Source organism: Collimonas sp. (assembly GCF_039923675.1).
Classification (GTDB): Bacteria; Pseudomonadota; Gammaproteobacteria; order Burkholderiales; family Burkholderiaceae_D; genus Collimonas.
The window spans coordinates 1-43,027 of the sequence record NZ_JBDTCG010000094.1; the positions used below are offsets into that span (position 1 = coordinate 1).

Genomic DNA, 43,027 nt, shown 5'->3' on the forward strand with positions numbered 1-43,027 from the left:
ATTTTCCCGCAAACCTCATGGGGCGGCATGAAGAAAAGCAGCATCGGCCGCGAACTCGGACCTTGGGGCTTGCACGCTTTTCAGGAAATAAAACACGTGGTCATGCCGACGCCTGAATAGAGGTCAGTGCAGGAACCTGCCCGATTTTGCCACCATAGTCAGGTCGACGAACTCCGAACCATTGTGGTTGCTTGGACTGAAGGTGATGAAATAACCGCCGGCATCGTAATGGCTGACGGTTTCCAGTGCCCGGATCAAGCTGTCGCGCGACAGATTGCTGCCGGCGCGCCGCAGGCCTTCGACAAACACCTTGGCGGCGATGAAGCCCTCCATGCTGACGTAATCCCATTGCTTCTTGTCGTCTTGCAGATAGTATTTGCGATACTCCTTGACGATGGCGTGCGTCTCATCCCATGGCGCCGGCATCACCTGGGAGATCTGGACCCCGCTGGCATCCTTGCCCAGCGCAGTCACCAGTTGCTGGCTGCCGACGAATGAAATATTCCAGAACGACGGCGGGCTGCCGGCGGCGATCATGGCTTTGATGAAGGCGGCGCTGGAGTTGTAGGCAGACACCATGATCACCGTTTGCGGCTTGCTGAGCCGGATCTTGGCGACGGCATCGCTGACGTCAACGCTATTGCGTTCCACCGTGCCAAGTCCGGTCACTTCGATCCCGCGCTTCTTCAAGGCCCGCGTCACACCCTCAAGCCCGGCCTTGCCGTAAGCGTCATTTTGATAGAAAACCGCAATCCGTTTCAGCGACAACGTCGTAATCTGCTGCACGATTTTTTCGGTCTCGGCAAAGTAGCTGGCGCGGACATTGAAGATATTGCGGTTGAACGGTTCACGTAGCGATTGCGCGCCGGTAAACGGCGCAAAGAACGGCACCTTGGCTTTGCTCACGGCCGGAATCGATGCGTTAGATGTCGGCGTGCCGACATAGCCGAACAAGGCCAGCACCTCGTCCTGTTCGATGAACTGTTTGGTGTTCGCGGCGGCGCGGTCCGGCTCGTAGCCGTCATCCAATGTCTTCAGAATGATTTTGCGGCCGAACACACCGCCGCTCGCATTGACCTGATCGAAATAAGCTTGCGCGCCGTCGTGCATGCCCTTACCCAGTTCTTGGGCCGGACCGGAAAACGCAGCCGACTGACCCAGCGTGATGGTGGTGGCGGTAACGCCGGTCTCGGCCCGGCAGATGGCGGCCGCCAGCAACAGAGATGTGAGGGCGAGTATTTTGTTAAGTCGCATGGAAAATCCGATCCTTCATAGAACTTGAGTTGATAGACATTGCAAGGCGCCACCGGTGTTAGCGCTACCGAAAAGCCGCGTAAGACGACACCCGCAAATGCACGGCGCAGCAGCTACGTAGCAAGACGAAATAAGCGTGACATCAGGCTGTAACAATTGCCGGTTTGCCTTCGCACCGAAACCTGAATCAGCAAAAGCAGGTGCAGGCGCTACAAAAACACAATGCAATTTGTTGCGGTGCAGAAAATTGCCCTAAGTAAAACGCAAAGCGGGCAATGCTGTCAAGCAAGCGGGATACAAATGTTGTTTAAATTTGTGAAATGGTCATCGCTATATTTGAATGGAAATAGCGAAAGTAGAAATGCGAAGTGAGGCGGGATTTCATTTGGTCCGGATAGATGGCGTAACAAAAACCATAAAGAAAATCGCAGAGCGACTGGTGTTGCCAGTGACTCTGCGAAGTGCGGAAATTGCCTGTAGACACGCTTACACAGCGCGAAAGAAATTGAAGCCGAAGGCAGTGTTAAAAATTGGCAAAGAGCTTGCTGCTGTTCGGCACGCCCAGGCCGGTAACATTATCATAGCCCGCCACAGCGCTGCATATGGTGCACGGCGTTGAACCGAGATTATTACTTCCCAACACGATATCGATGAATCCGGGACTGGTCCCTTGCGTCACTTTTGCCTGATACAGCAAACCGTTGAAGCCACCCGGCGTGGCCTTGATCAAGGTCGCCAGGGAACTTCCTTTATTCCCGAGGTATTGTCCGAAAAGCGCACTGATGCCGGCCCAGATCGGCGTGCTGGCGCTGGTGCCGCCGCTCATTACCCAGCGTTGCTTGTAATAGATTCCCACAGCACTGTGCTGGTAGTCAGCTACTGCGGCAACATCCGGCACTGCGCGCATGCCGCCATTGAGCGCCGCCACGCTGCTGCTCAGATACGATGACTGCCAAGCCGGCATGGGCAGATAGTAACTATTACCACCACCGGAAAACTGCCAGGCTACTTCGTTTTGCGCAGCGCCGTTCCACACGACCGAATTGATACGCGTACCGCCCACCGCAGTAACATAAGGCGATGCCGCCGGATAACCGGCGCCGCTCCAGGAGACAAAGCCGGCATCGCCGGTACTGGCGAAGAAAGCCACACCTTGCTTGCTCTGGAATCCGGACAGCAACGCATCCTCGTTTTGCGCATCGCTAGGCATAGGAAAGCCGCTGAAACTCATCGATACCGCGGTCACCCCAGGTAGCACGGCAGCATAATTGACCGCAGCAAACAGATCGGCATAGCTCGGGCTCTTTGCCGTCACCACAACAATCTTGGCCCCCGGCGCCATCGCATGCACCAGTTGCGTATCCAATTCCGCCTCCGCGCCCCAGTCGCTGGCCACCGGGACCGGTGCGCCATTCGACAAATCGACATGCTGGAAGCATGCATTCGCAGTAGTACATTGCGGCAGATTGAAATATTGGCTGTAGACAGCAAGATCGTCTTCTACGTTGCCGGTAGATGGCGCTTCAATCAGCACCACGGTTTGACCTGCGCCATTCAGGCCGGCGGGACTACCGTAGTGCGTTTGCAAATCGACAGGCGCCAACGCGCCATTGATGCCATGTCCGCCAATACCGAACAAATCGACAGTACCGACCTCGGCAACGCCACCGCTTTGCGAACCGGGGACGCTTGCACCCGTGATCAAACCCTGCTGCACGCTGTTGACTGCCGCTTGGTTCAGGCCGATATAATACGCGACTACCGAACCGTCTTTTTGCGGGTATTTGTACGATGTACCGTCTTTCTCCAGCGCGCCCATGTAGACGTTGCCGTTCAGTTCGTAATAGATGCGATACGAAACGGTACTATTTTGCGCAGCAGGCAGCGCTGCATTGGCTATCCACATGCGGACGCCATTGACCGTGCTGATCGTGCCGTCCGCAGAGAAATCCGTTTCATACGGATGGAAATTAGCATTCTCCAGCGTGACTGGAAAGAAATTATCGAGTTTCGCCTGAGTCATGCAAGGCGTAGTCGCAGCCGACGTCGTCACTTTAGCCGGCAGGCTATTTGTGCAATCCAGCGCAAAGTAGGTATCGCCTATCAGCGCGCCTTGCCTCTTTGTATAGGCGGCGCCGCTCTGCCACTGCGCATTGGCTGAAAAATTATTGGCGCTGATCCAATCATCTATCTGATAAGAGGCCTGTAACTCTTCCGGCGCATTGTCCATGGCTCCGGATAACTGGGTTTCACTGAAATTGGAAAACAGCGAGGACTGGACCATGGTGCTGCCGTCATCCGCGAACGAATCGGTTCTGACCCCGCTGCCGACATAGCTGACCTTACGCTGGGCGGTCAGAGAACGGACCAATATTTTGCCATTAAGCAAATAACGTGTAGTCGCAAAATTTGGCAATGCCAATGCCGAGTCCAGCGAGTTATATTGTGACGCTTCAACCTGACTGCCGGCACTCGATGGCGATTTGCTCAAACCACCTGTTGAAGACGAATAGAAGTAATTGACGCCGCTGATCAGGTTGCCGCCGCCATAAGGCAAGCCGACCCCTAGTGCGTAAGTGCCGCCCTGCAGTTCTTCATGCTCGAAAATCTGCTGGTCAGCACTCAAGGCCGCGGCCTGCGGGGTGTTGCCTGTGCCGGAGCCGCCTCCGCCGCCGCAAGCGCTAAGCAGGACGGCCAGCGTTACCGCCGTGATACAGGCCAGGCTATTGTGTAATTTCATCACACCAAATCTCGATAAGGTAGAACGTTAGGGACAAGCTCCTCAGCTTGCAACGCACCATCGACTGAGTAGCCAGCAAAGTTCTGGATCATACCTGATTCGATGTATTTTTTACCATTCGACAATAAATTTAGACAAGGCTTTTACGGTCTTGCAGACTCTTTACGCACGGTGTTGCCTGAGCTCTGAATTCATACATCATTTGTTATCTAAAAAACATATTTCCATCTCCAAATCCATCCTCATGCAGGACCGCGGACACATGCCTTTACCAACGAAGTGCCTACTGATGACGACGAATGGTTATAATGAGAATCATTATTAGTAATGGCTTTTGTATGAGACTTTGTGACTTGACCCCGTTTACACCAGCTGTCATCGAACATGTAGAAGATGTCCTGGCTGCCGACCCGATTGCCAAACGATTGCGCGAGCTCGGTTTTGTCAACGGCGAACCGGTCAGCGTGGTGGCGCGTGGTCCGGTCGGCGCCGATCCGCTGATGATACAAATCGGCTTCACTCGTTTTGCCCTGCGTCGCGCTGAAGCGCACCGGGTGCACGTCACTCCGAATCCGGCTTCCTGAATTCAAGCACCATGTCCAGCACCTCCTCCCTGCGCATCGCCCTCGTCGGCAATCCCAACTGCGGCAAGACCGCCCTCTTCAACCAGCTGACCGGCAGCCGGCAGAAGGTCGCCAATTACGCCGGCGTCACGGTCGAACGCAAGGAAGGCCGCTTCACCGCGCCATCCGGCCGCGTGTTCCAGCTGCTGGACCTGCCCGGCGCCTACAGCCTGGAAGCCACCAGTCCGGATGAAATGATCACCCGCAAAGTCTGCCTCGGCCAGATGCCTGGCGAAGCGCTGCCGGACCTGGTCATGTGCGTGGCGGATGCGACCAATCTGCGCCTGCACCTGCGCTTCGTGCTCGAAGTCAAACGGCTGGGGCGGCCGATGGTGCTGGCGTTGAACATGATGGACGCGGCCCGCAAGCGCGGCATCGGCATCGATCGCGCGGAGCTGGAACGCCGCCTCGGGATTCCGGTGATTGAAACCATTGCCGTACGCAGCGGCGGCGCGCGCGAGCTGATCCGGCATCTGGATCAGGCTGGCGCACCAGCCGAGGCGACCGGCGCCGTCGACGACGATCTGCACGCGCAGGTCCGCAGCATGCTCGCCGCCGCAGTCACCATGCCGCGCAACACTTCAATGATCGACGATGCAATCGACCGTTGGGTATTGCATCCGGTAATCGGCCTGGCGCTGCTGGCGGCCATCATGTTTTTTATTTTCCAGGCGGTGTTTTCCTGGGCGCAGCCGGTGATGGAGGCGATCCAGGCCGGGGTTACCGCCGTCGGTGCCTGGGTTACCGCGGCGATGCCGGAAAGCCTGCTGCGCAGCCTGATCAGCGATGGCATTTTCGGCGGCCTGGGCACGGTGCTGGTGTTCCTGCCGCAGATCCTGATCCTGTTTTTCTTTATCCTGGTGCTGGAAGAATCCGGCTACCTGCCGCGCGCCGCCTTCCTGCTCGACCGCATGATGTTCAAGGCCGGCCTCACCGGCCGTTCGTTCATCCCGCTCCTGTCTAGCTTTGCCTGCGCGATCCCCGGCATCATGGCGACCCGCAGCATCCAGGACCCGCGCGACCGCCTGACCACCATCCTGGTGGCGCCGCTGATGACTTGCTCGGCGCGCCTGCCGGTCTACACGCTGCTGATTTCGGCCTTCATTCCGAGCAGCAGCGTCTGGGGCCTGTTCAACATGCAGGGCATTGTGCTGTTCGTACTGTACGTGGCCGGCATCGTCAGCGCACTGGCAGTCTCATGGATCATCAAGCGCGTACGCAAGGACAAGAGCGAGCATGCCTTACTGATGGAACTGCCCTCGTATCGCCTGCCCGGCGCCCGCAATATCGCCATCGGCCTGTGGGAACGTGCGCTGATCTTTTTACGCCGCGTCACCACCATCATCCTGGCGCTTACTGTATTGCTATGGTTCTTGTCGACATTTCCCGGCCCGCCCGCAGGCGCAACCTTGCCGGCCATCGACTACAGCCTGGCCGGCAGGATCGGCCACTTGCTGGAATATGTGTTCGCGCCGATCGGCTTCAACTGGCAGATCTGCATCGCGCTGGTGCCCGGCATGGCCGCGCGTGAAGTCGCCGTATCGGCGCTCGGCACGGTGTACGCCATATCCGGCAGCGAAGACGCGATCGCCTCGCAACTGGGCCCGATGATCGCCCACCAATGGTCGCTAGCCACCGCGCTGGCGCTACTGGCCTGGTATGTATTCGCCCCGCAATGCATGTCGACCTTGGCGGTGATGCGACGCGAAACCAACTCCTGGAAAATAGTCGCCTTCGCCACCGCCTACCTGTTCGGCCTGGCCTACCTGGCGGCTTTCCTCACCTATCAAATCACCAGGCTGCTGACATGACGCCCTTCCTGATAGCGCAAGACATTATCATCGGCCTGGCGGTCATCTCCAGCCTGGTCTATGCATGCCGGCGCCTGATGCCGGCGACCAGTCAGCGTTGGCAGTCGATGCTGGCGGATTCTCTGGTCAAGGCATCCCGCCCGGCATTGTTGCGCAAACTCGGTGAGCGGCTGCAGCCGGCGGGCGCCGACGCGGGCTGTGGTAGCGGCTGCGGCTCATGCTCAAGCGGCTGCGGACCGGCATCGCCAAGCGACGAGCAGCCATTGCAGTTTAAAGCACGGTCACGCGAATAAGAAAGAAGACCTGAGGAAGCAGGACAATCCTCAGCAAGGCGTTGCCGTTTTCAGGACCCGTTCCAAGGGTTGAAAATCCGGACGCCGGTGGGCGCGAAGTCCGCCACGTTGCGCGTCGCCACAGTCATGCCATGGACCAGCGCCGTGGCTGCTATCAAGCCGTCACGCACGGGACGAGGGTCCGGCGCATGCAGTTTCGCGCTGCGCAATGCGACGGCTGTATCGACGGCCAGGATGCGACCGGCGAACGCCGGCAATACATGGCTATCGAGCCAGGTGCGAAACATTGCGCCCTGCAAGGGATCGCGCCGTTCGGCGAGCAACACGCCAATCTCCAATTCCTGGATCGTGATCACGGAAAGGTACAAGTCGCCGCTGGCTATGCTGTCGGCCCACTTTGCGACGTTCTGGTCAGCTTTTCCCAGGCGAACCTTGCGTAGTTCGGAGACCACATTGGTATCGAGAACGAACATCAGGAAAAATCCGCCGGCTGGGCAAGATCGCGCAACTGCGGAATATCCAGTTCGATATCTTCAATGCCTGGCATCGCCAGCAGATCGGCAATCTTTTGGCTCGCGCCGGTGATCCTTTGATAGTCCTCGAAACTGAGCAGCACGTGCGCCGGACGGCCGCGGTCAGTGATGAACACCGGGCCGTTGTTGGCGGCTTTCTTGGCGTCGCTGGCATGCTGGTTAAATTCGCGACTTGAAAGAGTGGTAATTGTCATGGCATCACCTCATTACACATTTGTAGATACGTTACTACAAATCTGATGATAGCGCAATTAATGTAGAAACATATCTACATTGATCAATATCCAATCATTCTTCTTGCAAGGCATAGCGAGCACAATACTCATCGGTAATCAACCCTGACCACCACCCGCCCCGCAACACCGCGCGGATAGCCTCAGCCTTCTTGACGCCACCAGCCATCCCGATCACTGGCCGCCTCGGCGGCGAAATCAACGGCAAACTGGTAATCCGGTCTTCGATCGGCGAAGCAATCAGCCGGCCATCGCCGGTGATCGCATGCCCGATCATCTCCCCCACCGCGCCATGCGCCTGCAACTGCGCCACCTCCGCCGCAGTAAGAAAACCATCCTCATGCATCGGGCAACCCAGCGCAATCGTGCCGACCCCGATAAAAGTCACGTCCGCCTGCTGCGCCAAATCAGCCACGATGCGGTACACCCGGTGATTGCACCACTGCCGCATATCCTCGGCACTGTCAGCCACCAGCGGCGCCGGCAGCAAAAAGAAACGCCCCTGCGTTTTATCCGCCACCGTCAACGCAACGTCATAACGATTCGATGAACCATCCGCAGCAATCGCGCCGACCATGGAAACGATCCGATGCTGCGGCCGGTCCATTTCAGACACCGCTTCCAGCACCGCTTTCAAGGTCCGCCCGGAACCGACATTCACCACCAGCGGATTCTCTTGCTGCAAATAGCGCTCTACAACCTCGGCGCCCACGACCGCCAGCATCTGTTGCACGCCAGCGTCATCGATCACCTTATTTGTCCCCACATCGGCCGAGCCGACGCTAGGAACCACATGACACTGTTCCAATCCGTACTTTTGCTGCAACGCAGCGGCCAACGCCAGACATTCCGATACCGGATGCTCGACCCGTACCTTGACCAGCCCCGACTCACGGGCATAAGCCACCAGCCGTTGCGCCATCTGCCGGGAAATTCCAAGGTGGTCGGCGATCTCGTTCTGGGTATTGCCAACCACGTAATACATCCATGCCGCACGGGCTGCGAGGTCTAGTTTTTCATTTCTTGATGCCATCTGGTTTCCTTTTTTTATCGGCGCACCGCGCTGTGAACGTGCTATCGCAGCACAACGCAACCGCCACCTGTGTATGGCATTCGACCATGAATTGTCCCAGATAGTGCACTGCGACATAACCATTCGAGATGGATTTATTCAGCAAAAAAAAATCTTGACATGACCTGGATCATGGATGATTATTTGCTCAACGAAAAGTCTTTTGCTCAATATTTTTAAAGAGACTGCGTTACAACAACTTTCCGGAAAGCCAGGCCGGTCATCGTGGTCAGTGATCGGCTTACCGAAGAAAGTGACAAAGCGAAGCCGCGCAAGTCGGCACGGCAAATTGCATATTCCAACAACAATGGAGACAAACATGAAATCTCGCAGCATCGGCAGCAGCTCGTTTTCAGCAATCCTGGCCCCACTCAGCGCACTCTCCATAGCCATGCTCTGCATGAGCGCATCGGCCGCGCCGGTTACCGTCAATATCGCAACGATCAACAATCCGGACATGATCGAATTGCAAAAGCTCTCATCCAATTTCGAAACCGCCAATCCCGACATCAAGCTGCGCTGGGTCGTGCTGGAAGAAAGCGTGCTGCGCCAGCGCGTCACTACCGACATCGCGACCGGGAGCGGCCAGTTCGACCTGATGACCATCGGTGCGTATGAAGCGCCGATCTGGGCCAAGAAAGGCTGGCTGGCGCCGATGGACGGCCTGCCCGCCAGCTACGACGAAGGCGACCTGATCAAGACCGTACACGATGGCCTGACCGAGGGCGGCAAGCTGTACGCGCTGCCGTTCTATGCCGAAAGCTCGATGACCTATTACCGCAAGGACCTGTTTGAGGCAAAAGGCCTGAAGATGCCTGATCACCCTACCTTCACGGACATCGCCGGTTTCGCTGAAAAGCTAAACGACAAACAAAACGGCGTCGCCGGCATCTGCCTCCGCGGCCGCGCCGGCTGGGGTGAAAACATGGCGGTGATCGGCACCTTCGCCAACACGTTCGGCGGCCGCTGGTTCGATGAAAAGTGGCAGCCGCAACTCAACTCGCCAGAGTGGAAAAACGCCGTCACCACCTATGTCGACCTGCTGCGTAAATACGGTCCGCAAGGCGCTACGTCCAATGGCTTCAACGAAAACCTGGTGCTGTTCTCCAGCGGTAAGTGCGGCATGTGGATCGACGCCACCGTCGCCGCCGGCATGATCTACAGCAGCAAGGAATCGAAAGTGGTCGGCAAGGTGGCATTTGCGCCGTCCCCGGTCGCGGTCACGCCGAAGGGCGCGCACTGGTTGTGGATCTGGTCGCTGGCAATTCCGAAATCGTCGAAGTCGCAAGACGCCGCCAAGAAGTTTGCTGCCTGGGCAACTTCCAAGGAATATATCCAACTGGTCGCCAAGGAAAAAGGCTGGGGCCTGGTGCCTCCAGGCACCCGCATGTCGACCTACGCTTCGCCTGAGTACAAGAAAGCTGCGCCGTATTCCGACTTCGTGCTGAGCGCGATCCAGACTGCCGACACCAAGGATGCGACTCTGCAAAAAGTACCTTACACCGGCATCCAGTTTGCAACGATTCCAGAGTTTCAATCGCTGGGAACGGTAGTCGGGCAAGCGATCGCCGGCGCGCTGGCCGGCAAGACCACGGTTGACGTCGCTCTGCAAACCTCGCAATCACAGGCGGAACGGATGATGCGCCAAGGCCGCTACATCAAATAGGTAGCCAAGCCATTAACTGCGCTGTAAACCGAGCAGCAAACAGAGCAGCAAACAGAGCAAGCGTGCAAGCGGACGCCGTCGTCCGCTTGTCCTTCCTTGCCAATGCCAGGCCGAATTTCGATCGTCACCAGTCGGCAGCGCAAAATACGTAATGAGGTCATATCACCATGCTTACTCAAACCGCTCAGGGCGCACCTGCGGTCACGCCAGTGCAGCCCAACGTCAGTAAATTCAAACCGGTTCGCCTGCTGCAAACGCCATCGGTCGCCTTGTTGCTGATGTGGATGATCGTGCCGCTGGCGATGACGCTGTATTTCTCGGTCACGCGCTACAACCTGCTGATGCCGGATGAAACCGGCTTTGTCGGACTAGACAATTACGCTTTCCTTTTTAACGATCCGGCCTTCTGGCCGTCGATCCTCAATACCCTGGTGCTGATCGGCTCGGTGCTGGTCATCAGCGTAGTCGCCGGCACCTTGCTGGCGGTGCTGTTCGACCAGCCGTTTTTCGGCCGCGGCATTGCGCGGCTGCTGGTGATCGGCCCTTTCTTCGTGATGCCGACTGTCGCCGCACTGATCTGGAAAAACATGATCCTGCATCCGGTCTACGGTTTACTGGCGTGGGCCATGCGGCTGGTCGGGCTGGAGCCCATCGACTGGCTGGCGGAATATCCGATGCTGTCCGTGATCATGATCGTGGCCTGGCAATGGATCCCGTTCGCCTTCCTGATCTTGCTGACGGCACTGCAATCGCTGGATCTCGAACAGAAGGAAGCTGCGCAGCTCGACGGCGCCGGCGCCATCCGGATTTTCTGGTACGTGGTGCTGCCCCATCTCAAGCGCGCCATCACGGTCGTGGTGATGATCGAAACCATTTTCCTGCTGTCGATTTTCGCTGAAATTTTCACCACCACCGCCGGTGGTCCGGGTACGGCCACCACCAACCTGGCCTACCTGGTGTATTCGATCGGCTTGCAGCAGTTCGATATCGGCATCGCCTCGGCCGGCGGCATCATCGCCGTGATCCTGGCCAATATTGTGTCGTTCTTCCTGGTACGGATGATGGCCAAGAACCTGAAAGGAGCGAACGAAAAATGAGCGCTAAAAATAAAAACCGCCTGTGGCTTGGCCTGCTGGCGTGGGCTTGCGCGATCGTCCTGTTTTTCCCGATCTTCTGGGTGGCGATCACCGCCTTCAAGACCGAGCACCAGGCTTACGTGCCGACCCTGATTTTCTGGCCGACCTTGGAAAGCTTCCATGAAGTCATGGCGCGCAGCAATTACATGGATTTTGTCACCAACTCGCTGATCGTCTCGCTCGGCTCCACCGTGCTGGCGCTGCTGATCGCCGTGCCGGCGGCTTACTCGATGGCGTTCTTTCCGACCGCAAAGACACAGAAACTGCTGCTGTGGATGTTGTCGACCAAGATGATGCCGGCAGTCGGCGTGCTGATCCCTATCTATCTGCTGGCCAAGAACAGCGGCCTGCTCGATACGGTGACGGGTCTGACCATCATCTATACCCTGATCAACCTGCCGATTGCAGTGTGGATGGCGTTCACCTACTTCAACGACGTGCCGAAGGAAATCCTCGAAGCGGCGCGGATCGATGGCGCCAACGCCTGGCAGGAAATGATCTACCTGCTGCTGCCGACTTCCATGCCGGGACTGGTGTCGACTGGTTTGCTGCTGATTATCCTGTCTTGGAACGAAGCGTTCTGGAGCATCAACCTGACGAGTGTCAGCGGCGCGCCCCTGACCGTGTTCATCGCCTCCTATTCCAACCCGGAGGGCTTGTTCTGGGCCAAGCTGTCCGCCGCTTCTTTGCTGGCGATCGCGCCGATCATGGTGCTCGGCTGGCTGGCGCAAAAACAACTGGTGCGCGGCCTGACTTTCGGCGCGGTGAAATGACGCAGCTTATGACTCAGTTTATGAAGCACATGACAAATAAGCACATCACGCATCTGATCTGCGATTGCGACGGCGTCTTGCTCGACAGTGAGAGCATCGCCCTCACCGTCCTGCATCGCCAGCTGGCCGGCTACCTGCCGCGCGCCGTGGTGCAAGGAAACGGCCAAACCGAGCTGGCCCTGCACGGCGCCATTTCCGAGCGGCTGGGCATGATGACCAATCTGCTGCTGGATGAAATCAATGCGCAGTTCAGTCTCGGCTTGCTGGCGCCGGATTATTCGGCAATCAACCTGGCGGTCAGCCGCGCCTGCAGCGAAGAAGTGACGGCGGTGCCTGGCGTGATAGAGGTGCTGGCAGCCATCCCTTTGCCCAAGGCGGTCGCCAGCAACAGCAGCTTGTTGCGCATCGACGCCGGCTTGCGCCGTTGTGGTTTGCTGGCCTTGTTCGACGGCCATATCCACAGCGGCCACGACATGGGTACGCCCAAGCCGGCGCCAGATGTTTACCTGGCTGCCGCCGCCGGCTTTCAGGTGGCGCCGCAGCAGTGCATCGCCATCGACGACAGCGTCACCGGTGTCCGCTCCGCAGTCGCGGCTGGTATTCGCGTATTCGGCTTTACCGGTGTCGCGCATGATCGTGGCCAGGCCACGGCGCGCTTGCTGGCAGCGGGCGCCGAACTGGTATTCGACGATATGCAACAGCTACCCGATCTGCTTGCGGCTTGATGCCTTGAGAAAAAACGGATCAATTAAACAGTTTCAGCCATTACCCTGTCGCCAAGCGGCATGGTGATTTGAGAAAAAAACAGAAGGAGGCCATCATGGCAGGCGTAAAAATCAGGAATCTCATCAAGAGCTACGACGACAATGAAGTCATGCGCGATATCAATCTCGATATCGACGATGGCGAATTCGTGGTCTTCGTCGGCCCCAGCGGCTGCGGCAAATCGACCTTGCTGCGCATGATCGCCGGCCTGGAAGATATCAGCAGCGGCGACCTGTTCATCGGCGAAACGCGCATGAACGACGTGCCGCCGGCCAGGCGCGGCATTGCGATGGTTTTCCAATCCTACGCGCTCTATCCGCACATGACGCTGTACGACAACATGGCTTTCGGCCTGAAAATCGCCGGCAAAACCAAAGCCGAGATCGACGTCGCAGTGCAGAAAGCCGCCAAGACTCTGCACATTGACCATCTGCTGGACCGCAAGCCGAAAGCCTTGTCGGGCGGCCAGCGCCAACGGGTAGCAATCGGCCGCGCCATTACCCGCGAGCCTAGCGTGTTCCTGTTCGACGAACCGTTGTCGAACCTGGATTCTGCGCTCCGGGTAAAAATGCGTCTTGAGTTTTCGCGCCTGCACGACCAGCTCAAGACCACCATGATCTATGTCACCCATGACCAGATCGAAGCCATGACCTTGGCCGACAAGATCGTGGTGCTGTCGGCCGGCCGGGTTGAGCAAGTGGGTTCGCCGCAGCAGCTTTACCATCATCCGGCCAACCGCTTTGTGGCCGGCTTCATCGGCTCGCCAAAAATGAATTTCATCGATGGCAAAGTCGTAGCCATTGGCGGCAACGGCGTGCTGGTGGAACTGGCTAGCGGCGGCCGGCAGTCTGTCGCGGTGGATGGCAGCAGCTTGCAGATTGGCGCCGAGGTCAGTATCGGGGTGCGCGCCGAGCACTTGATGCTGGATGCGCAAACGCCGATGCTGAAGGCGAAATTCACGGTGCTGGAAGCACTGGGCGATTTCTCTTATCTGTATGCCGATTCGAGCGTATCCGAAGAGCCGCTGGTATTGCGCGTGGCTGACACCGTCAACATGCAGCGTGGCAGCGAAATCGGCGTTTCGGCCGATCCGCAGCGTTGCCATCTGTTCGACCAGAGTGGCCGCGCATTGCCAAGGCTGAATTCGGCGCTCGCGGCTCCGGTTCAAACTCAAACGCATCCGGCCACCGCACAAACAGTATAAAAACCATTTATTCAGGACACATCATGCAAGTCACATCCACCGCACCCAATGGCCCCGAGCAGGTCTGGCTGCATATCGGCGCGGGCTCGTTCCACCGCGCGCACCAGGCGGTTTATCTGCATCATCTGATGGAAACCGGCGACCTCGGCTGGTCGCTGGCGCTGGCCAATATCCGCGATGACATGACGCCATTGCTGGACGCCCTGGAACGGCAAGACGGCGCCTACACGCTGGAAACCGTCACCCCTGGCGGCGTCCGCAACTACGAAGTGATCCGATCGATCAAGAGCATCGTGCCGTGGGATGCGGCGCTGCTCGAGCTGACCGCGTTTGGCGCCAGGACGGCGACCAAGGTGATTTCCTTTACAGTCACCGAAGGCGGTTATTACCTGGATCATCATCACCATCTGGACACCAGCAATCCCGACCTCGCAGCAGACCTGCAAGGCGAACTGAACACCATCTACGGCGCCATGACCGCTATCTTGCGCGCCCGAGCGGCAGCCAATGGCGGCCCGATCACATTGCTCAACTGCGACAATCTGCGCCACAACGGCGAGCGCTTTCACGACGGCTTGCTGCAGTTCCTCGCATTGCGCGGTGAAACCGCTTTGCAGAAATGGGTGATCGAGCATACGCGCAGCCCCAACTCCATGGTCGACCGCATTACACCGCGCCCCACCGATGAAGTCAGGGCCCGCGTCGCACAAGCCTGCGGCAAACCAGATCCCTGCGCGATCATGGCCGAATCGTTCATCCAGTGGGTCATCGAAGACGACTTCGCCGCAGGACGGCCGGCGCTGGAAAAAGTCGGGGTTGAAATGGTGGCGTCGGTATTGCCTTATGAAGAAGCCAAGATCCGCATACTGAACGCCACCCACAGCTGCATCGCCTGGGCCGGCACGCTGGTCGGCCTGACCTACATCGATCAAGGCTGCGCCCGCGCCGACATTCGCAAAATGGCGTTCGACTACGTGACGCAAGACGTCATCCCCTGCTTGACACCAAGCCCGCTCAACCTGGAAAACTATCGCGACACGGTGCTGGAACGTTTCGGCAATCCGAATATCCAGGATAGCAACCAGCGCGTTGCCGCCGATGGTTTCTCCAAAATCCCAGGCTTCATCGTACCGACCCTGCAAGAATGCATTGCCCGCGGTGCAGTGCCGCATGCAACGCTGGTCCTGCCGGCGCTATTTTTCCTGTTCCTGCAACGCTGGGCCAGGGACGAACTACCCTACGCCTACCAGGACGGTGTCTTCGACGCCAGTGCCACCCGCGCCATGCTAAGCGCCGCCGACCCGCTGCGCGCCTATTGCGCCGATACCGCCTTATGGGGCACACTAGCCGGCAGTCCGCAGCTTGAGTTGCCGATGCGCGAAGCAGTGATTCGCGTCCAGAATTGGCTCGCGCTGCAAAGCTGATCCAGCAGCGCAATTGAAGCCATGGGTTGGGTTAGCGAAAGATAACCCGACGTTATCCGCAGCACCGAATCCAATGGTTGTAATGGTTGTTCGAGAACGCCTTCGCCTGGAAAAACCTGACAGGCCCGTGCTTCTCACAACCACCCGCCATACGTGTAGAGGAAATGCAAAATGTATCTGGGCATCGACCTGGGCACCTCGGAAGTCAAGGTAGTCCTGATGGACCAGGCCGGCAATCTGCTGGCCGACGCCGGTTGCGCACTCAACGTATCGCGGCCCCAACCACGCTGGTCGGAACAGGATCCCGGGCAATGGTGGCAAGCCACCTGTGACACCATCGCCAAACTGCGCGCCAAGGCGCCGCAGGAATTTCGCGCCGTGCGCGCCATCGGCCTGTCCGGCCAGATGCATGGCGCAGTGATACTGGATGCGCATGATAAGGTATTGCGTCCGGCGATTCTATGGAACGACCTGCGCAGCGTCAGCGAATGCGCCGAACTCACCGAGCGCGCGCCGCAATTGCACCAGATCGCCGGCAACCTGGCCATGCCCGGTTTTACTGCCCCCAAACTGCTGTGGCTTGCGCGTCATGAGCCAGACATATTCGCCGCCATGGCGACCGTGCTGTTGCCCAAGGACTGGCTGCGCCTGAAATTGACCGGCAACAAAGTATCCGAACCATCCGACGCCGCCGGCACCCTCTGGCTGGATGTCGCCAAGCGCGATTGGTCGGACGAATTGCTGGCCGCCACCGGTATCCGCCGCGCCCACATGCCGCGTCTGGTGGAAGGCGGCGAATCCTCCGGCACGCTGTTGCCCGAAGTGGCCGATGCCTGGGGCCTGTCGCCTGAGGTTGTCGTCGCCGGCGGCGGCGGCGACGGCGCCGCCAGCGCCGTCGGCATCGGCGCGGTCAATCCCGGCGACGGCTTCATTTCGCTTGGTACTTCCGGCGTGTTGTTCGTCGTCAACGACCGCTTCCGCCCCAATCCTGCCCAGGCGGTGCACGCTTTCTGCCATGCGCTCCCCGGCCGCTGGCACCAGATGAGCGTGATGCTCTCCGCCGCCAGCTGCCTGCGCTGGTTCTGCCGTCTGGTCAGCGTCGATGAAGCCACCCTGTTAGCTGAAATCGCCGCCCTGAGTGCAGCCGAGCTGGAAAACGCCCCCCTGTTCCTGCCCTATTTGTCCGGCGAACGCACGCCCCACAACGACCCCTACGCCCAAGGCGTATTCCACGGCCTGTCGCACGCCCACGGCCGCGCCGCGCTCGGCTACGCCGTGGTCGAAGGCGTGACCTTCGGCATGGCCGACGGCCTCGCGGCCCTGCATACGGCCGGCACCGAAGTCACCGAGTTATCGCTGGTAGGCGGCGGCTCACGCAGCCCCTATTGGGCGCAACTGATTGCCGATGCGCTGAATGTGCGGATGATTACCCACATCGGCAGTGAAACCGGCGGCGCACTTGGCGCAGCGCGGCTGGCATGGCTGGCGGCGAATGACCAACCCGGCAAGGAAGCCGTCATCTGCGCCAAACCACCGATGCGCGAGGCGTTCACACCGAACCCCCTACGCCACCAGGCATTGCAGCCACGGCTGGCAGCCTACCGTGAGATCTACCGCTGCCGTCCGGAACGCATCGCCGACACCAAACAAACAGCGCATTGAGTTGCGCTAACTGACGCACTGATTACTGATAGAATATGTTTTGTGTTTTTGCATGTTCTTTTGGCAAAAACAGTGCCGGTGTAGCTCAGTTGGTAGAGCAATTCATTCGTAATGAAGAGGTCGGGGGTTCAACTCCTCTCTCCGGCACCAAGGTGTCTTTATCGTATGACTACAAAATGCCGTAAACCGATTGCAATGGTTCTGCGGCATTTTCATTTCAAATCGCCATGGATAGATTCTCAACTAGATATTGACCTGCTCAGGCCGACATCCCTGTTGAACAGCTCAGGAAAATAGCCGGTATGGATCCATCTGAAAAGGAAACAATATGCCGAACGTTTCTCGGGCGCTTTCGCTCAGCCAGCTAGCCCAGGAAGAGCGCCGGCAGGGGCGCAGCCAGGAAGCCATCGCGCTGTGGGAGGAAGCGCTTGGAGTCGATCCAGGTAATACCAATCATGTCATCGAGCTGACCAATTACCTGACCCAGATCGGACGGGCGGAACAGGCTTTGCAAGTTTGTGAAAACCAGCTGTCCGGGAACCAGGGCGTGGCTTTACTCTGGATGCAAAAGGGCATCATCCAAATCAATCATTTCGGCGATACCAAGGGTGCCATCGAGAGCTTTCAATGCGTGCTGCGCCATGAGCCGGCGTATGCGTAGGCGCACGAGGCACTGGCCCAGATATACCTGTTTCAACTGCAGCCGCAGCTTATGCGCTTTCATGCCGCGCAGGCACTGACGAATGTCGAGTTGAAAATCGCGCTTCGGATTCGTAGCAGATACCTTTCTGATTATGCCGGCGCGGTGGCGACGGGCCGCTTGATCCTTGCCAGTGATCCGGCAGATGTCGATACCCTGGTTGCAATCGGTCGGGCCTTCTACATGCAGAGCCGCTTCGATGAAGCATTCGCGATGTTTGCACGTGCGGTGGAGCATGCGCCGGCCAGATTGGATGCGGTTGGCCCTTTCACCGATCTGTTGCTGCTTCTGGGCGATAACCGCGCTGGCTGGCGGTGCTCGGAAGCGCTGGCCAACAACACGCATTTGCTCGCCAGTTATCCGGGCATTTCCCAGCATCTGAATAAGAAATGGCGTGGACAACCATTGGCAGGCAAGCGTATTTTGGTGGCGTACTATGCAGGCATCGGCGACAACCTGATGATGGCAAGGTATACGCGTGAGCTGAAGGCGGCCGGCGCGCATGTTACCTTTGCCTGCCGTCCTGAACTACTTCGTTTGCTGGAGGGACTGGAAGGCACGGACGAGGTTGTCGCCACATGGAAAATGGAACGCTGGCATGAATTCGACTATTGGGTATTCGACTATTTGCTGCCGGCCTGCCTCGGTGCGGCCGAAGGGCGTATCCCCGGTTATGCCGAGGGCTATCTGCGCGCACCGGCCGGATTGACGACGCACTGGGCGGCGCAATTGCAGAGCCCTCCCGGGCGTCTTAAGGTGGGCCTGTGCTGGTCAAGCGTCCCTCACAATTTCAGCGGGATCGATCGCTTTATCCATCCGGAAGAATTCGCGCCGCTCGCGGAGCTGACGCATATCGACTGGTTCATTGTCCAGAAACATGCGACCAACCCGGAACTAGCGGCACAGTCCGGTCTCAAGGTCAGCGACTATTCCGAGCAATGGCGCGATTTCGCCGACACCTCAGCCATGATCGCCGGACTCGACTTGGTCATTTCCATCGATTCCTCGCCATTGCATCTGGCTGCGGCCATGGGAAAGCCGGTCTGGGGGCTGCTTCCCGCAGCGCCGGAGTGGCGCTGGGGATTATCCGGTGAGGAATCGGCATGGTACCCGTCACTGCGCCTTTTCCGGCAGGCGGAATTGCATCGCTGGGCGCCGCTGATTCAGCGCGTCAAAGAGGAACTCGGCAAGCTGTGTGCGACACCGATGGAATAGAATCGATGCCGCAAACGCAGGGAAGATTAGCGGTTCAAATCGTCGCTGGAAATCCCCAATTCGACTTCGGCGGTTTCAAGCCATTGAATGCAGCTTGGCCAACCAGTCCCGCACTTGCTCCGCCACCCAGCGCCCCGCATCCAAAGTCAGGTCGTGCCCCGCTGCGGCTTGCGTCGCCAACGGTGCCTGCCATTGACGCGCGAGCTCTTGCGAACAGCGAGGATCAATCAACTGGTCCGATCCGCCTGAAAGCAGCAGCAGCGGCATCGACGGCGCATGTCTCGGCGCACTGTAACGCGCTGCTGCGCATAGCTGGCGCAACGCATTGCCCAAGGTGACCGGCTGATCACGCTGATAACCGATCCACTGTTCCAGTACGGCGCTTTGCCCGGTTCCCTGACTACTGGTCAGCCGCAACAAGAGACGCTCCTGCCTGCCAGTATTGCGGCTAACCATTCCCAGCAAGCCAACCGCCAGCAGCGCCGGATAATTGCGCGGTCTGAGACGGTGGTAAAACGGGCTGACCGGCCGCAAACTGGTATTGAGCAGGACACAACCCGCCACGTCTTCCGGATAACGCGTTGCCCAATCGATTGCGACCATGGCGCCGAGCGATAAAGCAAACAAATTATACGGCGGCAAGAAATCCTGGCTGAGGAGTTGGCGGCGACAATAGTCGGTCATTTCCTCCACACGGGCCGGACTTCTTTCCATGTGCAGGCGGCCGTTACCGGGCAGATCGAGAAGCACAATCTCTGCCTCCGGCACCGTGGCACCGAACAAATCCGGAAATTGTCCCCAGTGACGCTTCTCTCGCATCAAACCGCGCAAAAATACCCATTTACCCATGGTAAGTTCCGGCTTGCGGAACGCCCGCGGCATTGGCAGGCATCCAGTTCTTGTGGGCGCCGGCGGCATGCGTCAGGAATTCCAGCCAGACCAGGTGACTGCGCAATACGCGATGCAGCCGGCTGGTCGATTTTGGATTGAACATCCCCAGCCTGGAAAACAGCTGGCGCGGGTTTTCCCTGACCCATAGCCAGGATCCCATCTCCAGCGTGAGCGGCAGGAAAACCTGCCGGCTAGCGGCCGGCATCTGTAAATACAGGTAATCCCACAAATCGCCATGCGTCAGGTATTGGCAGTTTTGCGCTTCGAATAAATAATTGTTTTCGCGATAAGTCTGGTTAAACAAATCCGCCAGGGCCAGAATTTCCGGTAAATGGCGAATCGGCTCGCGGCTATGCGCGTAAGGAAACCAGATGCGGTCTTTGACGCCGAAGCCTGAATGGCAATCCAGCGCGATGCTGAACTCGCGGCTCAGCAACTCTTCCTGCACCACGCTGCAGAGCGCCTGAGCCTCGGCTTCCATCGGTGCATCGGATAGTCCGCGATACCATGGCAGCCGAGAGCTGAGGCGTTGTCCACCCACCAGGAAATGCACCTTCTCGCTGGCGTTGACCGGCGCATTGCGCATCAGGTCCACGCCGCGCGGATTGCAGCGGGTGCTGTCCCACATGCCGGCAGGATTTACCAGCGGCATGAAAACCAGGCGCACCGACGCCAACTGGTGATGCAGCACCGCATCCCACTTCAGGCGTGACAACAGGCTGCGCAGAAAGGCCAGCAGCACCCGGGTGCCGATCCGTTCCAGGCCGTGAACGCCACCGAAGAAGCCGACCGCCGGCGCGGCCGGATCCTTGCTGCCGATGGTCAGGACATAGACCGGAAAACGATGTCCCTTGACGTCGATATCGCAAACGGTCCGGCTCTCCAGATAAGGCTGGCCTTCCTGGATGATGCGTTCCAGTTCGTTCAATTCCGGTAAATCGAAGTCCATTTTTGGCGCCTCCTCTGGCCGATGAATCATCGATCGACACATGCCCAACTTTTGCGCCATGTTCTCGATATTGTCAAGGGAATACCTGAAAACCATGCCTCCGTGAGGTAGGATATCGCTTTCGCCATTTCCCGAAAAATGGCCTTTGCATGCGCTGGCCGGACAACCCGCGCTTTCACTTCATCACAGAACCACAGGACTCCCATGAGCACCTACGCCTACCGGCTTCTCAACGTCTTTGCCGAATCGACTTTCGGCGGCAACCAGCTGTGCGTATTTGAAGATGCGCGCGGCATGGATGACGCCACCATGCGGGCCCTGGCGCTGCAGTTCAACCTCTCGGAAACCACCTTCATCCTGCCCTCCGAACGGGCCGATGCGCACGTGCGTATCTTTACACCCGATTATGAAATGCGCTTTGCCGGCCATCCGACCCTCGGCACGGCTCAGGTAGTGCGCGATCTGGCGCGCACCGGCGATGCGCTATCGCTGGAATTCATCGCCGGCGTCGTGCCGGTCAGTGCGGCAGGCGACGTCTGGACCTTGACCGCGCCGCAGCCCGGCGGCCTGAAAACAGCCCCGGCAAACATGACGCCGGCAGGAATGGCTGCGCTGCTCGGCTTGCATCAAGACGATTTACTGGACGTGCCCTTGTGGGTGGATACCGGCAGCGACCAGTTGCTGGTGGCTCTGCGCAGCATTGATGCGGTACACCGCACCCGCCCCGACGCTGCGCAACTTGAAGCGTGGCCGGAAAGCAGCCTTGAGCGCAAGACGGTGTATGTGTTCGCTTTCGATCCCGACCGCCCCGGCCGCGTAGTTGCGCGCTATTTCTTTGTCAAAGCCGGCGGCGGCGTGGCGGAAGATCCTGGCACCGGATCGGCCTGCGCCAATCTCGGCGGCTGGCTGATCGCCAAAGGCCATGCCTTGCCGGCACAGTACCAGATCGAACAAGGCGAGGCGGTTAAACGCCCTTCCCTACTGCGCCTGCAAGTCAGTGCTGACGGCGCGATTCAGGTGGGCGGCAAGGTTATCGAACTGGGTCGCGGCGCCATCAATTTATAGAAAGCAACCTCGGCCGACAGACTGCCGGCTCAAGCCCGCGCCTGCGACCAGCGCCGATAGCGCTTTGTCAGCCGCTTGGTACGCAACTGGTCGCCAATCAGGCTCAACAGCGCCGAGTGATTGCCGCTCGCGCTACGGCTGGCGCCCAGCAGCCGCAAGCGGCGCTTGACCAGGGCCATGCGCGCCACTGCCGCCATGACCTGATCCTTCCAATCGACTTGTGGACTCTGCGCGACCTGATCGCCGCCCGCCTGCCATTGCGCCGGAAGATTCGGCGCAACCGCCAGCGCGGTAGCCATGCCGACCACCGCCACCCCGCCGGCCAACACCTGCTCGGCGATAGCCTTGCGGCGGATCCCGCCGGTGGTCATCAGCGGCATGCGAGCAACTGCAGCCAGTTCTTTGGCGAACTCCAGGAAATAGGCTTCGCGCGCCAGGCTGCGGCCATCGGCTGCGCGGCCTTGCATGGCGGGACTTTCATAGCTGCCGCCGGACAGTTCGACCAAATCCACAGGCAAGTCATTCAGCCACAAGATGACTTGCCTGGCGTCATCTTCGGTAAAGCCGCCGCGCTGGAAATCGGCGGAATTAAGCTTCACCGCCACGCAGAATCCGGCGGAAACTTTTGCCCGCACCGCGCGCACCACATCCAGTAACAAGCGCGCCCGGTTTGCCAGGCTGCCGCCCCATTCATCCTTGCGCTGGTTACTCAAAGGCGAGAGGAATTGCGATATCAGATAACCATGCGCTGCGTGAATCTCGACGCCGTTAAAGCCGGCTCGTTCGGCAGCTTCGGCGGTAGCGGCAAAACGCCCGATGACTTCTTGAATCTCGGTATCGTTCATGGCTTTTGGTTGCGCAAACAGCTTGCTATGCTTGCCAAGGTCCAGCGCCACCGCTGATGGCGCCCATGCGCGGCCGCCCATGGCTGCCATCACTTGGCGACCCGGGTGATTGATCTGCATCCACACTTGCGCGCCTTTACGCTTTGCCGCCTCGGCCCATTGCGTAAAGGGCGCCAATGGCGTTTCGGCTTCCAGCACTATGCCACCCGGACCGGTCAGCGCCGCGCCGTCGATCATGACGTTACCGGTAATCACCAAGCCCGCACCACCTTCGGCCCAGGCATGGTAAAGGCGCTGGATGGCCGGACCCGGTAATTGCCCGATGTCAGCCATATTTTCTTCCATGGCGGCTTTGGCCAGGCGATTGGGCAGCACGCTGCCATTCGGTAATTGCAAACTTGAAAACAGGTCTGGATGCATGGCGATTCCGTCTATGGAAGGTGGAAATGTTGTATCCTAAGATTAAAGTCAACTTGAAGGTCAAGCATTATGAAGATCGGGGAACTGGCGGAAAAAACCGGCATGGCGCCTTCCGCTATCCGCTACTACGAACAAAGCGGCCTGCTGCCCAAGCCCGAACGCGGCGCCAACGGCTATCGTGAGTATGCCGATACCGCTCTGGAGCGCTTACGGCGGATCCAGATGGCGCAAGGCCTGGGGTTTTCGCTGGATGCAATCCGTAGCGTATTCGCCAGCAATGAAGAGCTGTCGAAGGATCAGCTATTGCGGAAACTGGACGGCCGCCTGAATGAAATCGATCAACTAATGCACACGCTGCGCGAGCAGCAACAGCATTTGCTGGCCTTGCGCGTAACGCTGCGCGAAACCTGGGCTGCCGGTGAATGCGCCAATGCCGTCAACCTGGAAAATGGCAGGATAGTCAAATCAGCCCAATCCCGTCCAGTGAAACACAGCGCAGACGACTGACTACGCGGCGATCAAAACGGTCACGGTCAGCCAGCGCAGGCGGGGCTTCACTGATCCTTGTATTCGTAGTATTTACGCGCATCCCCGCGCACTTTGTCTGCCGGATACTTGACGCGATTGAGGATCATTTTTTCGGACACCGCTGCGCTCAGGTCGATATCCAGTTTATCGGCAAGGCGAATCAGATAAGTCAGCACATCGGCCATTTCATGCCTGACCTGTTCCAGTTTGCCGGGACCGAGCTCGTCGCCGCTGCCGGTGTGTAGCCATTGAAAATGTTCCAGCAGCTCGGCGGCCTCGACGCATAGCGCTGAAGACAGGTTTTTCGGCGTATGAAACTGATCCCAGTCGCGCTCGTCGACGAAAACGCGAATTTCTTCGCGAAGCTTGGCAAATTCTCCATTGTCTTGCTGACCGTTCATGCTGAAGCTCCAGATTGAGTTTCTCAACATCATATATGCAGCTGGAGCAAAAACGCGCTCCATCTCAAAACCACAAAAATAGCAATTTCACAATTGCATCTGCACAAAATCCTATCGAAACGGGAAAATGTTTGTTACCTTGCTTATAGGTAGCTGTTTTTGACTATCATTTTGTGAATTGAGTATGCGCTGAAGCACGGACCGAGATAGGAACCGAAATACGAGCTGAAATACCGCCGCCAAGCGACGGCGCCATCATCTGAACCAAGGATGCATATGGACATGAGCGCAAAAATCGGGGAACGGCCTGAGGCCATCCGCCGGGTGACCAAAATTTATGCCGCTTTCCTGATCGCCGGCTTCGCCCTGTCTCCGGCCTTTCTGATTGCCTACCTCTACTTTTTCCAGGATCCGGCGCTCAAATTTGAAAACCACCTGTTTCACGAAATCGCGATTACCGGCGCCACCATCGAGGGCCTGTTCGTCACCTATGTGAGCTGGCGCTGCTATCTGTCATCGGGAGAGCCTTTGCTGCGCTGGCTGACTCTGGGATTTCTCGGGTTTACCGTGATTTATGTTCTGCACGGCGCCTTTACCGGCATGGCGCACCACAATATCTGGCTGTTCTTGCTGTACGGCCCGGCCTCTCGCCTGGCGATGGCGATCTTGCTGCTGATCGGCCTGTTATCCTTCAACCAGGAACCCGACACACCCGAGCAACGGGCTAGTCCGCGGCCATGGCTGGCCTGGATAGCGGCGTTCCTGGTCATCGATGTCGCGGTAGCAATCGTTGCCTATTCTTCGATCGCAGGCAGTCCGGCGGTACGTCTGACAATGGAGGGTGGCGCCCTGCTGTTTTCCGCGGTCAACCTCAGCGTCATGCTGATCGGGCGAATCCGTTCGCCGATGATGACGATCTTCGGCATTTCGATCGCCTTGTTCGGCTTGTCGTCGCTGGCGTTCATTCTTGGCAAGCCGTGGAACCATATGTGGTGGCTGGCGCATGCGATCTTCGCCGGCGGTTTCTTCGTCCTGAGCTACGGCATCATCAAGGCCTTCCACACCACCCGCTCGTTTGCCAATATCTACAACCAGGAAGAAATGGTGAACCGCCTGGCGATGGCGATGGTGAGAACCGAAAGCGCGCTACAAGAACTCCGGCACAGCAACCAGATGCTGGAACATCTTGCGTCAACAGATCCGTTGACAGGCGCCTCCAACCGGCGGCATTTCATTGAGCGCGTAGACGCCGAAATCGCCAGGTCCAGGCGCGACAACCTGTCGTTCGCGATACTGGCGCTCGACTTGGACAACTTCAAGGCGATCAACGACCACTATGGTCACCAGGTGGGTGACCAGGTATTGCAAGGATTTGTACAGAAATGCACGGAAGAGATCCGCCCATACGACAGCGTGGCGCGCATGGGCGGCGAAGAGTTCATGGTGCTGCTGCCGCAAGCGACGATGGAACTGGCGGTGACCATCGGCGAGCGTATCCGGCAGGCCACTGAAAATGCCGTATTCGAAAGCATCCTGGTGCCAAAGCTGATACTCACGGTGAGCATCGGAGTTTCGCAGTTCGGCCACGACGGCACTTCCATCGATACGATTTTCCGCGCTGCGGACGAGCGCCTTTATCGCGCCAAAGACCAAGGCCGGAACTGCGTGATTACGGCATAAAACATTATCGCCGCAGTAAACAAGTTCACTGCGGTGACCTGCATTAGCCGGCGCCGGTATTCCGGTATTTGCCGATACCGATGCCGAATATGCTGGTTTGATGGGTCTTGTTCTTCACTACCCGCAGCTTTTTGGTCGGGTCCAGCAGCGTGAAGCGCTCGCGGATATCGGCTTCGCTAGGCAGCGAATTTGCGCGCCAGCGGATGATGTCGATTCCGGCTTTTTTCAGCGCCTTGTACTTTTTTTCATCTTCTTTATTGATGGTTTTGATGTTGTGGTTTTTATTGTCAATTTCTATGACTGCGACCACTTCGCTGGCTTTGTCGCACACCACGAAATCCAGATTCTTCGATGTCAAGGTATCCAGCCCGCCACTATCCTTGGTGCCCAGGCAACGGCTCAGGCTGACTTGCGCCAGCACCATATGCTCCGGCAAGGCCCCCACCAGCCGCCAGTACATGACCTGCTCGTTATTCGACAATGGTTTTTTCTTGATGTATTCGCGGCGTTTCTGTTGCGCCACCTGCTTCTCTCTGGTGACCACGGCTATGATAGCCAAGATGATGATCGTCAGCACGGTCAGTGCAATGACTGCTTTCATTATTCAATTCCCCTGGTTGAACGCAGCGGCCATTATATTTCCATATAGAAATATAATGAAGATAAAAATGTACAGCTTAGAGGATAAAGCGAAGGAATGCGAGGGCGAGCTGCCGGATCGCGGTATCAAGAACCACGCCGGATCAGGATTTTTTGCTATCGGAATGAAGCTGTCAGCCCGACGAGCTGACAGCATGGGAAAACGATGAAGCTATTTTCTTAGGCGCTTAAACCGAAAATCGCATCGTAGCCATTTTTGGCGCGATCGGTTTCATCCAGTTCATTGCTCAACTCCAGGTCTTCCAGTTCTTCCACCGCATTGATGAACTGCTTGCGGTCGGCGGCGCCGATGACACGGTAGATTTCCTGCTTCGCATTGACCACCGCGATCAGCATCTGCTCTTGCCGCACGAGCTTCTCTTCCACGATCGTGATCAGCAGGTTGGCCATGATGTCTTTGTCGAACTCGGGGATATCCTTATCTCCGACTAGTGCTGTTTTCAATCTTTTCCTCTTGTGTCTAATGATGGGTATTGCTGTAACGCGATAAGCGATTTCTGCAGAGCGATTGCCGGCAGGCCGCAATTTTACAACGTCTGGCATTTTACCGTCACGCGGGCGCTGATCTCTTGCTCTGACCGGCTCGCCCGCAGCGGGTTCCCTGCCTTATTTCCGTTTGCTCCCGATTAGTCCTGCTTATTCCTGGTGGTAGCGCGTCACCAGTTCGACTTCACTCTTGGAGCCGAGGAACACCGGCACGCGCTGGTGCAATTTCTCCGGCTGGATATCCATGATGGCTTGTTTGCCGTCGGTAGCCGCGCCGCCGGCTTGCTCGACGATGAAGGCCATCGGATTGGCTTCATACATCAAACGCAGCTTGCCAGGCTTGTCCGGTTCACGCGCATCGGCCGGATACATGAAGATACCGCCGCGATTCAGGATGCGATGCACGTCCGCCACCATCGAGGCGATCCAGCGCATGTTGAAGTCTTTTTGGCGCGGACCGGTAGTCCCAGCCAGCATTTCATTGACGTAGCGCGTCACCGGCGGGTGCCAGTGACGGGCGTTGGAGGCGTTGATCGCAAATTCCTTGGTCTCGGCCGGGATCTGCATGTCGCGCTGGGTCAGCACCCATGAACCCATTTCGCGGTCCAGGGTGAAGCAGTGCACACCGTTGCCGGTGGTCAGGACCAGCATGGTTTGCGGGCCATATACCGCGTAACCGGCGGCGACCTGCTTGCGGCCGGATTGCATGAAGTCTTGCTCAGTCGGCGCTTTCATGCCTTCCGGCGCTTTCAGCACCGAGAAAATGGTGCCGATCGACACGTTGACGTCGATATTGCTGGAGCCGTCGAGCGGATCGAACAGCAACATGTATTCGCCTTGCGGATAACGGTTCGGGATCGGATGGATCGATTCCATTTCTTCCGATGCCATCGCCGCCAGATGGCCGCCCCACTCATTGGCTTCCAGCAGGATTTCATTGGAAATGATATCCAGCTTTTTCTGTACTTCGCCCTGCACGTTTTCGCTATCGGCGCTGCCCAGGACTTCACCCAGCGCGCCCTTGCCGACCGCATGGCTGATGGTTTTGCAGGCACGGCCGACCACTTCGATCAGCAGGCGCAATTCTGCCGGAATGCTGTTGTGCAGCCGTTGTTGCTCGATCAGGTGCTGCGTAAGACTAATACGTTTCATATTGCTCTTTCTTCGTTATGGCTTTTCGCCGCCGATCATGGCATACCACTCCTTGATCCGCGGCGAATCGACAAAAATCAATTGGCAAGTGCCTTGCCAATCACTTCCAGTACATCCTTCGATAAGTTCGGTGCTGCCGCCACCCGCTGCAGAGCGCTGCGCATTTTTTCCTGCAGCGCCGGCGCGTACTTGCGCCAGCGGTCCAGGCTGCGCGACAAGCGTGCGGCAACTTGCGGGTTGACGCCGTTGAGGGCGATCACCTGGTCAGCCCAGAATTCATAACCGCTGCCGTCGACCGCATGGAAATTGGCCGGGTTGCCGCTGCAGAAACTGAAAATCAGGCTGCGTGCACGGTTCGGGTTTTTCAGCGTAAATGCAGGATGTTGCGCCAGTGTGCGAATGGTGGCGACGTCGGCGGTATAAGCGGTGGCTTGCAACGCAAACCACTTGTCGATAACCAGCGCTTCCTGCTCGAAGTCCTGGTAGAACTTCTCCAGCGCCGCTGCCTTGCCGGGCGCGCTGCTGTTGGTCAGCGCCACCAGTGCCGCCAGGCGGTCGGTCATGTTGTTGGCGCTGTCGTATTGTTGCTGCGCCAGCGCGTGCGCATCGGCGTCGTCGGCCTGGATCAGGTACGACAAGGCGACGTTCTTCAACGCCCGCTTGCCGGCGGCATCGGCGTCCGGACTATATTCGCCTGGCGTCTGGCTGGCATGATAGGCGGCCAGCAAGTCGTCCTTGAGCGCCTGCCCCAGCTTGGCGCGCAAGTATTGGCGCGATGCATGGATTGCCTGCGGATCGATGACATCGGTCTGCTCCGCCAGCAGCGATTCCGACGGCAGCGTCAGGGCTTGCTCGCGGAAAGCGGCATCTAGCGCGCTATCGTTGAGGATCAGGCCCAGTGCGCGGCCCAATGCGCCACTATTGGACGCAGCATTGTTCAACACGTCTTCCAGTGCAACCACATTGCCTGCCTGCGATGCCTCTTGAACCGCTGCAGTCAGCGCCAGCAAACTGCGCGTCGCCAGGCGTTGGCCAGCTTCCCAGCGGTTGAACGGATCGCTGTCGTGCGCCAGCAGGAAAGCCAGTTCGGCGTCGGTATACGCGACATCCAGCACCACCGGCGCGGAAAAATTGCGCAGGATCGATGGCACCGGTTGTTCGGCGACATCGACAAAACGGAAAGTCTGCTGCGCCTTGGTCAGTTCCAGTACGCGGGAGGTGTCATCGCTTACCTTGCCTTTGCCGTCGCTGCTCAGACGCAACGCCATGTCTTTGCCGTTGCTGTCGAGCAGGCCGACCGCCACCGGGATATGGAAAGGCAGTTTCTTGGTTTGCCCTGGCGTCGGCGCGCAAGTCTGCGACAACGTCAGTTCGTAAGTCTTCTTGGTGGCGTCATACTTGCTCTGCACTTGCACCCGCGGCGTGCCGGCCTGGCTATACCATCGTTCGAACTGGCTCAGATCACGACCATTGGCATCCACCATCGCGGCGCGGAAATCGTCGCACTCGACAGCGTGGCCGTCGTGACGTTGGAAGTACAAATCCATGCCCTTGCGGAAGCCGTCGCGGCCGAACAAGGTCTGGTACATACGCACCACTTCGGCGCCCTTTTCGTAGATCGTGACGGTGTAGAAATTATTGATTTCGACGTAGGAATCGGGACGCACCGAGTGCGCCATCGGGCCTGCATCTTCCGGGAATTGCGCCTGGCGCAAGACGCGCACATCGTCGATGCGCTTGACGGCGCGGCCGCTGTCGGTACCGACCATGTCAGCCGAGAATTCCTGGTCGCGGAACACGGTCAGGCCTTCTTTCAGGGACAGCTGGAACCAGTCGCGGCAGGTAACGCGGTTGCCGGTCCAGTTGTGAAAATACTCGTGGCCGACCACTGCTTCGATATTGGCATAGTCGACATCGGTAGCGATACGCGAATTGGCCAACACGTATTTGGTATTGAAAATGTTGAGGCCCTTGTTTTCCATCGCGCCCATGTTGAAATCGCCGACGGCGACGATCATGAAGCGGTCCAGGTCCAGCTCCAGGCCGAAGCGTTCTTCATCCCAACGGATGCTGTTGATCAGTGAATCCATGGCGTGCTGGGTCTTGTCCAGATTGCCGTCTTCGACCCACACCTGCAACAAGACTTCGCGGCCGGATTTCAGCGTATATTTTTCTTCCTGGCAGACCAGGTTGCCGGCCACCAGCGCGAACAGGTAGGAGGGTTTCTTGAACGGGTCTTCCCACTTGGCGTAATGGCGGCCGTCCGGCAGGTCGCCTGCTTCGATCAGGTTGCCGTTCGACAGCAGCACCGGATAGGCCTTCTTGTCGGCGCGCAGCATGACGGTGTATTTGGCCATCACATCCGGACGGTCCGGGAAATAAGTGATCTTGCGGAAGCCTTCAGCTTCGCACTGGGTGAAAAAATTGCCGTTGGAGACGTACAAGCCCATCAGCGATGTATTCTTTTCCGGGCTGGTCAGCGTTTCGATTTCCAGCACCACCTTGGCGGTTGCGGAAGCGATGCGTAGTTTTCCAGCTTCCAGCTTGTATTGGCTAGGCTTCAGCTGTTTGCCGTTGAGGCGCAATTGCACCAGTTCCAGTTCTTCGCCGAACAGGACTATCTCCTTGCTGGCGCTGGCCGGATTGCGGCGCATGGTGATGCGGGTGGCAATGCGGGTCGCGGCCGGATCGAGGTCGAAGCCCATGTCGACGCTGTCGACCAGGAAGGCGGGAACGGTGTAATCCTTGCGATGAATGGTTGGTGGTGTGGCGGAAGTATCGGTGCGCATAGGGAATGGTCGCTAAGGTGACGGGTTAATGATGATAACTTCGGTTGACAACTATGGCTGGTAACTACAGTCGGCAACTAAGCTTGTCTGCAAGAGCGATAGCTCGGCGACTTGCTTAATAACGTGGCTGGTCTGGCTTAATCAGTATTCGTGCTTGTTTTGTGCTTCTTTAAATTGCAGGCAGGCAGTGATTCTACCAATCTCAGCGGAAAGGATCATCCAATTTGAGGTGGATATGTGCTTCAGCCCGTATTCATTCCGTAATCAGCCGATATCAAATTGAAAACATAACAACAATCGCAGTAAATTGTCATAAAATCACTATTTTTGTTCATCTTGCTGAAAAACCAAATCCCGCAAGTTACAGCTAGTGACAAAGCGATAGAGCAGCACTATCAAGATTTGGCTAAAATGCTAGTATCAAGCGGCTCTTTCAGCCATCAAGCCAGAAGAACGCAAGCCCCCATGTGCGCGTGCCGCCATTGCCTATCAGGCAAACCCCGGAAATGCGCCACGCATCCCCACGAAGAGGAATCACAATGAAACGCATCATCAGTCTCTGCTTCGCCTCGCTGTTATTGCTGCTAGGCGGTTGCGCTACCGTCATTCGCAGCAATGTCACCGCCTTTAACGAGTGGCCGGCGGATCTGCCGAATAAGTCTTTCGTGTTCGAGCATACCGACGCGCAAAACAACGACCTGGAATATCGTAACTATGAAGGCCTGGTGCGCACGGAACTGCAGCGCCTGGGATTTGTGCAGCAGGACAACGCCGCCGCCGCGCAATTGAAGGTAGCCATGAACTACAGCATCGCTGCACGCGATGTCCATGTCGTGGAGCCTGTTGTCGCCGATCCGATGTGGTACGGTCCCTACGGCTGGGGACGGCCAGGATTCTATGGCCCCCGCTTTAACGACCCGTTTTACGACCCGTTCTGGTATGCGCCGCAAGTGATCGGCCAGCGCGAATACGACTATCAGCTGTTCTTGCGTCGTCTGAATATCACCATCACGCGCGCCGCCGGCGGTCAAAAACTGTACGACGTCACTGTCAACAGCGAAGGCAAGATGAATGCATTGCCGGCTGTGATGCCGTATCTGGTGCGTAGCGCCTTTACCGACTTCCCGGGAAAGAGCGGCGTACCGCATGTGGTCAAGCTGAAGGTGGAAGACCAGCAGTAACCATCAGCAATCCGCTCAAGGCAAAACGGCCTGTGCTCCCGTCCAAGCGGGATCACAGGCCGTTTTCATGCAGCAATGACGGTCAGCTATAAAACCATTCGCTGGCGAAGGTGATGAAGCCGATCAAGATCACTGCCAGCACCAGCACAATCAAGAGCCGCCCGAATTTGGGCGAGCCTTCGCTACCGGTCGGCTGCTCTTCCGGATGATGCATCGGATTGTCCAGCTGGGCCTCCGGCTGCTCTTTCAAGGGGTCGTTCATTCATGCCTCTGGGGATAAACTCATGGGAAAAGCTCAGGGAATCAAAATAGTGGAGCCAGTGGTCTTGCGCGCCTCCAGATCGACATGCGCCTGCGCCACATCTTTCAATGCATAGCGCTGGTTGATTTCAATCGTGATTTTTTTACTCTCCACCATCTGGAACAGATCCGCAGCGGCGGCGTCCAGATCGGCCCGGGTCGATATATAACTTGGCAGCGAGGGCCGGGTGATAGTGAGCGAACCGCGCGACGCCAGTTCGTTCAGACTGAACGGCGGCACCGCGCCAGAAGCATTGCCGAAGCTGACCATGGTGCCCAGAGGCGCCAGGCAATCCAGCGAGCCGATGAAAGTATCCTTGCCGATCGAGTCATACACCACAGGCACGCCTTTGCCGCCGGTGATTTCGCGCACCCGCTCGACAAAATTCTCGGTCTTGTAATTGATCACATGGGTGCAGCCGGCCGCTGTCGCCAGCGCGGCTTTTTCGGCCGAGCTGACCGTTCCGATCATGCTCACGCCGAGCGCCCGCGCCCATTGGCTGGCGATCAGGCCGACGCCGCCGGCGGCAGCGTGGAACAAGATGGTCTCACCGCCACGCAAGGGAAAGGTGCGGCGAAACAGGTATTGCGCGGTCAAGCCCTGCAAAGTCATCGCAGCGGCCGTATCGAAGCTGATTGAATCAGGTAATTTGATCAGGAAAGCGGCCGGCATCACGCGCGCCTCCGAATAAGCGCCGTTCGGACGGGTCGCATAAGATACCCGGTCGCCGATCTTAACGTGCGTCACGCCCTCGCCCACCGCCTCGATCACGCCGGCGCCTTCCTGCCCCAGGCCACCCGGCAATGGTTGCGGATACAAGCCTGTGCGGAAGTAGACGTCGATAAAATTCAAGCCGCAGGCGGCATGCCGTATCCGCACTTCACCCGGCCCCGGGTCGCCAACTTCCACGTCCACATAATCCATGACCTCCGGGCCGCCGGTTTTCAATATCCTGATTGCTTTTACCATGATTGCTTTCACCTCCTAATAATTCTCGATTGCTACTGCTTACATTGCATGAAATTGCAAAAATCTTTATCTGATCGCGTTTCTTTTTCCGCTACTTTTTTCTATGCTTTCTTCTTCGAAATCAGATAAATCCCCACTAACACCAGAGCGGTGCCCGTCAGCTGGATCGCCGTAACCGGCTCATCCAAAATCAACGCACCTAAAAACAAGGTCGAAACCGGTCCTACCATGCCTGCCTGTGCCGCCGTCGCAGGGCCGATGCGCGCTACCGCAATCATCGTCAGGAATACCGGCAACACCGTGCAAAAAACAGCATTAATCATCGACAAGCCATACACCGGCGCCGCCTGCTGCAACAACACCGGCCATGGCCGCAGCACCATGAACTGCACAATGCAGGCCACACAAGAGACGCACATCGCATACGCCACCAGCCGCATCGCACCGACCCGGCTCACCAGCTCGCCCGAGAGCATCAAATACAGCGCGTAGCTGATCGCCGCCGCCAGCACCAGGGCGCTTCCCAGGCCGATATTGGCGCCGCCCAAGCGTACATCATGCAAGAACACCAGCACCGTTCCCAGATAGGAAATCAGCAGTGCGGCCCACTCCAGCCATGTCACCCGGCGCCGGTAAAACAGGAACGACATCAGCAACACGAACGACGGCGTCAAAAACAATATCAGACGCTCGAGTCCGGCCGAAATATACTGCAGGCCGAGAAAATCCAGGAAGCTCGACAGGTAATAGCCGATCAACCCCAGCACTACTATCCGCGCCCGGTCACGATTCGATAGCGGCGTTTCACTGCGCGCCTTCCACAAGGCCACGGCGGCGAACAACGGTAGCGAGAACAGCATGCGAAACGTGATCAGCATGACCGCATCGACCGGATAGCGATAGATCAGCTTGGCGACAATCGCCTTGGCTGAAAATAAAATTGCGCCGGCCACGGCAATTGCCAAGCCGCCAAGAAAAAATTGTCGACCGGCCGGATGTAACTTGCTGCTCATTGGTTGCTCATGGGGGAATTGTAATAGGTATGGGAAGATTGCGTTGTTAAGGGATTGGAGTGAAAAAAACGGCCAAACCAATTCCCCTGACAACGCCGTCATGCAGCGACGCAGCGTGCGATTATTTGCTTACTTCTTTTTCAGCAAAGATCCCAGCACGCCGCGAATCAATTCCCGTCCGACCTGGGAGCCGATGGTGCGCGCTGCGGATTTGATCACCGCCTGCACCACGCTGTCCTTGCGTCCGGAACCACCGCCCAGCAAGCCGCCCAATGCGCTGCCCCATGAACTGACGGTAGCGCTGATCGAAGAATCCTCAGCGCCTGCGACGCCATCTTTTGCGGTTGGCGCAGTGCTGCGCCCTTTGAGTTTTTCGTATGCCGATTCGCGATCGATAGCGGCTTCATAGACGCCAGCGACAATCGATGTCGCCATCAGCTGTTTGCGTTCTTCATCGGTAATCGGCCCGATCTGCGATGCCGGCGGCAGGATGAAGGCGCGTTCGACGATAGTGGGGCGGCCCTTCTCGTCCAGGAAAGACACCAGCGCTTCGCCGACGCCGAGTTCGTTGATGACTTGCGCCGTGTTCAAGGCTGGATTGGCGCGGAAGGTATCGGCGGCGGCCTGCACCGCCTTTTGATCGCGCGGCGTGTAGGCGCGCAGCGCATGCTGCACGCGGTTACCGAGTTGACCGAGCACGGTGTCTGGAATATCCAGCGGGTTCTGCGTGACGAAGAATACGCCAACGCCTTTGGAACGGATCAGGCGCACCACTTGTTCGATTTTCTGCAGCAAGGGCTTGGGTGCTTCGCTGAAAAGCAGATGCGCTTCATCAAAGAAAAACACCAGCTTCGGCTGGTCCAGGTCGCCCACTTCGGGTAAATGTTCAAACAATTCCGACAGCATCCACAGCAAAAAGGTGGAATACAGGCGCGGGGCATTCATCAACTTGTCAGCCGCCAGGATATTCACCACACCCTTGCCGTTGCCATCGGTCTGGATCAGGTCGTCGATGTTCAGCATCGGCTCGCCGAAGAACTGTTCGCCGCCCTGCTCGCCGATGCCGATGAGACCACGCTGGATGGCGCCGATGCTGGCCGCTGAAATGTTGCCGTATTCGGTCTGGAAACTGGCGGCGTTATCGCCGACGTGCTGTAGCATCGCCCGCAGGTCCTTCAAATCCAGCAGCAGCAAACCGTTGTCGTCGGCGATCTTGAACACCAGCTGCAATACCCCTTGCTGGGTATCGTTCAGGTTGAGCATGCGCGCCAGCAGCAATGGCCCCATGTCGGAAATGGTGGCACGCACCGGATGGCCTTGTTGACCATACACATCCCAGAAAGTGACCGGCGTCGCCGCCCATTGCGGGTCCTCGATCCCCAACGTCTCCAGCCGCTGTTTCAACTTGGCTGAAGTGGCGCCAGCCTTGGCCATGCCGGACAAATCGCCCTTGACGTCGGCCATGAACACCGGCACGCCACGGTCCGACAAAGCCTGCGCAATCACTTGCAGGGTCACGGTCTTGCCGGTGCCGGTGGCGCCGGTGATGCAGCCGTGGCGATTCACAAATGCGGGCAGGAGCACCAGGTCATGCTCGGCGTTTTTGGCAATCAGGAGAGGATTTGACATGGTGTGGGGTCGATTTCAGTGGATTTCAAGAAAGTGCAATATGGTAAAATTGCGCTTTGATTATAGCTAACTCAAGCAAGAAAGAACCATCATGGCTGGACACAGCAAATGGGCCAACATTAAGCACAAGAAGGCCGCCACCGATGCCAAACGCGGCAAAATCTGGACCAGGTTGATCAAGGAAATTACCGTTGCGGCCCGCATGGGCGGCGGCGACATCGACGCCAACCCGCGTTTGCGGCTGGCGGTCGACAAGGCGTCCGACGCCAATATGCCCAAGGATAACGTCACCCGCGCCATCCAGCGCGGCAGCGGCGGCCTGGACGGCGTCAACTATGAGGAAGTGCGCTACGAAGGCTACGGCATCGGCGGCGCCGCCATCATCGTGGATTGTATGACTGACAATAAAATCCGTACTGTGGCTGAAGTACGCCACGCATTTTCCAAATACGGCGGCAATATGGGCACCGAAGGTTCGGTAGCCTTCATGTTCAAGCATTGCGGCCAGTTGCTGTTCGCGCCAGGCACCAATGAAGACGCCCTGATGGAAGCGGCGCTGGAAGCCGGCGCCGAAGATGTCGTCAGCGACGACGAAGGCGGTATCGAGGTAATTTCCGGTCCGCACGACTTTGCGGCGCTCAAGGCAGCCCTGGAAAAATCCGGCTTCAAGGCGGAAGTCGCTGAAATCATCATGAAACCGGCGACGGAAACCGTGTTCACCGGCGACGACGCCGTCAAGATGCAAAAGCTGCTGGACGCGCTGGAAAACCTGGACGACGTACAAGAAATTTATAGCAACGCAGTAATCGAAGACTGATACACGGACTCATATGAAAATTCTGGTAGTGGGCTCTGGCGGTCGCGAGCATGCCCTGGCGTGGAAAATCGCTCAATCCCCGCGCATTCAAACGGTCTTCGTCGCACCCGGCAACGGCGGCACGGCGCTCGACCAGCGCCTGGAAAACATCAACATCACCGACCCGGCGGCGCTGGCGGATTTCGTTGAACGCGAACATGTCGCGCTTACCGTGGTCGGCCCGGAAACCCCGCTGGCGGCCGGCATCGTGAACATCTTCCGAGCCCGCGGCCTGAAGATTTTCGGCCCGACCAAGGAAGCGGCACAGCTGGAAAGCTCGAAGGATTTCGCCAAATCGTTCATGCAGCGGCACCATATTCCTACCGCCGAATATCAAACCTTCATGGACGTCAGCGCTGCACACCAGTACATCGACCAAAAAGGCGCGCCTATCGTCATCAAGGCCGACGGCCTGGCTGCCGGCAAGGGTGTCGTAGTGGCGATGACCCTGGAAGAAGCACATGGCGCAGTCGACATGATGCTGTCGGATAATCGTCTCGGGGATGCCGGCGCACGGGTAGTCATCGAAGAATTCCTGGCCGGCGAAGAAGCCAGCTTCATCGTCATGGTCGATGGCAAAAACATCCTGGCGCTGGCTACCAGCCAGGATCACAAACGCCTCATGGACGACGACCAGGGTCCGAACACCGGCGGCATGGGCGCTTACTCGCCAGCCCCTATCGTCACGCCGGAGCTGCACGCGCGCGTCATGCGCGAAATCATCACGCCGACCGTGCAAGGCATGGCCAAGGACGGCATTCCGTTCAGCGGCTTCCTGTATGCCGGCCTGATGATCGACGATAAGGGTAATCCGAAGACGCTGGAATTCAATTGCCGCATGGGTGATCCGGAAACCCAGCCGATCATGGCGCGCCTGAAAACCGACTTGCTCATGGTGATGGAACATGCGGTCAGCGGCACCCTGGACACGATCGAGCTGGAATGGGATCGCCGCACCGCGCTGGGCGTGGTGATGGCGGCATCCGGTTATCCGGATTCGCCGCGCAAGGATGACCAGATCTCTGGGATTCCTCCTGAAAACGCCGACACAGTGACCTTCCATGCCGGCACCGCCCTCGCCGGCGAGCGCCTGACCACCTCCGGCGGCCGCGTGCTGTGCGTGGTTGGCCTGGGCGACAGCGTCAAGATGGCGCAGAAACAGGCTTACAGCGTGGTCGACCTGATTCATTTCGACGGCGCGCAATTCCGCCGCGATATCGGCTGGCGGGCATTGAAGAAACATGCCTGATCGGCTTGCCGGTTAGCTGCGTCGGTACAAAAAACAAGCCGGGGTCAGGGTTGTCGTCATGCCAGACGAAAAATCCTGACCCCGCTTTGAGTAAACAGTTTATGCTTTTAACGTTGCCAAACCAGCAAATTCATTGACATCCCCCTTTAGCACGATGACTTCAAACATCTCTCCCGACAGCCCGGCAAACGCCGTCAAATCCTACCTGCTCGATCTGCAAGCGCGCATCGTCGCGGCACTGGAACAGGTCGACGGCAAGCCCTTCGGCAGCGATCATTGGCAGCGTGCGGAAGGCGGCGGCGGCAATTCGCGGATTATCGAAGAAGGCAATGTACTGGAGCGCGGCGGCGTCGGTTTCTCGCACGTGATGGGCAGCAGCCTGCCGCCGTCGGCAGCCGCCAACCGCCCCGAGCTGGCCGGCCGCACGTGGGAAGCCATGGGTGTCTCGCTGGTGATACATCCGCGCAATCCGTTCGCGCCGACTGTGCACATGAACGTACGCTTCTTTACCGCCAGCGCCGAAGGCCAGCAGCCGGTGTGGTGGTTTGGCGGCGGCATCGATCTCACCCCGTATTACGGCTTTACAGAAGATGTCGAACATTTTCACCGTACCTGCCGCGATGCGCTGACGCCGTTTGACAGCGCAACAGCCCACAGCCCGGCGCTTTATCCGCGCTTCAAGCAATGGTGCGACGACTATTTTTACCTGAAACATCGCAAGGAACCGCGCGGCGTCGGCGGCATTTTCTTCGACGATTTCAATGCCCTGGGCTTCGAACAAAGCTTCGCCATGATGCAAAGCGTCGGCAACGCTTTTATCCCGGCATATGTGCCGATCCTGGCGCACCGCAAGGATGTTCCCTACGGCGAAAATGAGCGGGATTTCCAGGCATATCGCCGCGGACGCTATGTTGAATTCAATTTAGTGTATGATCGCGGCACTTTGTTCGGTCTGCAATCCGGGGGACGTACCGAGTCTATCCTGATGTCGATGCCGCCCGTGGTCAAGTGGCGCTACGACTGGCAACCAGCGGCAGGAAGCCCGGAAGCCCGTTTATATTCCGATTTCCTGATCCATCGCGAGTGGGTTTGATAAGCAGTCCGTATGACATCCAATCACTCTCCACGCTCCAGGCAGTGCGTAGCAGTTCTAGGCGGTAGTTTCGATCCGGTCCACAATGGTCATGTGGCGCTGGCGAAATACTTTGTCACCCTGCTGGCGCCAGATGAGTTACGGGTAATTCCTACCGGCAACCCTTGGCAAAAACACGGGCTGGAAGCCAGCCCGGAGCAACGGGTTGAGATGGTAAAGCGCGCATTTAGCCAGCAAAGCGTGCCGTTGGTCATCGACCAGCAGGAAATCCAGCGACAGACTGCAACGTATACTATTGATACATTGCAAGCATTACGGGCCGAACTCGGGCCGCAAGCGTCTATTGTTTTCCTGATGGGCGCCGACCAGTTGCAGCATTTGAATAGCTGGCAAGGCTGGGATCGACTGTTTGACTATGCCCATCTGGGCGTGGCCTCGCGCCCCGGTTTTGCCATGGATGCATCGCAGGTTCCAGCCGAGGTCACGCGCGAATTTACACGCCGCGCCGCCACCCCGGAGCAGATTCGCCAGAGCGCGCACGGCTTGACTTATCTGGCGAAGAATCTGGCCGTAGACATTTCGGCAACGGAAATTCGTGCTGCGCTGCACAACGCAAAAAGACCCGACACGCTGGTCCCGGCGACAGTACTGGACTATATTGAACAACATCATCTCTATAAGAATTAAATGGATATTAAAAAACTGCAAAGTCTCGTCATCGATGCACTTGAAGACGTCAAGGCCCAAGACATTCGCGTCTACGACACGGTCCACCTGACCGGCTTGTTCGACCGCATCGCGATTGCTTCCGGCACCTCCAACCGCCAAACCAAGGCGCTGGCCGCTTCGGTGCGCGACAAGGTCAAGGAAAACGGCGGCAACATTCTCAGCGTCGAAGGTGAAGAAACCGGCGAATGGGTACTGGTCGACATGGGCGACATGGTGGTCCACATCATGCAACCGGCGATCCGCGCCTACTACCGCCTGGAAGAAATCTGGGGCGACAAGGAAGTCAAGTTCGGCGCCGCCAAGCGGATTTCCACTCGCAGCGATGCGGAAGAAGAAGCGCCAAAGAAAGCGTCGCGTCATCTCACATCGCAAGCCTTGAAGCCGGAAGCCGACACCCCGAAGAAAGCCCCGGCGCGCAAGAAACCGGTCAAGACCGACGGCGCCAAGAAAGCGGTCGGCAAGACCATCAAGGTAGCGCCGTCGAAGAGCTCGGCGCCACCGAAGAAGACTGCTGCACCGAAGAAGGCCCCTGCCAAGAAGCCTGCCGTCAAGCGTGCTCCGGCAAAAACCAAGGCAGCTGAATAAGCTGCTGCACCTTTAGCATCGCGTATGCAGCTCATCATCGCTGCGGTCGGCCACAAAATGCCGGCATGGATTGAGAACGGCTTCGGCGAGTATGCGAAACGCATGCCGCCGGATTGCCGCATCGTCCTCAAGGAAATCAAACCCGTCGAACGCTCCGGCAGCAACACGGCCGCTTCCGCCATGGCGCTGGAGCGCAGCCGGATCGAGGCCGTCTTGCCGAAAGGCGTGCGCATCGTCGCCCTCGATGAACGCGGCAAGGACCTGACCAGCGTCCAGCTTTCCCAGCAACTGACCCAATGGCAGCGCGATGGCCGCGATGTCGCCTTCATCGTCGGCGGCGCCGATGGCCTGGACCCCGAGTTCAAGGCGAACGCCGACAGCCTGTTGCGCATCTCCAGCCTGACGCTGCCGCACGGCATGGTGCGCGTGCTGCTGGCCGAACAACTTTACCGTGCCTGGTCGATTACCCAGAACCACCCTTATCATCGCGTGTAATCGCCGTCTGGCGAGCGGTAAAACACCCCCTGCAAGCACGTAACTCTGTAATAATCGCTGGAAACATTTGACGACGTATCTGCCGTAAAGCCAGCAATGAAAAACCCTTACCAGAAAATCTATCTCGCTTCGAAAAGCCCGCGCCGGCGCGAGCTGCTGCGCCAGATCGGCGTCGTCTTTGAATTACTCTTGCTGCGTGATCAAACTCCGCGCGGTCCCGATGTCAGCGAGGACGTCTTGCCGGATGAGTTACCGGAGCACTACGTTGCCCGGGTCACCATGGAAAAGGCGCACGCCGCTTACCAGATGATGGTGTGGCGCAGTTTGCCGTCGCGGCCGATCCTGGCGGCCGATACCACGGTCACGATCGACGGCAAGATTCTCGGCAAGCCGGCCAATAAACGCGAGGCAACCGAGATGCTGCAACTGTTGTCCGGGCGCACCCATCAGGTGCTCACCAGCATTGCCGTCATCCATAAAGAACAATCCTGGCAACTCACGCAGGTTTCGGATGTCTTATTCCAAAGCCTGAGCGCTGCCATGATCGACGCCTACTGCGATACCAGCGAGCCTTACGACAAGGCCGGCGGCTACGGCATTCAGGGACCGGCAGCAATTTTTATCGAAAGCATACACGGCAGCCATTCAGGCATCATGGGGCTGCCCCTTTTCGAAACCGCACAATTACTCCAACAGGCAGGCATCCGCATTTTATGAGCGAAGACATCCTCGTCAATATCACCCCGCAGGAAACCCGCGTCGCCCTGATTTTCCAGGGCGCGGTGCAAGAGCTGCATATCGAGCGCACCTTGTCGCGCGGGTTGGCCGGCAATATCTACCTGGGCAAGGTGGTGCGCGTGCTGCCCGGCATGCAATCGGCGTTTATCGATATCGGTCTTGAGCGCGCCGCCTTCCTGCATGTGGCCGACATCTGGGAAACCCGCGCCCACGATGGCCAGGCTGCCCAGCAAACACCGATTGAAAAGCTCTTGTTCGACGGCCAGTCGCTGACGGTGCAGGTGGTCAAGGATCCGATCGGCACCAAGGGCGCTCGGCTGTCGACGCAGATTTCCATCGCCGGCCGCATGCTGGTGTACCTGCCGCAAGACCGCCATATCGGCATTTCGCAACGAATCGAGAATGAAGCCGAACGCGAGATACTGAAGAGCAAAGTGCAAAAACTGTTGCCGCCGGAGGAAAAAGGCGGGTTCATCATCCGCACCATGGCCGAGGACGCGCCGGATGCCGACCTGCAGATGGATGTCGAGTACCTGCGCAAGACCTGGTCCTCCATCACGCTGCTGGCCAAGACTAAACCGGCGCCGACTCTGCTGCATCAGGACTTGAGCCTGGCGCAACGCGTGTTACGCGATTTCGTCAATGACGAGACCACCACGATCCAGATCGATTCCCGCGAGAATTTCCAGAAGCTGCAGGAATTCGCCGCCAGCTACACCCCATCCGTCACCGAACGGCTGATGCATTACACCGGCGAACGGCCGTTGTTCGACCTCTACGGCGTCGAAGAAGAAATCCTGGAAGCCCTGAGCCGGCGCGTGCCGCTCAAGTCAGGCGGCTACCTGATCGTCGACCAGACCGAAGCAATGACCACCATCGACGTCAATACCGGCAGCTTCGTCAACGGCCGCAATTTCGACGACACGATTTTCAAGACCAACCTGGAAGCGGCGCATGCCATCGCGCGCCAGCTCAGGTTGCGCAACCTGGGCGGCATCATCATTCTCGATTTCATCGACATGGAGAATAGCGAGCACAAGCTTGCCGTGCTGGCCGAATTGCACAAGGCGTTGCTGCGTGACCGCACCAAGAAATCGGTCTCGGAATTCTCGGCGCTAGGCCTGGTGGAAATGACCCGCAAGCGCACCCGCGAATCGCTGGCGCATATCTTGTGCGAACCCTGCCCTGCCTGCAATGGCAAAGGCCAGGTCAAGACCGC

General features: G+C 58.1%; 41 protein-coding genes, 1 tRNA gene and 1 pseudogene. 26 read left to right on the forward strand and 17 right to left on the reverse strand.

Going from position 1 to position 43,027, the window contains the following annotated elements; all coding sequences use genetic code 11:
- Positions 1-120: an aldehyde dehydrogenase family protein gene (locus tag ABI171_RS20210; protein ID WP_348094399.1), complete on the forward strand. Its 120-nt coding sequence runs from the start codon at positions 1-3 to the stop codon at positions 118-120.
- A gap of 3 nt (positions 121-123) precedes the next feature.
- Here the strand turns inward: ABI171_RS20210 and ABI171_RS20215 are convergent, their stop codons facing one another.
- Positions 124-1,254 (reverse strand): ABC transporter substrate-binding protein, encoded by a 1,131-nt coding sequence (locus ABI171_RS20215; protein WP_348094360.1) that lies wholly within the window; start codon positions 1,252-1,254, stop codon positions 124-126.
- 523 nt (positions 1,255-1,777) lie between these two features.
- Positions 1,778-3,994: a S53 family peptidase gene (locus tag ABI171_RS20220; RefSeq protein WP_348094361.1), complete on the reverse strand. Its 2,217-nt coding sequence runs from the start codon at positions 3,992-3,994 to the stop codon at positions 1,778-1,780.
- Positions 3,995-4,347: 353 nt separating this feature from the next.
- On the opposite strand from ABI171_RS20220, the gene ABI171_RS20225 reads away from it, so the two are divergent.
- From ABI171_RS20225 to ABI171_RS20235, 3 genes are read left to right on the forward strand one after another with little or no spacing between them, the layout of a single operon-like run.
- Entirely contained in the window at positions 4,348-4,578 is a 231-nt protein-coding gene (locus tag ABI171_RS20225) for a FeoA domain-containing protein (RefSeq protein ID WP_348094362.1), read from the forward strand.
- A gap of 11 nt (positions 4,579-4,589) precedes the next feature.
- On the forward strand, positions 4,590-6,428 hold the full coding sequence (locus ABI171_RS20230) for a ferrous iron transporter B (protein WP_348094363.1): 1,839 nt from the start codon (positions 4,590-4,592) through the stop codon (positions 6,426-6,428).
- Positions 6,425-6,721 carry a DUF6587 family protein gene (locus ABI171_RS20235; RefSeq protein ID WP_348094364.1) on the forward strand — a complete coding sequence of 99 codons (297 nt, stop codon included), beginning with the start codon at positions 6,425-6,427 and terminating at the stop codon, positions 6,719-6,721. The genes ABI171_RS20230 and ABI171_RS20235 overlap by 4 nt, the downstream gene beginning before the upstream one ends.
- A gap of 50 nt (positions 6,722-6,771) precedes the next feature.
- On the opposite strand, the gene ABI171_RS20240 is transcribed toward ABI171_RS20235, so the two are convergent.
- The 3 genes from ABI171_RS20240 to ABI171_RS20250 all read right to left on the reverse strand — a co-directional run bounded on the left by ABI171_RS20240 (position 6,772) and on the right by ABI171_RS20250 (position 8,520).
- Complete coding sequence (locus ABI171_RS20240) at positions 6,772-7,197, reverse strand: type II toxin-antitoxin system VapC family toxin (protein ID WP_348094400.1); 426 nt, start codon at positions 7,195-7,197, stop codon at positions 6,772-6,774.
- Positions 7,194-7,448 (reverse strand): type II toxin-antitoxin system Phd/YefM family antitoxin, encoded by a 255-nt coding sequence (locus tag ABI171_RS20245; RefSeq protein WP_348094365.1) that lies wholly within the window; start codon positions 7,446-7,448, stop codon positions 7,194-7,196. The genes ABI171_RS20240 and ABI171_RS20245 overlap by 4 nt, the downstream gene beginning before the upstream one ends.
- Positions 7,449-7,542: 94 nt before the next feature.
- Positions 7,543-8,520 carry a sugar-binding transcriptional regulator gene (locus ABI171_RS20250; RefSeq protein WP_348094366.1) on the reverse strand — a complete coding sequence of 326 codons (978 nt, stop codon included), beginning with the start codon at positions 8,518-8,520 and terminating at the stop codon, positions 7,543-7,545.
- Between the two features lie 358 nt (positions 8,521-8,878).
- On the opposite strand from ABI171_RS20250, the gene ABI171_RS20255 reads away from it, so the two are divergent.
- The 10 genes and pseudogenes from ABI171_RS20255 to ABI171_RS20300 all read left to right on the forward strand — a co-directional run bounded on the left by ABI171_RS20255 (position 8,879) and on the right by ABI171_RS20300 (position 19,104).
- On the forward strand, positions 8,879-10,225 hold the full coding sequence (locus ABI171_RS20255; protein WP_348094367.1) for a sugar ABC transporter substrate-binding protein: 1,347 nt from the start codon (positions 8,879-8,881) through the stop codon (positions 10,223-10,225).
- A 167-nt stretch (positions 10,226-10,392) separates the two neighbouring features.
- Entirely contained in the window at positions 10,393-11,322 is a 930-nt protein-coding gene (locus ABI171_RS20260) for a sugar ABC transporter permease (RefSeq protein ID WP_348094368.1), read from the forward strand.
- Positions 11,323-11,351: 29 nt separating this feature from the next.
- Positions 11,352-12,134: pseudogene (locus ABI171_RS20265) on the forward strand (carbohydrate ABC transporter permease); the annotation flags it as partial.
- A 29-nt stretch (positions 12,135-12,163) separates the two neighbouring features.
- Positions 12,164-12,859 carry an HAD-IA family hydrolase gene (locus ABI171_RS20270; RefSeq protein ID WP_348094369.1) on the forward strand — a complete coding sequence of 232 codons (696 nt, stop codon included), beginning with the start codon at positions 12,164-12,166 and terminating at the stop codon, positions 12,857-12,859.
- 95 nt (positions 12,860-12,954) lie between these two features.
- Positions 12,955-14,103 carry a sn-glycerol-3-phosphate ABC transporter ATP-binding protein UgpC gene (ugpC, locus tag ABI171_RS20275; protein ID WP_348094370.1) on the forward strand — a complete coding sequence of 383 codons (1,149 nt, stop codon included), beginning with the start codon at positions 12,955-12,957 and terminating at the stop codon, positions 14,101-14,103.
- 23 nt (positions 14,104-14,126) lie between these two features.
- Positions 14,127-15,527 (forward strand): D-arabinitol 4-dehydrogenase, encoded by a 1,401-nt coding sequence (gene dalD / locus ABI171_RS20280; RefSeq protein ID WP_348094371.1) that lies wholly within the window; start codon positions 14,127-14,129, stop codon positions 15,525-15,527.
- Between the two features lie 171 nt (positions 15,528-15,698).
- Positions 15,699-17,189: a xylulokinase gene (xylB, locus tag ABI171_RS20285; RefSeq protein ID WP_348094372.1), complete on the forward strand. Its 1,491-nt coding sequence runs from the start codon at positions 15,699-15,701 to the stop codon at positions 17,187-17,189.
- 74 nt (positions 17,190-17,263) lie between these two features.
- Positions 17,264-17,339, forward strand: a tRNA-Thr gene (locus tag ABI171_RS20290).
- 178 nt (positions 17,340-17,517) lie between these two features.
- Positions 17,518-17,850 (forward strand): hypothetical protein, encoded by a 333-nt coding sequence (locus tag ABI171_RS20295; protein ID WP_348094373.1) that lies wholly within the window; start codon positions 17,518-17,520, stop codon positions 17,848-17,850.
- Positions 17,851-17,901: 51 nt separating this feature from the next.
- Entirely contained in the window at positions 17,902-19,104 is a 1,203-nt protein-coding gene (locus ABI171_RS20300) for a glycosyltransferase family 9 protein (RefSeq protein ID WP_348094374.1), read from the forward strand.
- Positions 19,105-19,179: 75 nt separating this feature from the next.
- On the opposite strand, the gene ABI171_RS20305 is transcribed toward ABI171_RS20300, so the two are convergent.
- Positions 19,180-19,953 carry an alpha/beta hydrolase gene (locus ABI171_RS20305; RefSeq protein WP_348094375.1) on the reverse strand — a complete coding sequence of 258 codons (774 nt, stop codon included), beginning with the start codon at positions 19,951-19,953 and terminating at the stop codon, positions 19,180-19,182.
- Positions 19,946-20,944: a M14 family zinc carboxypeptidase gene (locus ABI171_RS20310; protein WP_348094376.1), complete on the reverse strand. Its 999-nt coding sequence runs from the start codon at positions 20,942-20,944 to the stop codon at positions 19,946-19,948. Before ABI171_RS20310 ends, ABI171_RS20305 begins: the two co-directional genes overlap by 8 nt.
- Positions 20,945-21,148: 204 nt before the next feature.
- Between ABI171_RS20310 and ABI171_RS20315 the strand changes: the two genes are divergently transcribed.
- Complete coding sequence (locus tag ABI171_RS20315; RefSeq protein WP_348094377.1) at positions 21,149-22,009, forward strand: PhzF family phenazine biosynthesis protein; 861 nt, start codon at positions 21,149-21,151, stop codon at positions 22,007-22,009.
- A gap of 29 nt (positions 22,010-22,038) precedes the next feature.
- Here the strand turns inward: ABI171_RS20315 and ABI171_RS20320 are convergent, their stop codons facing one another.
- Complete coding sequence (locus tag ABI171_RS20320; protein ID WP_348094378.1) at positions 22,039-23,274, reverse strand: NADH:flavin oxidoreductase/NADH oxidase family protein; 1,236 nt, start codon at positions 23,272-23,274, stop codon at positions 22,039-22,041.
- Positions 23,275-23,343: 69 nt separating this feature from the next.
- On the opposite strand from ABI171_RS20320, the gene ABI171_RS20325 reads away from it, so the two are divergent.
- Positions 23,344-23,781 (forward strand): MerR family transcriptional regulator, encoded by a 438-nt coding sequence (locus tag ABI171_RS20325; RefSeq protein ID WP_348094379.1) that lies wholly within the window; start codon positions 23,344-23,346, stop codon positions 23,779-23,781.
- Positions 23,782-23,828: 47 nt separating this feature from the next.
- Here the strand turns inward: ABI171_RS20325 and ABI171_RS20330 are convergent, their stop codons facing one another.
- Positions 23,829-24,203 (reverse strand): nucleotide pyrophosphohydrolase, encoded by a 375-nt coding sequence (locus ABI171_RS20330; RefSeq protein ID WP_348094380.1) that lies wholly within the window; start codon positions 24,201-24,203, stop codon positions 23,829-23,831.
- Positions 24,204-24,485: 282 nt separating this feature from the next.
- Between ABI171_RS20330 and ABI171_RS20335 the strand changes: the two genes are divergently transcribed.
- On the forward strand, positions 24,486-25,883 hold the full coding sequence (locus tag ABI171_RS20335) for a GGDEF domain-containing protein (protein ID WP_348094381.1): 1,398 nt from the start codon (positions 24,486-24,488) through the stop codon (positions 25,881-25,883).
- 43 nt (positions 25,884-25,926) lie between these two features.
- On the opposite strand, the gene ABI171_RS20340 is transcribed toward ABI171_RS20335, so the two are convergent.
- The 4 genes from ABI171_RS20340 to pepN form a co-directional block, all read right to left on the reverse strand.
- The gene (locus tag ABI171_RS20340; protein WP_348094382.1) at positions 25,927-26,484 is read right to left on the reverse strand and encodes a DUF2726 domain-containing protein; all 558 of its coding nucleotides are present in this window, start codon (positions 26,482-26,484) and stop codon (positions 25,927-25,929) included.
- Positions 26,485-26,702: 218 nt separating this feature from the next.
- Entirely contained in the window at positions 26,703-26,987 is a 285-nt protein-coding gene (locus tag ABI171_RS20345; RefSeq protein ID WP_348094383.1) for a hypothetical protein, read from the reverse strand.
- A 192-nt stretch (positions 26,988-27,179) separates the two neighbouring features.
- Complete coding sequence (locus ABI171_RS20350; RefSeq protein WP_348094384.1) at positions 27,180-28,181, reverse strand: class 1 fructose-bisphosphatase; 1,002 nt, start codon at positions 28,179-28,181, stop codon at positions 27,180-27,182.
- A gap of 77 nt (positions 28,182-28,258) precedes the next feature.
- On the reverse strand, positions 28,259-30,970 hold the full coding sequence (gene pepN, locus ABI171_RS20355) for an aminopeptidase N (RefSeq protein WP_348094385.1): 2,712 nt from the start codon (positions 30,968-30,970) through the stop codon (positions 28,259-28,261).
- Positions 30,971-31,509: 539 nt separating this feature from the next.
- Here pepN and ABI171_RS20360 point away from each other — a divergent pair.
- Complete coding sequence (locus ABI171_RS20360) at positions 31,510-32,151, forward strand: DUF4136 domain-containing protein (RefSeq protein WP_348094386.1); 642 nt, start codon at positions 31,510-31,512, stop codon at positions 32,149-32,151.
- Between the two features lie 82 nt (positions 32,152-32,233).
- On the opposite strand, the gene ABI171_RS20365 is transcribed toward ABI171_RS20360, so the two are convergent.
- The 4 genes from ABI171_RS20365 to ABI171_RS20380 form a co-directional block, all read right to left on the reverse strand.
- Positions 32,234-32,413 carry a hypothetical protein gene (locus ABI171_RS20365; RefSeq protein WP_348094387.1) on the reverse strand — a complete coding sequence of 60 codons (180 nt, stop codon included), beginning with the start codon at positions 32,411-32,413 and terminating at the stop codon, positions 32,234-32,236.
- 33 nt (positions 32,414-32,446) lie between these two features.
- Positions 32,447-33,421, reverse strand: a complete 975-nt coding sequence (locus ABI171_RS20370; RefSeq protein ID WP_348094388.1) for a quinone oxidoreductase — start codon at positions 33,419-33,421, stop codon at positions 32,447-32,449.
- Positions 33,422-33,522: 101 nt separating this feature from the next.
- Positions 33,523-34,434 carry a DMT family transporter gene (locus tag ABI171_RS20375; protein ID WP_348094389.1) on the reverse strand — a complete coding sequence of 304 codons (912 nt, stop codon included), beginning with the start codon at positions 34,432-34,434 and terminating at the stop codon, positions 33,523-33,525.
- Between the two features lie 129 nt (positions 34,435-34,563).
- On the reverse strand, positions 34,564-36,063 hold the full coding sequence (locus ABI171_RS20380; RefSeq protein ID WP_348094390.1) for a helicase HerA-like C-terminal domain-containing protein: 1,500 nt from the start codon (positions 36,061-36,063) through the stop codon (positions 34,564-34,566).
- A gap of 91 nt (positions 36,064-36,154) precedes the next feature.
- On the opposite strand from ABI171_RS20380, the gene ABI171_RS20385 reads away from it, so the two are divergent.
- From ABI171_RS20385 to ABI171_RS20420, 8 genes are all read left to right on the forward strand, one after another.
- Positions 36,155-36,880 carry a YebC/PmpR family DNA-binding transcriptional regulator gene (locus tag ABI171_RS20385; protein ID WP_348094391.1) on the forward strand — a complete coding sequence of 242 codons (726 nt, stop codon included), beginning with the start codon at positions 36,155-36,157 and terminating at the stop codon, positions 36,878-36,880.
- A 13-nt stretch (positions 36,881-36,893) separates the two neighbouring features.
- Positions 36,894-38,168 (forward strand): phosphoribosylamine--glycine ligase, encoded by a 1,275-nt coding sequence (gene purD, locus ABI171_RS20390; RefSeq protein WP_348094392.1) that lies wholly within the window; start codon positions 36,894-36,896, stop codon positions 38,166-38,168.
- Between the two features lie 154 nt (positions 38,169-38,322).
- Positions 38,323-39,261 (forward strand): oxygen-dependent coproporphyrinogen oxidase, encoded by a 939-nt coding sequence (gene hemF / locus ABI171_RS20395; RefSeq protein WP_348094393.1) that lies wholly within the window; start codon positions 38,323-38,325, stop codon positions 39,259-39,261.
- Between the two features lie 12 nt (positions 39,262-39,273).
- Positions 39,274-39,948 carry a nicotinate-nucleotide adenylyltransferase gene (locus ABI171_RS20400; protein WP_348094394.1) on the forward strand — a complete coding sequence of 225 codons (675 nt, stop codon included), beginning with the start codon at positions 39,274-39,276 and terminating at the stop codon, positions 39,946-39,948.
- Complete coding sequence (gene rsfS / locus ABI171_RS20405; protein WP_348094395.1) at positions 39,949-40,575, forward strand: ribosome silencing factor; 627 nt, start codon at positions 39,949-39,951, stop codon at positions 40,573-40,575.
- Between the two features lie 24 nt (positions 40,576-40,599).
- Positions 40,600-41,070, forward strand: a complete 471-nt coding sequence (gene rlmH, locus ABI171_RS20410; RefSeq protein ID WP_348094396.1) for a 23S rRNA (pseudouridine(1915)-N(3))-methyltransferase RlmH — start codon at positions 40,600-40,602, stop codon at positions 41,068-41,070.
- Between the two features lie 96 nt (positions 41,071-41,166).
- The gene (locus ABI171_RS20415; RefSeq protein ID WP_348094397.1) at positions 41,167-41,787 is read left to right on the forward strand and encodes a Maf family protein; all 621 of its coding nucleotides are present in this window, start codon (positions 41,167-41,169) and stop codon (positions 41,785-41,787) included.
- On the forward strand, positions 41,784-43,027 hold a 1,244-nt coding region (locus ABI171_RS20420; protein WP_348094398.1), incomplete at its 3' end, for an Rne/Rng family ribonuclease. The genes ABI171_RS20415 and ABI171_RS20420, both read left to right, overlap by 4 nt.

Bases quoted from the DNA above. Each gene is read 5' to 3' on its own strand.
- ABI171_RS20215 (WP_348094360.1), bottom strand. From the start codon at position 1,254: ATGCGACTTAACAAAATACTCGCCCTCACATCTCTGTTGCTGGCGGCC.
- ABI171_RS20220 (WP_348094361.1), bottom strand. From the start codon at position 3,994: ATGAAATTACACAATAGCCTGGCCTGTATCACGGCGGTAACGCTGGCC.
- ABI171_RS20230 (WP_348094363.1), top strand. From the start codon at position 4,590: ATGTCCAGCACCTCCTCCCTGCGCATCGCCCTCGTCGGCAATCCCAAC.
- ABI171_RS20235 (WP_348094364.1), top strand. From the start codon at position 6,425: ATGACGCCCTTCCTGATAGCGCAAGACATTATCATCGGCCTGGCGGTC.
- ABI171_RS20245 (WP_348094365.1), bottom strand. From the start codon at position 7,448: ATGACAATTACCACTCTTTCAAGTCGCGAATTTAACCAGCATGCCAGC.
- ABI171_RS20250 (WP_348094366.1), bottom strand. From the start codon at position 8,520: ATGGCATCAAGAAATGAAAAACTAGACCTCGCAGCCCGTGCGGCATGG.
- ABI171_RS20255 (WP_348094367.1), top strand. From the start codon at position 8,879: ATGAAATCTCGCAGCATCGGCAGCAGCTCGTTTTCAGCAATCCTGGCC.
- ABI171_RS20260 (WP_348094368.1), top strand. From the start codon at position 10,393: ATGCTTACTCAAACCGCTCAGGGCGCACCTGCGGTCACGCCAGTGCAG.
- ABI171_RS20270 (WP_348094369.1), top strand. From the start codon at position 12,164: ATGACAAATAAGCACATCACGCATCTGATCTGCGATTGCGACGGCGTC.
- ugpC (WP_348094370.1), top strand. From the start codon at position 12,955: ATGGCAGGCGTAAAAATCAGGAATCTCATCAAGAGCTACGACGACAAT.
- dalD (WP_348094371.1), top strand. From the start codon at position 14,127: ATGCAAGTCACATCCACCGCACCCAATGGCCCCGAGCAGGTCTGGCTG.
- xylB (WP_348094372.1), top strand. From the start codon at position 15,699: ATGTATCTGGGCATCGACCTGGGCACCTCGGAAGTCAAGGTAGTCCTG.
- ABI171_RS20295 (WP_348094373.1), top strand. From the start codon at position 17,518: ATGCCGAACGTTTCTCGGGCGCTTTCGCTCAGCCAGCTAGCCCAGGAA.
- ABI171_RS20300 (WP_348094374.1), top strand. From the start codon at position 17,902: ATGCGCTTTCATGCCGCGCAGGCACTGACGAATGTCGAGTTGAAAATC.
- ABI171_RS20305 (WP_348094375.1), bottom strand. From the start codon at position 19,953: ATGGGTAAATGGGTATTTTTGCGCGGTTTGATGCGAGAGAAGCGTCAC.
- ABI171_RS20310 (WP_348094376.1), bottom strand. From the start codon at position 20,944: ATGGACTTCGATTTACCGGAATTGAACGAACTGGAACGCATCATCCAG.
- ABI171_RS20315 (WP_348094377.1), top strand. From the start codon at position 21,149: ATGAGCACCTACGCCTACCGGCTTCTCAACGTCTTTGCCGAATCGACT.
- ABI171_RS20320 (WP_348094378.1), bottom strand. From the start codon at position 23,274: ATGCATCCAGACCTGTTTTCAAGTTTGCAATTACCGAATGGCAGCGTG.
- ABI171_RS20325 (WP_348094379.1), top strand. From the start codon at position 23,344: ATGAAGATCGGGGAACTGGCGGAAAAAACCGGCATGGCGCCTTCCGCT.
- ABI171_RS20330 (WP_348094380.1), bottom strand. From the start codon at position 24,203: ATGAACGGTCAGCAAGACAATGGAGAATTTGCCAAGCTTCGCGAAGAA.
- ABI171_RS20335 (WP_348094381.1), top strand. From the start codon at position 24,486: ATGAGCGCAAAAATCGGGGAACGGCCTGAGGCCATCCGCCGGGTGACC.
- ABI171_RS20340 (WP_348094382.1), bottom strand. From the start codon at position 26,484: ATGAAAGCAGTCATTGCACTGACCGTGCTGACGATCATCATCTTGGCT.
- ABI171_RS20350 (WP_348094384.1), bottom strand. From the start codon at position 28,181: ATGAAACGTATTAGTCTTACGCAGCACCTGATCGAGCAACAACGGCTG.
- pepN (WP_348094385.1), bottom strand. From the start codon at position 30,970: ATGCGCACCGATACTTCCGCCACACCACCAACCATTCATCGCAAGGAT.
- ABI171_RS20360 (WP_348094386.1), top strand. From the start codon at position 31,510: ATGAAACGCATCATCAGTCTCTGCTTCGCCTCGCTGTTATTGCTGCTA.
- ABI171_RS20365 (WP_348094387.1), bottom strand. From the start codon at position 32,413: ATGAACGACCCCTTGAAAGAGCAGCCGGAGGCCCAGCTGGACAATCCG.
- ABI171_RS20370 (WP_348094388.1), bottom strand. From the start codon at position 33,421: ATGGTAAAAGCAATCAGGATATTGAAAACCGGCGGCCCGGAGGTCATG.
- ABI171_RS20375 (WP_348094389.1), bottom strand. From the start codon at position 34,434: ATGAGCAGCAAGTTACATCCGGCCGGTCGACAATTTTTTCTTGGCGGC.
- ABI171_RS20380 (WP_348094390.1), bottom strand. From the start codon at position 36,063: ATGTCAAATCCTCTCCTGATTGCCAAAAACGCCGAGCATGACCTGGTG.
- ABI171_RS20385 (WP_348094391.1), top strand. From the start codon at position 36,155: ATGGCTGGACACAGCAAATGGGCCAACATTAAGCACAAGAAGGCCGCC.
- purD (WP_348094392.1), top strand. From the start codon at position 36,894: ATGAAAATTCTGGTAGTGGGCTCTGGCGGTCGCGAGCATGCCCTGGCG.
- hemF (WP_348094393.1), top strand. From the start codon at position 38,323: ATGACTTCAAACATCTCTCCCGACAGCCCGGCAAACGCCGTCAAATCC.
- ABI171_RS20400 (WP_348094394.1), top strand. From the start codon at position 39,274: ATGACATCCAATCACTCTCCACGCTCCAGGCAGTGCGTAGCAGTTCTA.
- rsfS (WP_348094395.1), top strand. From the start codon at position 39,949: ATGGATATTAAAAAACTGCAAAGTCTCGTCATCGATGCACTTGAAGAC.
- rlmH (WP_348094396.1), top strand. From the start codon at position 40,600: ATGCAGCTCATCATCGCTGCGGTCGGCCACAAAATGCCGGCATGGATT.
- ABI171_RS20415 (WP_348094397.1), top strand. From the start codon at position 41,167: ATGAAAAACCCTTACCAGAAAATCTATCTCGCTTCGAAAAGCCCGCGC.